Genomic DNA, 43,200 nt, shown 5'->3' with positions numbered 1-43,200 from the left:
GTATTCATTACAAGCCCCTTCGTTCATCGGCAGGAAGGCAAAGCAAACGTTGCTGATCCCTTCATCGATCCCCTAAATCTATAAATTACATAATATACCAAATGTACAGGCTACCTCTAAGTGGAGACCAACTTTTTGGCAAACTGAGCCCGAACATTGTTCAGAATATTCCAACTGTTGAGATGGATCAGTTTAATGCAACGCTAGTGATTTAAAGTACTATTTAATAAAAAAGATGAAGTTGCATATATGAAGGAATTCTACACAAAATTGGAATAATTCCCGGAGCATTAGAGACTGGGAATTTGTAAAGAAGGGAACAAGAGAAATTATTGATTTTATATAAAGGAGTTATATTTAAAATGACTATAAAAATAAAAAAGTGCAGCCTTGAAGATTTAGAGATACTTCAACAATTAAGTATTGAAACATTTAATGATACATTTAAAGATCAGAATTCACCTGAAAATATGAAAGCCTACCTGGTTAGAGCATTTAACTCTGAACAGTTGGAAAAGGAATTGTCCAATATTTCTTCAGAATTCTTTCTCATCTGTTTCAATGAAGAACTTGCTGGATATTTAAAGCTCAATATTAATGATGCCCAATCCGAAAAGATGGGTGATGAGTCACTCGAAATTGAGAGGATTTATATTAGATACAAATTTCAAGGAAAAGGGCTTGGAAAATACCTGCTAAACAAAGCGATGGAAATAGCCAATAGACAAAACAAAAAGATGATCTGGCTGGGCGTTTGGCAAAAGAATGAGAACGCAATTGTTTTTTATAAAAAAATGGGTTTTGTTCAAACTGGAGCTCACTCTTTTTATATGGGTGATGAAAAACAAATTGATTTTATAATGACCAAAACATTGATATAACATGACAGAGTGGTAAATTGGTATAGTAATAATAATTAAAATTGGATCTTTTACTAGTCCGGTCTTTTGCCTATTATTGGTTTACAATTAAAAACACATTATTAGAGAAAATAGCTTTGCTACATTGTTTTCTCAACATGATGGAACACCCTATGCTACTCATTTGCCATTAATTCTCGATAAAAATCATATGTATCTATACGGGTATTTTGCTCGTCCAAATCCTCAATGGAAAGACATTAGGAATCAAATTGTGTTAGCAGTATTTCATGGTCCTCATTGTTATATCTCCCCTTCTTGGTATGAGACGAATAAGTCAGTTCCAACATGGAACTATGTGACCGTGCATGTATACGGAGAAGTCGTACTTATTGATAACGAAAATGAGTTAATGGTTTCCTTAAATGATATGGTATTGAAGTACGAGACCCCTAATAGTTCCTACAGGCTGCAGGATATAGACCCCGACTTTCTAAGTGGTTTGAACAAAGGAGTTCAAGGCTTTAAAATGAAAATAAACAGAATAGAAGGGAAAGCAAAGTTAAGCCAAAACCATTCAATACAACGACAGGAATTGGTTATTCAAGAGCTAGAGAAGATCGAAAATGCAGACGAGCAAAAAATTTCTTCTCTTATGAAACAAAATCTTAGGTGATTCAGCTAAGGGGGACATGCTAGCTCAATTAGCCGTATATATTTTTACTTTATAATAAATCTCAAGAAAACCTGGGTCTATTGACGCCGGGTTCGCTGTCACATAAGTAATTACCATTAGCCAGCCACTTGTTTTTTTGTAGCAGACAATCATATCGAATTTCTCCAAGTGGACTAACTGTGTCGTACGAAAAGACTGGCTGAATAAGTTACATCTGGAGGTGCCGAAAATTTCCAGGCAAATTCGTTGACTATTCAAAGGGATTTTCTCAAAACTGTTGAACTATTGATTATAAGTAAATGTTGGAATAATATCTGGAGGTTCGTATGAAATTTCTAATCATCCAACCAAAACTTGAGAAGAACGTTTTTCAACTTGAGAGGGAACTGCGAAATACTTCTTCCGCTGATGTTGTAATTTTTCCAGAAGGTTATCTAAATGAAAATGTGGAACAAGCATGTATGCTAGCAAAGAATTATAACAAGATTTTAATTGGAGGGCATAGAAGGCTAAACGACAGTCCAAAGGATAGAGCCATAATTATTAACCGTTCCGGTGATATCGTTTTGGACAGGATTAAGTACAGTCAGACGACTTTTAAGTCGGTAGAGGGTTTAAAGATAGGACACATACTTTGTGATGAATTGGTCAAACAAGGAGTGAAGAGTGATGATACTCCTGACATTGACTTAATTGTACATCCAATCGGTGTAGGAATGTTCAGTGAGGAACAGTTCGACGAATGGATAAATGAAGCAAAAAAGATTGCTGTAGCATATAAATCAATGATTATTGGTACGAGTCACGCCGATGGCTCATTCAGAGGTAGTGATGTATCGATACCTATTGCATACTGTATTGATAAAAATGGAGATGCTATTTTTGTTTCTAAAAACGATGTACGAGCTCGGCTGTTGGATATTCAAACAAAAACCGTTTCTTTTCCTTAATTCCTCAAAGGACTAATCTGAAGCATTTTATTGGAAAAATTGTTTGTATTTAGTTCATTATTTGTGATAAAGTTTCACAGAGAAATAGATTTACATAGTTGAATGAGGAGTGGAGTCTGGATGGTAAAGGCTGTTTTCTTTGATTTGTTTGAGACACTCATAACAGAAAGGGAAAATGGGAGGACAATAGAGTTTGGCACTCCAGACAGCGTTTCTCCTGGACCGTCTCTAGGGATTAGTGAAGAATTATTTGAACGGGAATGGGTTGCCAGAAGACCAGGAAGGTTAAAAGGATATTTTGAAGATTACTTCATGGTATTGAAAGATATTTGCCATACGCTGAGTATTGATGTTGATGATGCAATCCTTCATTCACTAAATGAAAAACGAGTATCCACGAAGCTGCTGCTCTATCGTCAAATTGAACCCAATATTCTTAAGCTGCTTGAAGAATTAAAGCGAAGAGATATCAAAATTGGATTAGTTAGTAACTGCTCCTCAGAAGAAGTTCATGGTCTTTTTAATAGTGCTTTGGTAAGTTATATTGATGAGCTTGTACTTTCTTGCCAAGTCAAATGTTCGAAGCCACACAAAGAAATTTACATGTTGGCTTGCGATCAACTCAAAGTAGAGCCCTCTGAATCCATATTTATTGGTGATGGAGGTGCAAACGAACTGGTGGGTGCAACAAACGCAGGTATTAAGGCTTATCGTGCTACTTGGTTTATCAATAGAGGAACTAAAGCTGATGAATTTCAGCAAATTGCAGAACCCATGCATGTTCTAGACCTAATCTAAAACCTTGTAATCGACTAAATCCTGCTTATTTCATTGAAGTAACGAGAAACGTTAGAGTTGAATAATAGAAAAAAGCAGACCAAGTGTATTTCCAGTCTTGGTCTGTTTTTTGTTGATGCTCCCACGAAGAATACATTGAATACAGGTAAACAATGTGCTGACTTTTATGTATTACCCTATCTATGAAGACTTCGCATGATTAATAGCGGTCTCGATGTAGGCTTTCAAAGTCTTGATGAACGTGCGCATGGCGTATCCGACATATCTGTCGCTGCGGTAGATCAGACAAATGTCCTGAGAAGGCGTAGGATTCCTCAGGTGCACGACTTTGATGTCTGTATGGTGAAGATTATCCAGTAGCAATCGCGGCAGAACACTGGTACCAACTCCGCTCTGTACCATCTGGAGGAGGGAGGATAACGTTGTCGTCACTATATGCGGCTGCAGCGTAAATCCGTTATCCATGCAAAAGCGGTCGATCACCTTGCGGCATTGATGGTCGGGTGGGAACATGACCATCTTCAAGGCATGCAGCCTGTTCAAGGAGACGAAGTTCTCCGCAGCAAGGGGATCCTTCATACTTACCGCCAATGAGAACTCCTCATGAAACAGGGGAATTGATGTGAGGCGTTCATCGATAACAGGTCCAATGGTTACGCCGACATCGATGCTTCGGTCCAGAACTTGTTCTGTTACTTTCATGGTTTCCAGAAGGGACAGCGAGATGGTCGGATAGGTCTGGTGGAAATTCAATAGCAAGGCATTAAACATGAGATCCGCGTCACCGGGCAAGACACCGATGGATAGCGATCCGCCTTGCATCTGCTTCAGGTCAGCAATGGCGTCGCTCGCTTGCTGCAGATGTCCGAACACGGCAGCTCCATGTTGATGGAGAATCGCTCCGGCATCTGTAAGGACAATTGTTTTTCCCACACGATCGAACAACAGAACCCCTAATTCTTCTTCTAATCTCCTGATCTGCTGGCTGATGTTGGGTGCGCTGACTCCCATTTTTTCGGCTGCTCTCGTGAAGTGAAGCTCTTCACAAATTGCCATAAAATACTGTAGTTGTTTTAGCTCCATAGCTCACACCTGCTTTCAATCGCATCGCTGAATGCATGTTCAATGATTATTGTCACTCCATGTTCTTTATCTGTCAATAATAATCGTTAACTTATACTTAACGTTCCGGTAATGTCTACTGCATTGATGGAAAGTTCCATAAGACCTATACTTGGAACATATCAAGCGCTTCTCATTACAAAGGAGGAAATCAACATGTCTGAAATGATTATCAACACAGCAAAAATTGTGCGTCAAGTGGTACTGCAGCAGGTGCAAGCTATCCAAGAGGAATTGTTCGACATTCAAACGGCAGGCTTCAACAATACCATTCGTTGGAATGTCGGCCATATGATTTATTGGATGGATAAGTATTCTAGCCTAAGCTTCAGCTCTCCATCGGCTATACCGGGTTCGTATGATAAGCTGTATAACTCTGGAACAAAGCCTTTGGACTGGACGTTTGCCCCACCATCGAAGGAAGAGTTGGTCGAGATATTAACGGCACAGCTTTCACGCCTATCTGAGCTGACACCTGAGATGTTGGGCGAGAAGCTTTCAACTCCGTTTGCTATGGGACCGTTGCAATTCAACACCGCCGGAGAGTTGTTCAACTTCGCTCTGATTCACGAAGCTATTCACCTTGGAACGATATCGAGCCAGCTAAAGGTCCTGTCGCGCTAACCATAGAAAACCAAGAGTCCTTTTGCATGGCATCTCAACAATCAGATATTGATTCTTTAGGAGGTTTTTTCATGGAAAAATCCGTTAGCGCAGTCTCATCCCGAACTCTCGAAGTGTTTGATGCTTTTAGGCAGGCTTTCGAAACAGGGCATACAGTCGATTTCCTTAAGAAGGTTACGGAAGACTTTCATTTCTTCGTTCCGCTCCCGCTAGAGGGGTGGAATCACGAGCAGCAGGGTAAAGAGCGGTTCGAGGAATTGATCAGATTCGAGCGTTCAGTATTGCAGGTGCAGCTGACTCCGCTCATCGTGCTTGAAAATGAGGACAGCGGAATGGTGGTATTTCGCGCGGAAGGTTCGTTGAATGGACGGCCTTATCGCAATGAGCTTACGGTTGTTTTCGAGTTCGAGGCAGAGCGGATCCGCTCCTTCCGCGAATATGTAGGTATGCCGTTAAAAAACTATGAGACCCCATAATAGATATATAGATACTATCATGAACGGCAATCTTATGCCTTTAAAAAGCCGTGGAAAAGATATATCTTGCCCTCATCCACGATTTAAAGCTGTCGATAGCTTTCGACAGCTTTTGGTCATTCCAAATTTCTCATTACGTAAGATTTGCAGATCACGCTTTGAATGTTCAATTTGTTTTTTTAGCATAGCGAGTGTATGAATTTCCATCTTATGATAGCTTGTCAAAAACTAGATTCTTGAATTCGATTTTTCCGCAGAAGGCAAAGTGCGTAATGCTTCTACGTTCTTCCTCGCTGAGCTTCCCGAGATCGCTACCTTCAGCGGCTCCAGCAAATCGTCGGTCCATAATGCTGCGTACGATTTCGTCTAAGCTTTGTTCATTTTCATGTCGATGTTTGTAAAGCAAGGGCGTCCACTTTTTACCGAACTTTACATGTGTTCGTTCGTCGACGATATCGATCTCGGCAGTCATGCCGGAGATAATATCGGATTTAGCGTAAAAGCTGTCCATGGATTTCTTTTTGCGGCTAAACGAACACGATTCGCCAAACATCGTCAATTCCGCATAGAAATGCTCCAGCTCTTGGATTGCATCTTCGACAAAAGGAATAGGAAACTGTTTGATGTCGTAGCCCATTTGTTCTAGTCTACGAACGCCCATCTGATGGTGACGACACTCGTCCCAGATATGGCGGCTGAAATCGACGTAAAATTCAAAGGGCATGTCGTCCAGCCCATAGAAAACATAGCACATTGGATCGACTACCTGAATTTCCGTCATATAATGCCACATGAATATTTTCAGGTTGTCACGCACAGCTTCCGGTGGATTTGCGAAGTCTCCCTTAATCAACCAGTCGGGCATCGTTCTTTTTTTGGGTGCGGGTCCATAGGATTCCACATTCGGCTTGGCTGGTTTTGAAAAAGCGCCCAAATCTGCACGTCCATCTATGCCGTTCAGATGTCTGACGTATTCGCGTGCGTATTTGCGCCATCTTGTTACGCTTTCAAGAATGGCAGGCTCTTTCACAGAATCATGGATAAGGCGTTTGGCCCATTCGATCTGATCGCGTTTTTTTGGCAACAGCTCGATGATAAGCTCTAATGTCGGTGCGTCAAAGATCGGGTCGAGTGATTCGGTAAGTCGTTCCAATGCGTAGATGATTTCAGTTTTAACCTCAAGATACCAGCCTGCGAGGAACGCGTAGAAGTCGTCCGCTGCTGATACATCCTGTAGAAACTTCTGGATTTGAGGCGTAGGAATATGGATCTTGGCGTTTGCGGCAAGCTCTTCCTTGCGACCAAGAAGACGATTGGCACAGGTCATATCTATCCACATGTGTCGGCTAAGCTCGGACTTCCATCCAAGTTCCTTCGCTGCGGGAACCCAGCCGGCAATGAGTCGGGCTGAAGCCCAATCCAGAAAAATAAAACGATTCAAAAGTGAGATTTGTTCCGGCACACGCATCCAGTAATCCCCAAGTTTATTGCGCAATTCTTGCGATTCGAATCTCTCGATTTCAAATTGGACAGTCATTTGAACGCCATCCTTTCATCGTGATTTTGTTTAACTTAACTGATACAATTGTATAATAAAGGTAGGAAACGAGACTTGGTGGATTTAACGAACGAATTGGCGAATCCGACAGATTAGGGAGTGAGCGAGAAATCGTGGCAGACTTATACAAAAACGATAAGTTTTTAGAAAGCAAGGATTTTCTCTTTCATGCCGCTCCTTATCAAATTGAGAGCAACAAGACGATTCCTCCGCACACGCACGAGTTCGTGGAACTCGCCTTCATTACTCAGGGTGAGGGAGAGCATGAATACGAAGGGGAGTTGTTCCCGATATCGCAAGGAGACGTTTTCATCATCGAGCCGGGGAAGGAACATGCCTACCGCGTTGGAGAGAACGAGCAATTAAAGGTAGTCAATGTTTTATTCGTGCCTTCGCTTTTGATAGGGGAGCTCAAGGCATTGTCGAATGTGACTTCATTTATCGACTTCTACTACATGGAGCCATTCCTGCGGTCTAACGTATCCTTTCAATGCAAATTGACATTGAACTTGAGGCAGCAGTTCGAGCTTCGTGAGTTGATGGACCGGCTCATTCATGAATACAAATCCAAAGAAAGCGGTTATCGTTTCCTCATTAAGACCAAATTAATTGAGATTTTCATAACTCTAAGCCGAATATACGAGAAAAACAAGCAAAAGCCGCTTTCCTCCATCACAAGCGACAATGAAATGATTGAGCGGGTCTGTCAATTCATTGAGTTACGCCACGCCAGTCCGTTGACGCTTGAGCAAGTGAGCTCGATGGCAGGCATGAGCCAAAGTAAATTCACCGCGTTGTTCCGTGGGGTAGTAGGCAAGACGTTTTTGGAATATCGTAACGATATTCGCATTCGATTCGCTAAGTGTCTACTGGAGACGACCGACGACAAAATCATTCATGTCGCCAAAGAAATCGGCTTCGATGATCTTAGTCATTTTAACCGATTGTTCAAGCAAATGGTCGGTGTGTCGCCTGGAACATATCGTCGGAAGGCGGTCACGGGACAGGTTACAAACAGCTGACGGCTATGACAAAAAAGATAAAATGACAGATATTCAAGTTCTAAGCTACTTTTGAGCCATAGGGATGCCCATTCGGAAGATGCAGCAGTTGAAAATGAAGCAGACCGCTACGGCAGTCTGCTTTTTCGTTGATGAGTGAAATTATATAAGGCAATTTTCTGTGTAATTGATTCTTTCGTTCACCACTTCTATGAGATGCGAAATCCTGAATGAACAAGTCATCAAACTATAAAAGCGTCTTTAAATATGGTAATCTTTTCATATAAACAATCGATACGAAATTACATTGCATCGAACGAGAAACAAATGTGATACAAAACATTATAACTATTTTTGTAGGAGGATACTGATGTCTACATTGAAGAAAGGCCAGAAGTCGGATATTACCAAAAACAATCCTGCGATCGGCGATATTGTCGTCGGAATGGGCTGGAAGGTAGGCGCCGACATCGATGTCGATTTCTCAGCATTCCTGCTTTGTCCAGACGGGAAGGTGGTTGGTGATGCTGACCTGATTTTCTATGGCAATCCGAGGTCTGTGGATGGTTCGGTCATCATCGCTGGCGACGCCAAGTCAAGCTTTGGTGGCACTATCGATCGCGAGCAGGTGCTCGTTAAACTAAAGCACGTACCTGCTGAGTTGGATCGCATTTCTTTTACACTGACCATTTACGAGGGAGACGCAAGAAAACAAAACTTTTCTCGGGTGGACGATGCTTATATACGTGTTATAAACATTTCGTCTGGAACTGAATTGCTTCGCTATGATATCGGTAAAGATTTTTCCGTAGAAACTGCTATCGTCATCGGAGATTTGTATAGATACCACGGAGAATGGAAGTTTAACGCCGTCGGTTCCGGCTACTCGGGCGGCCTCGGCGCACTCTGCGGTAGATTCGGCATCAAGCTGCAGGATGAAACACCTTCGGCACAGCCGAAGCCTGAGTCGGCGGGTATTCAGTCAGCCCCACAGCCTCAGGTTACCAAACCGTCCGAACCAGCATCGCAGTTGTCCAAGCCAGCTCCAGCTGCTCCGCCGATCCGCCAGAGCAAAATTTCACTGACCAAGCGGAACGGAGCAATCAACCTGCAGAGAGGTACCGACTCGCTTGGTGAAATTGTTGTCAACCTGAACTGGAACCGTCAGAAGAGCTCTGGCGGCGGGTTCTTTAAGCGGCGGAGCGTTAGCGATGTCGACCTCGATCTGGCCTGCTTGTTCGAGATGAAGAACGGCAGAAAGGGCGTCGTCCAGGCGCTCGGTAGACAATTCGGCAGTTATGCTTACTCACCCTACATATCGCTGGATGGCGATGATCGAACAGGCGTCAAAGCCAACGGTGAGAATCTGCGTATCAACGGCAACAAGGTCGGCCAGATCAAGCGGATTCTCGTGTTCGCTTTCATCTATGAGGGTGTAAATAACTGGTCTCAAGCTGATGGCGTCGTGACGATTAAGCAGGCGGGCGGTCCAGATATCGAAGTGCGGCTTGACCAGCATGACAACCGCAAGGGTACTTGTGCAATCGCCATGATTGAGAATGTAGACGGCCAGACTTTTAGTATCAAACGGCTTGTCAAATATTACAGCGGCCATATCGAACTAGATAAGGCTTATAATTGGGGAATACAATGGGGAGCACCCAGCGAAAAATAAGGGATTGTTGCTTCTGTCTGATCACGAGGGTATCTTTTGTACATGCAGGGGGATAAAATGAAAATTGTTGTTGCAACTGATTCAGACTATGGATACATACGAGACCGTGACCATCATATTGTAGAGAGCTTAATATTGCCCAAGATAAAAGAAAATCAAATATATATACTGCGCAACCAAGATGAAAATAATATCGGATGGATGAGGTATGGATATTTCTGGGATAACACACCCTTTTTGAATATGATTTGGATCGACGAACAATATCGAGGTAAGGGTGTAGGCAAGCAAGTCGTTCACTTTTGGGAAGATGAAATGAAACAAAAAGGTTTCAAATTGGTCATGACGTCAACTCTGGCTAATGAAGAGGCACAGCACTTCTACAGAAAGTTAGGATACCGGGATGCAGGATGTTTATTACTGGAAAATGAGCCATTGGAAATCATGCTAACTAAAATAATAAATTAAATAGAAATTTAAGTACGGACACAAGAGGTGATTTCAATGCTCAACCCAAACGACAATAACGGCAAAACCGTTAGCACGGACATGAATAGCACCCGTACCAAAACGCTAGGCGTTTATCTGAAATCACGCCGGGCTCAGCTGCAGCCAGAACAGGCGGGGCTGACAAGGTCGCACGGACAGCGCCGAACACCGGGCTTGCGGCGGGAGGAGGTCGCGATTTTGGCAGGAGTTAGTGCGACCTACTATACGTGGCTGGAGCAGGGACGGGAAGTTGCAGTGTCCCGGGATGTGATCGAAAGCATTGGCAGGGCGCTGCAGCTGAGCTCGGACGAACACGTGCATTTGCTCGGGCTCTGGAACGCCAACGAGCCTGAAACGGTGACGCCGATTACGACGGAAGTAAAGCCGCAGTGGCAAGAGATCGTTAATCAGATGGCTTTTCCTTGTTTTATCAGCAATGATCGGGCCGAACTGTTGGCGTGGAACCGCGCGGTCGATGAACGGATCGCGGATTTTTCCTCGCGACCTCCGGAGCAGCGGAATATGATGGTTATGCTGTTCACTGATCCGGAGATGCGCAGCCGCCTGGTCAACTGGGAAGAGATGGCGGCGCATTCGGTGGCCATTTTTCGCACTTCATTCGATAAATACTCGCATGACCCGTGGTTCGCGCAGTTTGTTGCCGAGCTCTCCAGGGAAAGTTCTGAATTTGCCGCCTTGTGGAAGCTGCATCGCGTGGAAATTAAAAAGGTAACCCGGGTTTTCTACAGCATGCCCGGCGATAATCAAGTTCTTGCCTATGACATCAATTCGTTGGCATTTACGGTGGATCATCCCGATCTTCATTTGTGCATTTATTCTCCGGCGGTGGACTAGCGTCATACAGGAACTGTGAACTGTCGCCCTGACTGAGTTGTACATTCTCTTTGCTCCGGGAGTTAATAAGCTGCGATCCTGGTAGTCCTGTTACTAGTAAAAGCGTACTGTGGCTGCTCTCGGAAATGCGGTTTAAAATAAGATCATGCTTTAGCTGAGCATATTCGAACTTGCGGAAAAGAGGCTTACTAAGATGGAGAAAGAGATAACACAGCGAAAATTGGGCAGTCTTGGGCTTGAAGTATCAGCCCTTGGTCTTGGCACGATGATGATGCCAGACAACGAAGAGTCGGTACACACTATTCACGGTGCGCTTGATCTTGGCGTCACGCTGTTCGATACGGCGGATATTTACGGTGATGGATTTATGGAAGGAAAGTTCGGCGGTAACGAGCGGATGGTCGGCCGTGCCTTGAAAGGGCGTCGGGACAAAGCGGTGATTGCGACTAAATTTGGTATCGTTTCGCCGGATCTGAAAGCGCACGGACACCCGGCTTATGTCAAAAAATCAGTCGACGCCAGCCTTCTTCAGCTTGGCATCGATTATATCGACCTGTACTATCAGCATCGCATCGATCCGAATACGCCGATCGAGGAGACGGTAGGCGCCATGGCGGAGCTCGTCCAGGAAGGCAAAGTTCGCTATATCGGCCTGTCGGAAGCTACAGCCGATCAGATTCGCCGTGCGCATGCGGTTCATCCGATTACTGCGGTGGAAACCGAATATTCACTGTGGAGCCGCGAAGTGGAAAACGAGGTGCTGCCGGTTTTGAATGAGCTTGGCATCGGCTTTGTACCGTACAGTCCGCTCGGACGCGGTTTCCTGACTGGACAAATCCGGACCTTCGACGATCTGCCCGAAAACGACTATCGCCGCTACTTCCCACGCTTCCAGGGTGATAACTTCACCAAAAATCTGGAGGTCGTAGCCCTGATCGAGCAGTTTGCTGCCCGCAAAGGCTGCACACCGTCCCAACTGGCTCTTGCTTGGCTGCTCGCGCAGGGCGAGCAGATTGTTCCGATTCCCGGTACAAAGCGGCTGGACCGTGTGCGGGAAAATATCCGCTCGCTGTATGTGACGATCTCTGCAGAGGAGCAGGAGGAGATCGAGCGCATTTCCCCGAAAGGCATTGCTGCGGGAGAGCGCTATCCGACCTTTTTACAAGCTTGATCCCGGTCAAATGAAAGATTAATTGAACTCTTCTAACAAATACGGATGATTTAGGGTTAATCGTAAAGAGTTTGAAAAAAATGTATTTTTATTCATATAAATGAATAAAGACAGACGGGCGATAGTGTTTATCGCCCGTCTGTTTTTATAATAGTCGCTAAAGTTTGCTATTCTAACAGATCTTCGATATTCAGTGTGATCCCGGCCAAGAGTCAGGACGTTCGCGCCCATGGGCTTGGGCGGCGGATTGTGCTTTCGCAATATTTGACCGCCGTGCAGTCTGCCGCTAGCACCGTAGCGGCAGTTTTTTGGCGTCTTGCATCAGCTTTTTATAATTTGCTCTGAGCCTCTTTTACAGCGCGTCGCAGCGTTAATAAATCATGCTCTGCTTCCAGATATTCATTGTTGCCGCCCCGGAACTCCAAGGACCAGCATCCTTTGTAGCCGGCTTGGCGAAACAGCTGTATCTTTTGCAGCAGCTCCTGTCCCGCAAAATCTACAAAAGCCCGGTCGAACTGAACGTGAGCCGTGAAGGGGGCAACCAATTCGTCTCCAATTTCCTGATCTGTCAACCAACGGCTCACATTGAGTACAATGCCAAATCCGGGAGAGGAAATTTCTGCACATAGCCGTTTAAGATTTTGTGGGACTTGAGACCCCTTCTGGTGAGTCTGCGGACCAACCCGAAAGCCATGTTCATGGGCATACTGCGCGTATTCCCGGTAACGTTGGACACAAAGCTCAAATTGCTCATTTGTCAGCTCTAGTGCATTTACGCCCATATCAATCCGCAGCGTTTGAACACCCCACCTGCGAGCAATGTCAAGGTATAGGAGCGCCTTGTGATAGCGCTGTTCACGAATGTCAGGATCGTCATGCCAAATGTCGGCGCCATCTACAGCAAGGCTCGCAACGGTCAATCCTTCTTCGTCCAAGGTTTCCTTGATGCTCTGTATGTAACCATCCTCCGTAGATAGCAGCATGCCGCTCCAAATATCTGCATGATGAAGCCGATAGCGGTATTTGATGCTTTCCAAATAGCCGAATAGATTGATTTTCCCTGCTTTGAACAAAGCGTGGAATGACCATGAACCGATCGAAAACGCTTCCATGCGAACCACTTCCCTATTAGTTATTAGTCCTTCAGTCTGTAACTCACAAAAGCCAGCTGTCTGCTGTCAGGTGCCCAGGAGTTGACGTTGATAGTGCCCTGCCCACCGAACAGCCTGACCAGTGTACGGAATTCGCCTCCAGAGCTGGACATTAAGCGGATTTCTACATCTTTGTTTGCTGGATGGTCGCCAGGGGCAACGTCGCCCTTGCGGTAAGCGATAAAGGCAACCGATTGTCCGTCGGGTGAGACATGGGGGAACCAATTGTTGCTCTCGTCGAATGTCATCTGTTCTTGCTCGCTCCCGTCTGCCTTCATGCGCCACACCTGCATGAGACCCGTCCGTACCGAATTGAACCAAATGTAGGTGCCGTCCGGCGAATATTCCGGGCCATCATTAAGTCCGGGAGAATCGGTCAATCGTGTCTCCGTGCCGCCGTATGTTGGAATGGTGTAGATATCATACTCACCGTTGCGCTCTGCACAATAAGCTAACGTGCTTCCGTCAGGAGACCAGCCGTGCAAATAACTGGGAGCGAGTGGCGTGACAAGAATTGGATGACCTCCCTGCAGGGGGAACGTGTAGATGCGGGACTGACCGTCTTCATAAGTGTGATGGCTTACCGCGACGTTCGAGTTATCCGGAGACAGCACATGGTCGTTGTTGCATTGAATGGCGTATCCGGAATCGATCACGGTACTTTCCCTCGTTGCCATGTCAAAGGAGTAGAGGCGGCCCAAGCTGTTATATATGAGTCGTTTCCCGTCGTTAGTCCAGTTAGGAGCCTCAATCAAGAAATCGAATTCGGCTAATACGCTGCGTTCGCCGCTTTGCACATCTACGGTTTCCAGAATGCTGTATACATTTCTGCCTGTAATTTTGCGAGGTTCTTTTAAAGTATTCATCGTTTGTCCTCCCTTTGGTCCATAGTTATCATTATTTGGTTTTCGTGCTTGCTGAAGCGGCTCTTATTTGTTCAAGGAAATTACGAATTTGTTCAAAAGGCGGCTTGGCGAGCTGGCTCGGATGATTAGGATCGCTATTCACCCAAAGCGTCTCAAGCGGAATATGTCCACGATAGTTGCTGTAGCGGATGCGAGTAAACAGCTCTTCAAGATCTACCTGAACATCCGTATCGGGAGAGGTTGGTTTTTTCTTGACCTGAAAGTTTACGGTATAGGGAAGCACGGCTTCGATATCGTCATACCAGCTATAGCCAATTCCGGTACGATCCCCGAATCTTTTGTAGCAGCCTGTATCATTCACCACGCCGATATTGGGATGATCCGCCCACTTGAGAATTCGGATCACCTGGTCAGCTGTTGAAGTCATGTCTCCATGATTTTGCATACCGATCTTGACACCTTGTAGAGCGCCGTAATCGGCACATGCTTGTAGGGCGGGCACAATTCTTTCTTTTGCAAGCGTTTCCCAGTCTGTGCTTAAAATGTCCTTGGAGATTTCTCCTGTGAACACACGGATGACAGGTGCTCCCATGACGGCAGCGACATCAATCCAATACTTGACACGTTGTATATCCAAAGCCCGTCTTGCTTCGCTAGGGTCAGCAAAATCGTTCTTTACACCCGTTCCACTGATGGCGATCCCAAGCTCTCCACATAGCTGCTTAATATTTCGGGCATAGGCAAAAATCTCTTCGTCGGATTTGGTGGGCATTGTGAGATTATCATACCCGGGTATGTAATACGAGGTAATATCCACGGAATCAAACCCGGCTTCTTTGGCGAATCGGATAGCTTGCATAGTATCGATGGGAGGTGCGCCTTCTGTACTGCCATTCAACCATGAGCTCAAATTATGACTGAAGCTGTAAAAGTTAAGGCCGAGCTTATAATCACCTGTGTAATATGATTCTCTGCGGCTGTCAACCAGATAATGGCTGGTAGGAATTTGTTCATAAACGTTAGCGAACTGATCTTCTGTAGTTGGCATCGGACTCATGTTATTGCTCCTCTCCATGCTTTCCCATATTAACAATGCTAGTATACTCTATTTTGATAGTGAAGCCTGAATCAATCTTTTGATTTCTAATTCAATAGTATGATGAAGGGCTCAATTTCTTATCATTTGTAATATGAATTCATTAATTGATGATGTTCTATTGGTTTATATAGATTTTATCTATTACATTAATCAAAATAACAAATAAAATTGATATTCATCTGACATTTCTTCGTTACAGTTATGAATAGGAAACCAAGCTTGTGATGGAGGAGATTTATGTATGAGGATCAGAGAATTACGATTATATCGGGGTTGGTTGGACAGGGGACGGGCGGCTATTCAAACTTCGACTCTCACACTCACTGTAAGAAAAAAACTGTTGGGATCCTTTTTAGTATTGATTGTACTACTGGGTGTACTTGGATGGATCAGTATGAGCCGAATAGCGTCGATGCAGCAGGAAAACGAGAAAATCACGAGCTCCTGGTTATTTAGTATAGAAACGATTAACAGGATCAATTTGCTGGCTGAACAAATGCTGGCTCTGCAGGCAACGATGATTATGGAGCCAAATGAGGATAATAAAAAGCAGTTTATGCCTGAGGCTGGAAAGCTGTTCACGGCGGTTGAAGGCAATATGGAGCAGTATGCAACCAAGATCAGAAGCCAAGAGGAGCAGGCTTATTTCGATGCTTTAACTAAAGCGTGGAGGAATTACAAGGATTATTATTCGGATGCTTTTGTTTTGTCAACGAGAGTGAACTTCGTAGAAGGCTCCGGCACGTATGCAGGTCAAATTACGAAGATGCTTACCAGCTCGCAGGGTGCTTATCAGACGATGCAAAATCAGATTAATCTGTTAGTCAAACTGAATCATGATGGCGCAATGGCCTCCACGGAGGAGAGCAAGCGACTATATCAAAATGCGCTGCGGGATACGATTATCACACTTCTTATTGCTGTAGCGGCAGCCTTCGGCTTATCGATGCTGATATCCAACCATTTTGCCAATCCGGTCAGGCAGGTATCGTTAGCGCTGCAGCGAATAGCGGAGGGTGATCTGACGCTGAACAATCTGCAAGTGAACAATCGTGATGAAATCGGTCAGTTGGTGAATTCCCTGAACAAGATGTCTTTGAATCTGCGGAAACTTTTGCTGCAAATACAAGGCGCATCTATCCATGTAGCTGCTTCCTCTGAACAGCTTCTGGCAAGCTCGGAGAAAAATGCCAAGGCGGCTGAGCACGTCACCCAGTCTGTTCAAATCGTAGCTGCGGGATCAGAGAACCAGATGCAAAGTGCAACGGAAACCAGCATGGCGATGGAAGAAATGACCATGGGTGCGCTGCGGATTGCTCAGTCTACGGCTGAAGTCTCAGAGCTGGCTATCGAAACGTCTCGCCAAGCCGAGGCAGGAAACAACACGATGCAAGCTTTTGTTGGTATTATGAACAACATTAGTGAGTCGGTCAGACGCTCTGGAGAAGAGATGCAGCGTTTGGAAGGTCATTCTCATGAAATTGGATCGATCACGAAGCTGATCGGCGATATAGCCAAGCAAACGGTCATGCTGGCGCTGAATGCAGCCATTGAATCGGCAAGAGCGGGGGAGCACGGACGCGGGTTCGCAGTCGTTTCCCAAGAAGTTCGTAAGCTGGCAGAGCAATCCAATGCAGCTGTTAAACAAATTACGGACATTATTAATAAAATTCAAAACGATACCCAGTATGCGGCAGGCACGATGAGACAAGGCTTGCACGCTGTAGAGCAAGGAATCACAGCTATCGAAAACGTAAGCAGCTCGTTTTCAATCATTGTACAGTCCACAGAGAATGTAACCGATAAAATTCAGGATGCAGCCTCCGCTGCTCAGCAAATGGCAGCCAGCTCTCAGCATGTGTCAGCATCTATCCTTGAAATGAGCAGTATCGCCAGAACCTCCTCCTCTTCTGCCAAAACCGTGGCGGCCACAACAGACGGACAGCTCGTTTCCGTTAACGAGATTACGGCATCTGCCTACTCTTTAAGCCATGTAGCTCAGGATTTGAGTGATCTGGTTGGCAGCTTTAAGGTAACTGCGGAATAGTCACTCGACTGCGCTTACCGAATAGTGATATACGAACAGAGCAAGCCTGTGAAATCAGGCTCTTTCTGTTTTTTTCTTCTTCATGTATAATATGGAAAAACCTCTGGGATACAGGAGAAAGCAATGAGCAGAAGGTCGTATGAAAAATAAATGGTTTTATCGTCTATTATTTTCTTATTTTCCGATTTTTTTCAGCCTGACGTCCGTGCTGATTATTATGACTTTCCTCCTGTTGAGTGAGCTTTCCCAAAGGGAAACGGTGAATTCAAATCAGCAGTTTGTTCGTCATATCATACAATTATTCGATCATTCCCTGCAGGAAATTGACAGTGCTCTGATCAAGGAGATTGAGACTGACGAGCGGTTGAGGGCTTTTTTCCATGGGGATAATGGGCAATCCTATTTTGATAAATATGAAATATCCAAAAAATTTACGCAGATGAGCACATTTGATAGTTTTGTCGACTCAGTTTATTTATATCGTTATTCCGATCAAATGGTGTTAAGCATGAATACCTTTGTACCGCTGGATCGATTCGGAGATCGTGAATTTGTGGAAAGCCGTGTTGCTGCCCAAACGCTGTATACGCTTTCCAACAGACGCTCCTATAAGGAATTTCATGATCAGGAGCGGTTTCCCGCAGCAGTGGTGTCTATTGTACGCAAGTACCCGCTGCTGCAGGGAGGCGAAGGATTGATCGTGGTCAATATCGGATTGTCCAAGGTGGACAAGCTGGTAGCCGAGATGTCCGGGTCGAGCAGCTACGTAGTCATCAAGGATGGCAGCGGGCAGCTGATTTCGACACCTTCTCGAAGAAATAATAGTCCAGGCTCCCAACTGTCACAGGTCGTATCGGATTATACCGGTTGGCAATTTACCGGAGGCTTTTATGATGATCATACGTTCCGTGTTGCAACCGTATTTTCATACATTTGGGTCGGTGTCGGTTTGATTGTGGTCATCGCCGGCACGATATGGATGACCTACACGACCCGGCGCAATTACAAGCCAATCCAAGAAATTATGAACCGCATTCAATTGTACTCCAAGCATCGAAGCAAGCTTTCCAAGAAGGGACAGGATGAGTTCAAATTCATCGAGCAGGCGTTGGATGATTTAATTGAGCAGTCCAACACCTATGAGAAAATGCATGTGGAGGATTCCGTATATCGGCGGAAGCATTTTTTCTTCGAGCTGCTGGAGGGCTACCGCCTGATCGATAACCATGAATGGGAGAAAGAGCTGGAGCGGCTAAAGCTACCTGCGTCCTTTCATTCGCTTGGAGTAGCGGTATATGAAATTGATAAGTACTACGAGGTGTCGGCAAAATACTCTCAGCGTGATTTATATTTGCTTAAATTTGTATTGAATAGCGTGGTTAAAGAGGTGGCGGAATCCTGCGGTGTGACCGTATGGACGGAGTGGACTGCGCAGCATCAGCTTACGGGTTTGTACCAAAGCATGGAGGAAACGGCGGCAGCCGAAGCACAGATTAAGGAAATGGCGGAGCGGGTACGGGCGTGGGTGCAGGCTAATCTGGATTATACAGTGACCGTAGGTGTTGGTGGCTGTGTAGAGCAGATTGCTGATATCCCGGTTACTGACAGCGATGCCATAGCAGCTTTGGCCTACAAAGCCAGTATGGGGCTAAATCGAGTAATCTTGTACCAGGACGCTCGAGTTGGAGAAGGAAAATCGTATCGGGATTTACAGCTAATTCGCGATTTTGCCCGTGTATTCCGAACAGGCAGCGAGGACTGGAAGCTGATTTATGAGCAGATTTTTCAGCAAACGCGTGCAAACCGGCAGTCACGGGAGGAGCTTGTACAGCTGCTGAACTTATTTATTGATCATTTATATCGGGAAATGATGGAGCTGTCAGCAGATATTCAGGACGTATGGAAAACAGATACCATGATGCAAATCAACCGGCTGCGGGATACGTTTGATCTTGTGGAGGAAACTGAGGTCCAGCTTGCCAGCATTCTGGCAGCATTCGCGGACCAAATTCGTGACATGCAGCAGCAGCGAAGTCACTACACGTTAATCTGTCAAGTAAGAGCTTATATCGATAAAGAGTATGCCAATTCCGACCTGTCTTTAACCCACCTGTGTGATTTATTCGGTCTCAACGGCAAATATGTAAGTCGTCTGTTCAAGGAAACGTTTGGCGAGAAGATGGTCGATTATATGATGCGCGTACGAATCGAACGAAGCCAGCGACTACTGGAGGAAACGTCACTATCGCTGCAGCAAATTGCTAACCAGGTTGGCTATATTCATGATATTTCCTATATTCGCGCATTCAAAAAGCTTATCGGCACAACGCCTGGAGATTATCGCAAGCAGTATGAGAAAAGCCTGTCATGACGGGCTTTTTTCTTTTCGATTTATTGCGGATGTTTGGCTAGTCGTGCGATTTTGACCATTCGGTTAGTCGTCGGAAACATGTAAATTGCGCTGTCGGCCGTTAGGAAGCTATAGTGCAATCAGGAACGAGGCTGTAAAAAATTTAGACGACAAGGGGAGTACCAGACATGGCACAGCAAGGTTGGAAAACAAGGGTCAGGAAAGGAACGTTGTTATTAGCAGCGACCGGTGTATTAGCAGCGGGTTGCAGCACGAATTCAGGACCTGCCACCGGAACTGGCAGCCCGGCAGCTGCCACAGCTTCTGAGAAACGGGGAAACATCACCGTATCGATTTATGATCGCAACAACATCCCGCCAGAGGAAGGCAACTGGGAGAAGAATCGCTGGGTGGAATGGGTGAATAAGAACGGGCCGGTGGATGTCAAATATGTGCCGGTGCCGCGCTGGGAATCACTTCAGAAATTTAATGCGCTATTTGCTACGGGCACCGCACCTGATCTTGTTCTGGAATACGACGCGGGTTACCGGAATCAATGGTACAGTCAGAAGCTGCTGATGCCGCTGGATAATGTAATCGAGAAGCATAGCACGAGCTACAAGGAGTTAATGAAGCAGTTCCCTCAACTGAAGAAGCTGGGTACAAAGGATGATGGCAAAATCTATGAAATCGGCAAGGTTACGCCCTTAACGGCACTTCACCGCATTTATATCCGTGAAGATTGGCTGCAAAAGCTTGGGATAACCGCACCCAAGACGACCGAGGAGTTTATGGCTGTGGCCAAGGCGTTCGCAACACAGGACCCGGACGGCAACGGGAAAGCAGATACGTTCGGGCTTAATCTGAGTGGTAACGCGATGTCTATCATTTCGCATATGTTCGGTTTTGGCGAGGTACAATGGCGTTTTGAAGGGGATAAGTTCATTCATGAGTGGGATCGGATTAAGGCTTCGGTTGCCTTCCAGAAGGAGCTGTTTAACGCAGGAACTGCCGATAAGGACTTTCTGGCGGATAAAAACGGTGAAAAGGCTAAGCAGGATTTCCTGTCAGGCAAGCTGGGCATGTATCTGCATCAGGACATCAACGATAAGGATCTGGACGCGTTTCGGAAAAATAACCCTGGCGGTAAGCTCGCGATACTGACACTGCCAAAATCACAATTCGGGCAGTACAGCCCGGTCGTTAGCAGCCCGATTCAAATGGTCGGTGCGATCAATGTGGGAGCCAAGGACCCGAGAGCGGTCATGCAATATGTGGATTTCATGATCAAGCCGGACCATGCAAGAACGATTCAAAGCGGTGTTGAGGGTACGCACTGGAGCAAGGACGCTGTCGGATGTCCGAAGCCGATCGATGCTGAGAAGAATAAAAAAGAAATCACGTATACAGGTGATCTTGGGATGATGGCATCCACATTGTTGTTTGGCAAATGCTCGTTCAGTGCACAGAAGCCACAGGACACGGAAGCACTCAAGCAGCTGCGAGAGCTGGCTTTGCAAGCAGACAGCGCATATGTATCAAAGGACCGTCCTATACCGACGTTGAAGCCTGAGTATTTACCGGTATTGCCGCAGGAGCTATCCCTTGTTGTCAAAAATTCAGAACAGCAAATTAAAGACATTTGGCTGAAGGCGATTGTTGGCGGAGGAGGTTATTCCGCGGAGCAGGCACTTGCTGATGCCAAAGGAATTTGGGACAAATCAGGCGGCCTCAAGGTGGATGATTTTTACGCTAAATGGTACGAGACGAACAAATCGAAAGCATTTTTGCTTGAAGACTTATACAAATTCGGCGAAGACGCAGTGAAGCTGTACTCAGATAAGTAAGCTCGAAGGGAGTGAAAGCCCGATGGGCGCACCTAATCGTACGGAATCCAACCAGGTGATTGGCTCGTTGCAGCCGCAGGCTGGTAATCGCACTGCAGCAAAAGCTTTTTCCAGTAAAAGGTTTAATCGTAATTTGCCATTGTTAATCATGTTCATTCCGGTTATCGCTTTTTTTCTTACCTTTCGTTATATCCCGATGCTGGGCGGCATTATCGCCTTCAAGCAGTATAATCTAATGCAGGGTATTTGGGGTAGCCCTTGGGCGGGTCTCGATAATTTTTGGATGATCTTTCAAAACCCCCAAACGCTGCAAATCATCCGCAATACCTTCATACTCAGCTTTATCAATATCGTGATCGGTTTTCCGTTTCCGATACTGGTAGCGATCATGCTGAACGAAGTGCGGCGTGTATGGTTTAAGAAATCCGTGCAGACGCTGCTGTATCTTCCGCACTTCTTCTCCTGGGTCATTGTAGGGGGAATCGTCGTGACCTTGTTTGGGGCGCAGGCAGGTATTGTGAACACGGTAATACTTTCGCTTGGGGGCGAACCCATTCAATTCCTGTACCGGGTAGATACCTGGATGACGATTTTCTTCGGTTCGTCGATCTGGAAGGAAGCAGGCTTCTCGGCGATCATTTATTTAGCGGCGATCAGCTCCATTGACCCGCACTTATACGAAGCAGCCAGTATAGACGGAGCGAACAAAGCGAAGCAAATCTGGCATGTCACCCTGCCTGGTATATTACCAATCATGACCTTAATGCTCATTATTGCGATGGGCAATGTGATGGAGGTAGGCTTTGACCGCGTGTACAACCTGCAGAATGCCTCCGTATCCGACGTGTCCAGTGTAATCAGCACCTATATTTATACCGTAGGTATTCAAGGCGGGATGTACAGTCTGACAACGGCAATGGGATTGTTCGAATCGGTGATCGGGCTTGTTCTTGTCGTGCTGGCTAATGCTGCTGCCAAGAAATTCAATCAATCGCTATGGTAACGGGGAAAGGAGTATGACGTCATGAGATTGTCCTTAGGCGAAAAGGTGCTTTATGTGGTCAATTATTCGCTGCTGTTATTGGCGGGGCTTAGCTGTCTGATTCCGCTGCTGCATCTGGTTGCCCTGTCTTTAAGTGAATACGATGCAGTGGCTTCAGGGTTTGTCGGCATCTGGCCGGTCGGGGTTAACCTCGACGCCTACCGATCTTTGATGGATGGCACACCGATTGTGAAGTGCTTTCAAAACAGCGTGGTCATAACAGGCTTTGGCGTATTGTTCAGTATGGTATTCACGATACTTGCGGCCTACCCGCTGTCCAAGCCATATTTTTACTCGCGCAAGTTTTTTACTTTGGCTATCGTGTTTACGATGTTGTTTGGCATTCAGGTAATTCCGGCTTTTCTCGTTAACAGAGCGCTCGAAATTGTCAATACCTACTGGTCGCTTTGGCTGCCGGGCTTGATCAGTGCCTATAATCTGCTTGTGCTTAAATCATTCTTTGAGCAATTACCTGAGGAGATGAGCGAAGCGGCGCAGATGGATGGCTGCAATGAATGGAGGCTGCTATGGCAAATCGTATTGCCGCTGTCCATGCCGGTGCTGGCAACATTGATGCTATTCTATGGTGTTGGGTACTGGAACGCTTTCCAGAGTGTGTTAATCAATATTAACGATTCCAACAAGTTCAACCTGGCGGTGCTCGTGCAAAATATGATTGCTAATCAATCCTTACTGCAGAGCATGAACAATCTGCAGCCGCAGGATATCCAGGAGCTGTTAACACCGCAATCGATTCGGTCTGCAGGCATTATTGTGATGATCGTTCCACTGCTGGTTGTGTATCCTTTCCTGCAAAAATATTTCGTTAAGGGCGTCCTGATTGGGGCCGTAAAAGGATAGCCTTCATTCGATTCAGCTTTAACACGGTATTACTATTGACAGCTTATAATTTCGAGAGTACCATTCATTATAAAGGACAGGTCCTCGTTAGGTGAGGCGAAACAGCAAGCTCTCTCTGATCCAAGGGAGAGTTTTTTTGTGGTTAGAGTTCTGTTCGTAATGTTTACGGTCAGATGTTATGCTAGATGCATAGAGCAGAGCGTTTGCGTTTTTTGAGGGGGATTGAGATGGATACTTTAGACCGCAATAAAGTTCTCATCGTTGAGGACGATGATCATATTAGACGTTTTGTAGCGATCAATTTGGATAGAAACCATTTTAGCGTCAGTGAAGCCGCTCTGGGTGAGCTAGCTTTGAGCATGCTTGCTGCAAATCGTCCTGATGTGGTTGTACTGGACATTATGCTCCCCGATATGGATGGTTTTGAATTGTGCAGAAGGCTGAGAGAGACAGACCCAGACATCGTCATCATTCTATTAACAGCGCTCGGACAAGATCAGGATAAAATTAAAGGACTTGAGCTTGGCGCTGACGACTATATGGTAAAACCGTTTAATCCACTGGAGCTTGTTGCCAGAATCAAAACGGTATTACGCCGTACCCAAAAAGTTGCTGGTTTCGATAGAAAGCTGCTTCAGTCAGGCGCGATTATACTTGATCTGGATTCCAATAAGTTATTTAAACAGGATTGCTTAATCGAAGTTACACCCAAGGAATATCAGATGGTAAAAGTATTTCTGGAAAACCCGGATAAGGCGTTATCCAGAGATAAGCTTTTGAATCTTGTTTGGGGAGAGGACTATGTGGGTGATCCCAAAACGGTGGATGTCCATGTTCGCAGACTTCGCGAAAAGCTGGAGGACGATTGCTCCAAACCCCAGTTAATCCAAACCGTATGGGGGCTTGGCTATCGTTGGAGAAAGGACGGTTGACTAATTGGGTATTCAAAAAAGATTAGTAGGAAGCTACCTGATCGTTATTTTGATTACAGTAGCCATACTGGAAATGTTCCTTATGATATCGGTGAAGTATTATTATTATCACAATATGGAACGGACTCTGGTGAATCAAGCGGAATTATCCGCTTCTTTTTTTCATCAATATTTCGCTGATGAAGATTTGCAAAAACAATCGGAACGGTTATTGAAAGGATTTGCCCAAAATTCCGCTGCACAAGTGCAAATCATTAGTTCAACCGGGCAGCTTCTTCAGGACTCTACGGGAACTTTGGCCGGAAAAAGCTTGATCGAATATCAGGATGTGCAAGAGGCGGTCAGCGGACAGGTCGGAATATGGCGAGGGAATGAGTTGTCCACACATGAAGAAATATTGGCGGTGTCCTATCCGTTACAGGCTAAGGATATCACGGTAGGGGCCGTCAGATTTGTAACTTCGCTAACCGACATGACAGTAACGATCAACCATATTTTTACGCTTTTTATTACAGTTGGCTTATTTGTGGTAGCCATAGTCACCGTTCTCGGCATCTTTTTGTCCAGGACCATTACCACATCAATTACCGAGCTTAAGCTGGCCGCGGATCAAATGGCGGAAGGAGACTTTTCCGTTACCGCCAAGAAGCGATATCGGGATGAGCTGGGTTCGTTGGCAGATACGTTAAATACGATGGCAGCTACCATTCAGCAAAACGATCAGCTCAAAAATGATTTTATTTCATCGGTTTCTCATGAGCTGCGTACGCCCTTAACATCAATAAAGGGATGGGCCGTAACCTTAAGAACGAATGATGAGGACAGCGGTTCTCTACTCAAGGATGGTCTTGAAATCATCGAAACGGAAACAGACAGATTAACCGAGCTGGTCGATGAGCTGCTCGATTTTTCCAAATTGGACAATGGCCGTATGGTTTTAAGCTGCAATTCACTGCATATGAAGGAATTCATTCAGCATATTGGCAAGCAGCTGGCTCCAAGGGCTGCACGACTCCATATTTCGCTAAACGTACACGTTGACGATAAGCTTCCTGTGATTCAAGCCGACGAAAACAGGCTGAAGCAGGTGCTGATTAACCTTTTAGATAATTCACTGAAATTTACTGATCCCCATGGCAGTATTAAGCTGGCTGCTGGCTCGGATCATCAACATATCATAATTTCTGTAGAAGATACGGGGCACGGAATTGCTGAGGGCGATCTCGCTCATGTTCTACAAAAATTTTACAAGGGAGACAGTCACGCTGCTGGAAGCGGTCTCGGTTTATCGATTTCGGAGCAAATCATCAGGCTGCACGGAGGACGGCTCCTTATCGATAGTCAAGAGGGAGTAGGAACGAAGGTCAAGATTTATCTTCCCAAGTAGACAATAAATCAATTTTAACTTTTTCATAACCTTTTGTTTACAAAAAAAATATAAAATAAAATTTGAACAGTCATTAATGAGGAGTAGGGGGACAAATGGTAAATAGGCTGATTTCGACATGTCTCATCGTGACGAGTATATTATGGCTTGGCGGGTGTGGAATGCCTGCTTCTCCCATCGATTTAATAAAACCTCCGGTCTCTGAAGGGACTTCCCCAAAGGATAAATGGAGCACAACCCTTCGAACCTTACTGCCTGAGGGTGCAAGGCTATTAGCATCTGTTCATGGAAATAAGGGTAATGGAACTGTATTCGGAGATATGGATGGGGACGGCATCAATGAGGCCATAGTGGTATACGAAGAGGACGTTCTTAATGAAAAGAAGCTCAAAGCTGCCTTATTAAAGCAATATAAAGAGGATTGGCGAATCGTTTGGGATACTTTGGGAGCTGGTTACGGCCTGGATAATGTGGGATTTGCAGATGTTAATAAGGACGGACGGCCCGAGGTCGTACTGGGATGGTCGCTAGGTGACGGAGGAAATGGACTTGATGTATATGAATGGAGCAACAATACATTAAAGCTATCCATGAAGAAAGGCTACCACGGACATCTGGATTTGGATCAAATTCCATAACGATCACATGGTATATTTATTTATTGATGAAAGTGGGATTTATAATTGAGAAAAAGAAAAGCCCGTTCTACACGTTCTAACCGTACTATGATGTTTTTTAGTTTTTTATTGATTATAGGCTTTGGTGTATTGGCATTTATAGCCAACCAATATCCGCTAAATTTCTTTGACCTGAAGCTGGCTGCTTTTGTACAAAGCTTTGAGCATCCAACTCTTACCAAATTCATGGAATTGTTCACTACCATAGGCTCAACCAAGGTTTGCATCATTCTGGCTGTATTGGTGATGATTTTTTTATACTTTGTGCTTGGGCACCGTATCGAATTGATTTTCTTTATTGGAGCATTAGGTGGATCAGCTGTTGCCAATCAAATCCTCAAAGCGATCTTTCATCGCGAACGTCCGAGTGTATATCGTATGATAGAAGAAACCGGGTACAGCTTTCCGAGTGGACATTCGATGGGGGCTCTTGCATTATATGGGGCTTTGGCGTTCCTATTGTGGCGTCATACTTCTACAAAGTTAGGAAGAGGTTTGCTGATTGTACTGAGCAGCTTCATGATCGTCATGATCTGTGTAAGCCGCGTATATCTGGGTGTGCATTATCCAACTGACATTATTGGCGCACTGATGGTCAGCGGGTTCTGGTTGACGCTTATGATCTGGATTTTTCAATGGTATATGGAAATCCGGGAACCAAGATCCTCTTCGAAGCTCAAAGCGAATATGAACAAAAAACTTAATATATAATCCTTAGGTTCTACCTTTATCATTAGAGGCTGCTATTTGGCAGTCTTTTTTTGCTTGTGAAAGACAGCTGATTTTAACCTTTTCATAACCTTTTATTTTCCTTGGGAATATAGAATAAAGAACAGATGTAGAATACAGAGGAGCCATGAGGTACAACCTGATAATGAATTCATCATGAAGGAGCTTCCCTATGATCCAACTGGAAGAAATGAAAAATTTACTGTCGCAACATGATGAAAATTCGGTGCTGGCTTTCGCAGAAAATTACAGACCGTTTGACTTGGCTGCTTGTGTTGAAAAGCTGGATAGAGATGAACAGCTCCAATTGCTGAAAATGCTTCCCCCTGATCTGTCAGCTGAAATTATAGAATATTTGGAGCCCGTACTCCAGTATCAAATTCTTAATCATTTAGAGGAAAGTGAAACTTCTCAGGTATTGAACAGGATGTCAGGTGACGTAGTAGCTGATATGATGCTAGCTATTCATCGGCATCAGTCCATCAAGCTGTTGAATCTGCTTCCAGAAGATTATCGGAATAAGGTCCAAACGTTAATGACATTTCCGGAGCAAACCGCGGGAAGTTTGGCTACGATTGATTATATGGCTGCCCGCAGCTCATGGACCATTGAAGAAACGCTGCAGCATATTCGGAAAATTGGTCATGATGCGGAAATTACTTCATATGTTTATGTGACAGGAAATAAAGGCGAACTACTAGACGTCATATCCTTGATGAAAATTGTTTTATCAGAACCTCAAACCCGACTGTCAGATATTGTTACGGGAGAAGTTATATCTGTACCGGCCACTATGAAGCAAGAGGAAGCGGCTGAGCTATTATCACGATATGATTTGGTAGCCCTTCCCGTTGTTGATGTGCAAAATCGACTTATTGGAGTTATTACAGTTGATGATTTGATTGATGTCATGCAGGAGGAAGCTACAGAGGATATTCAAAAACTGGGTGGAAGTCAGCCGTTAGCCGACGCGTATTTCAAAACATCTGTGTTTCATTTATACAGAAAACGGATCGTATGGCTGTTGATTTTATTTGTGGCCGAGGCTTATACCGGAACTGTACTGAGGCACTATGAGGAAACACTTTCCGAAGTGATTGCACTGGCATTTTTTGTTCCACTGCTTATAGGCACGGGAGGAAATACAGGAACGCAAACCGTATCTACGCTAGTGCGGGCACTTGCCGTAGGAGATGTGAAGTTTCGAGATATTTTTAAAGTGATCAGAAAGGAAGTCACCACCGGCCTTATGACGGGCGCCACCATTTCGTTGATCGCTTATGCAAGAGCCTGGTTTCTTGGGGTTGAAACGAATGTTGGACTGGTCGTGGCTATTACGGCTATGTCTATCGTGATTTGGGCATCATTTGTTGCAGCGATCCTGCCACTAATCTTGCATAAACTGAAAGCTGATCCCGCTGTGGTCTCAGGGCCTTTTATAACGACCTTGGTTGATGGGACGGGGTTAATTATATATTTCACTATTGCCAAAATTTTGCTCAATCTATAACACTTCTATCATACAGATGAAAGCTAAAAAGGGGATTATTCAGCTTGAGTAAACCAACAAGAGGAAAACCGGACTTCTTACTGTTATTTTTAACGATTTCTCTTGTGGGATTCGGATTAATCATGGTGTTCAGCGCGAGCTCCGCGCTTGCTTTATATAAATATGATACGCTGTGGTATTTCACGAAAAAACAAATCATTTTCTCGTTTACCGGTTTTGTGTTAATGGTTGTACTTATGAATATTCCTTTTCATATCTTTAGGCGGGTGTCACGGACGCTGATGTTGATTTCGATTATACTATTGATTCTCGTGCTTGTTATGGGTGTTCAAATTAATGGTGCCAAACGCTGGATCGGTGTTGGTGGTTTTGGCATACAGCCTACTGAATTTGTCAAATTATCCGTAGTCCTGTTCTTGGCTGCATTAATAAGTAAAAAGCGGGAAAAGATACGTGATTTCAAAAAAGGGTTATTACCTTTGCTGTTCGTAACCGGACTCGTTGCATTTTTGATTTTATTGCAGCCGGACTTTGGCTCCAGCCTGATTCTTGTTATGATTTCGGGTATTCTTATTATTATGGGTGGGGCCAATTTATGGCATTTATTGAAGCTCGCGCTGTTCATTATGCCTCTTTGTGTATATTTAGCTGTATCAAAGAGTTATCGCCTCGCAAGGATCACTTCATTCATGAACCCCTGGGAAGATGGCTCCGGGACAGGATATCAGCTGATTCAATCTCTGTTTGCTTTGGCCCACGGTGGATTGACAGGAGCAGGTATAGGTCGAAGCATTCAAAAGCTGCATTATTTGCCCGAAGCGCACACCGACTTTATATTTGCGATTATGGGCGAGGAATTAGGGTTTCTGGGAGTTTCATTATTTATTTTGATCTATGCTCTGTTTCTTGCCAGAGGTTTTATTATTGCGGTTCAAAGCTCAGACCCGTTTGGCTTATTATTAGGTACAGGTATTGTCAGTATGATCGGAGTCCAATTTTTGTTCAATATTGGAGCAGTCACAGGGTGTTTGCCGATAACTGGGGTACCGCTCCCATTGATAAGCTACGGAGGCTCTTCTTTACTGGTGTGTATGGCGGGTATTGGCATCCTGTTGAGTATTTCCCGAGAAAGAAATCGATTGCGTGATGTGAAGTTAACTTAGGATTCCTCATTATCTACCTCCTCCGATAAACGGCGGGGGTTTTACCTGTTATCTTTTTAAATATTCGGTGAAAATGGGGCATGCTCTGGAAACCGCATTGCTCAGCCAGCACTTCAATGGGGAGGTTGGTATCCTTTAGCAGGTGCTTGGCTTTCAGCACGCGTTTCGTATGCATATAATCAGTCAAAGGCATTCCGGTCATTTGTTTGAAAACCCGACTGAAATGCTCAGGACTTACGTGTGCTCTCTGGCTTAAAAACGAGAGAGACAGGCTGCTATGATAATTTTGCTCTATATAGGATACAATCTCTTTCATCCAGGGAGAGCCGGTCGTCGTAAGCGAGCTTGGTTCTCTATAGGTGGAGCTTTGTATGCGTGATAGGGCTACAATAATTCTATGCAGCGTTAGGATGGAGGCATAACGTGAGCCATGCTGTACATCCTCTAATTCTTGCCTGATGTCTTCGATTAACATTTGAATGTGCTCTTGATCAGTGCCTTCTAATGATAGCCTGCACTGCTTGGAGCTGCGGAGCTGCTTGAATATCGCTGTCAACGAAAAAGATTCCCCCAGAGGAATATCAGGCAGTAGAGCCGAGCTGAAATAAAGAATGGATGAAGTAACAGGCTCGCTTCTTTGCGGCATGGCACGATGAATCGTATTACGCGGAATGAGAAACACATCTCCCGGCATCATCTCATAAAAGGAACTGTCAATGAAGAATATCCCTTTGCCACTATACACATAGACGATTTCGTACCAATCATGCAGATGATCAGGAAGCTCGGATTGTGGACTTTTGGTATCCTTAAAAACAAGCTGAAAAGGAAATTGCTCCGACATAGGAAATTTTTTGCGTATGGCTTTAATCAGAATCACCTCTTTTACATCCTACATCAAAATCGGGTATAAATATATCAAAAAACGCGATTTATTATTCAATTATACCTGTTATAATAAGAGCAGATTACATATTACATTATTTGCAAGCGCAATCATAATCATGAGATTTCGACTAAACCCAAATAGGGTAGGACTAAGGGGAGAAAGAAGATGAAAAGTATTGTATGCGTTCAGCCCAATGAACTGAAAATGATTGAGGTCCAGCCGCCCGTTATGGGGCACGGGGAAGCTTTGGTACAAATTCGCAGAATCGGTATTTGCGGAACAGATCTTCATGCTTATAGAGGAAATCAGCCGTTTTTTACGTATCCCAGAGTACTTGGACATGAGCTGTCAGGGACTATTCTGCAATCAGACTCCAGTGATTTTCAAATTGGAGATCAGGTATCGGTCATCCCCTATTTGGAGTGTCGAAGCTGTATCGCGTGCCGGAATGGTAAAACCAACTGTTGTACACAAATGCAAGTGCTTGGCGTACATACCGATGGGGGTATGCGAGAGATCATAGCTGTACCCGCCTCGCATCTAATTAAAACGGATGGCATTAGCCTTGATCAAGCGGCTTTGTTGGAGCCGTTAAGCATTGGCGCTCACGCGGTGAGAAGGTCGGATTTGCAGCAGGGTGAATTTGCACTTGTCATCGGAGCAGGTCCGATCGGATTAGGTGTAATGGTGCTGGCCAAGCAGCGGGGTGCCAAAGTCATTGCTATGGATATAAACGAAGAGCGCTTGAAATTTTGCCAGGAATGGGCGCAGGTGGATTACACGGTAAATGTGTTGAATCATCCCTTGGAAGCTTTGGCGGAAATAACAGATGGAGATTTGCCGACAGTTGTATTCGATGCTACTGGTAATGCGAAGTCGATGATGGATGCGTTCAACTATGTGTCCCATGGCGGCAGGCTTGTATATGTAGGCTTGGTCAAAGCCGATATTGCCTTCAATGACCCGGATTTTCATAAAAAAGAGCTTACGCTTATGAGCAGCCGTAATGCTACCCGGGAGGATTTCGATACTGTTATTCAAGCCGTTCGGCATGGAGCTGTTGACATCGATAGATACATTACCCATCGTGTCAGCTTTGATCATATGATTGATGAGTTTGAAAAGTGGTATGATCCCGCTAATGGTGTTATTAAGGCGATTGTAGAGTTGTAACCGTGAAAAAAATAAAGCTGTAAAACCACGAGCTGGAGGAAGGTGGGGCCGGCTGCTTCGCTTTTAGCCAATTGGCTCAAGGTATGCTGACGAATCGCTATTTGACCGGTATTTCGGGTGATTCCCGTGCTGCAAGCTCCAACAGTCCGTTTCTTAAGGATGGTAAATTTACAATATTTTACAGTGATAAAACGATAAAATAATAAAGGGATGAACATGCGGTTTCACTAGTGAAAATAGGGCTTGCCAATAGTCGTCTTCTGTATAATAATAAGAAGTCTAGAAATTAATGCAGGGAGATCTGATTGGAAATGGCAACTACGACATTAGAGGAACAAAAGCAAGAATTGGAACACATAGAAATATGGAAATGCAAACAACCTGAATGCAAAGCATGGACACGGAAGGAATTTGTTACAGAAGAATTGCCTGACTGTCCTTTGTGTAAAAGCCCGATGGTACGGAGCTATAAACACTTACCGGTAATGGACAAAAAAACGAAGAAAAAGTTTTTGGTAGGTAAGGGACGCTCCAAATAGGATGAGATGGAACAAAAAGGCTGCCGCCGTGCAGTCTTTTTTACTGTCCGGAGACTCTAAGCATTCAAGCTGAGAGAGTAGACATTGCATGATCCCTGCGTTGTATGCTACAGTTACAATATTAAAAACAAGGAGGTGAGGTAGGTGAATCACGAAATGGTGAACAACCGTATTAGCCAGCTGCCGATTGCTATGGCTGGCATCGTTCATACTTTTCCGAACAACGGGAGAAGTCTGTCTGTTTATTCAAATACGGTTGTACCATTCGCGAGAAGACGCCTACCTTAACCGATACGGATTGCTGTACCATCCGAAGGGTCGCGGGCTTGCTGCTGCGGCTCTTTTTTGCTGTTGAGTTAGGGTCTTCATCTCTAGGAGGATCCTTTATTATGATTATTATTAACGGCCAAAATATTAAAAAATACCACGGTGCCCATCTTGTGCTGGACGGGGTTACTTTTGAAGTGCATGAAGGAGAAAAGGTAGGTCTTATCGGGCGAAACGGATGCGGAAAATCGACACTGCTGCAGCTCATATCCAGACAATTGCATGTGGATGAAGGCATGCTGACGCTGAAGAAGGATATTCAGGTGGGATATTTGCTGCAAATCCCTGTTGAATTTGAAAGCATGAAGGTGCATGAAGTGCTCGCCTACGGTTACCTGGAGCTGACAAAATGCCAGAAGGAATTAACCGAATTGGAGCACGAAATGTCCAACTCAGAGGCAGCATCGAGACCCGAACGGCTTGAACAGCTTCTGAAAGCTTACGCCGCTGTACAAGAGCGCTTTGAACGGGGCGGTGGTTATGAAATGGATGCCAGCATTGACCAAGTGGCCCAAGGCTTGCAGATTCCGAAGAGTGCGTACATGCGAGGCTTCAGCTCGTTGTCCGGAGGTGAAAAGACAAGAGTAGCGCTAGCCTCGCAGCTGATTGTTCGACCCGAGCTGCTGCTGCTCGACGAGCCAACAAATCATCTCGATCTGAAGGGTATTGAATGGCTTGAGCAGTTTTTGCGGAGTTATACGGGTGCATGTATGGTTGTGTCGCATGACCGTTATTTTCTTGATCGTGTAGCTTCCAAAATGATTGAGCTGGAGGATGGAGAGGCTCATACGTATACGACCAATTACAGCGGGTATATGAAGGAAAAGGAAGAACGGCTGCTGCAGCAGTTCGCTCAATATCAGGAGCAGCAGAAGGTGATCAAGAAGATGAAGGAGACGATTCGTCAGCTGGAGGAGTGGGGACGGGTCGGCGGAAATGAGAAGTTTTTTAAGCGGGCAGCTTCGATTCGCAAAGCGTTGGATCGTATGCAGAGGGTGAAGCGTCCGGTGCTGGAGCAGAAAACGGCTGATTTTGGGCTGATTCCGCTGGATCGTTCCGGTAATAGAGTGGTATCCTTCGAGGAAGTATCCAAGTCTTATGGTAGTCGTGATGTGCTATCCGGAGTGGAAGGAAGTCTGCAGTACGGGGAAAAAGTAATGCTGATAGGTGACAATGGAACCGGCAAAACGACTTTGTTCAAGCTCCTCTTGGGCGAAGAAATGCCCGATGGTGGAGAAATCAGGCTGGGCGCGCGCGTGGAGATTGGATACTTGGCACAGCAAAATGCAGTACTGAACCACAAGCAGACGGTGTTGGACTATTTCCGTACGGAAGCTGGCTTAGAGGAAGGCGAAGCAAGGGGTATTCTTGCGAGGTATCTGTTTTACGGAGCGGATGTATTCCGTCCGGTAAGCCTGCTGTCTGGGGGTGAGTGGTCACGGCTGCGACTTGCGCTGCTCGTTCTCTCGAAGCCTAATCTGCTCCTGCTCGATGAGCCGACGAACCATCTGGATATCGCTTCACGCGAGGCGTTGGAGGAAGCTTTGGAGGAATTCCCGGGAACTGTGCTTGCAATTTCACATGACCGCTATTTTATTAATCGGCTGGCGCAGCGGGTATGGCTGTTAGAGCACGGTAAGGTGGCCCAATATCTCGGGAATTTTGACGAGTTCAGGGCGAAGAGGCGGCAGCAGGAAGAGGAGGTTTCCGAGCGCGGAGGAAACGGTTATGTCAGCGGCGCACGCCGGAACGTCACGCGTGTCGAGGTCAAGCCGGACTTCCATGGTGCAGCGGGAGTCCTGTCACCGGCAGCGGAAAGCAGCGACAACGGGGGAGCGAGAGCACACGCATCGACGAGAAGTCGGAGCTCTGCTGGTGCGAAGGCTCAGGCTGCGAGCAGTCATGCAGCTGCCGCTGCAACGCAAAGCGCAGCAGTTACCGCGCCGCCAGCATCAGCAGCTGGAAGCGCCCGCGCGTCCGAGCGGCGGCGTCTGGAGCTCGAGCGACAGATTGCAGCACTCGAAGCGGACATGGCCGCAGCAGACGCAGAGCTGCTGGAGCTGGGTGCTGGTATCGATGGCGACACAGCACAGCTGGAGGCCCGATGGCGCGAACGCGGGCTGCTGCAGGAACGGCACGATAAGCTGCTTGAGGCGTGGATGGAGCTGGCGTGACGTCATTACTCTGAGGTATTGATTTTACCTATGTTCAATACCCCTTGACAAACTAATCTCCATTCGTTATTCTAATTAACAAATAAAAGCAAGGCAATAACCAAGGACATGAGCACTTAGGGAAACTGAACAGAAAGAGGGGTCACCGGCTGAAAGCCCCTTCTGTGGAGATAAGTGATTTACCCCCTTGCAGCTGCGATATGGAAATCATGTATGCACATGAGAGTAAACTTCGCCGGGAATTCCCGTTACAGAAACCAATGAGGACCTGCTATTATAAGCAGGTTATAATCAGGGTGGAACCACGAGCACATTCGTCCCTTTTCGGAGACGAGTGTGCTCTTTTTGTTTTTTTTAATAACCAAATAACCTTTAAAAGCAATAACCAAGGACATGAACACTTATGGAAGCTGAACAGAAAGAGGGGTCACCGGCTGAAAGCCCCTTCTGTGGAAATAAGTGATTTACCCCCTTGCAGCTGCGATATGGAAATCATGCTTGCTCATGAGAGTAAATATCGCCGGGAATTCCCGTTACAGAAGCCAATGAGGATCTGCTATTATCAGCAGGTTATAATCAGGGTGGAACCACGAGCACATTCGTCCCTTTGCGGAGACGGGTGTGCTCTTTGTGTTTACAAAAATGATCATAATGGAGGAGTTAACATGGCAAATCAAGTGAAAGTGAAGCTGTCCGACGGAGCTGTAAGGGAGTATGGGTACGGTACAACAATAGAGCAGATAGCAGGGTCCATTAGCCCGGGGCTAAGGAAACTTGCGGTGGCTGGTACAATCAATGGTGAAATGGTCGATTTGAATCGGTCTATTGAGCAGGACTGCGATATAGAAATCATCACACTCGATAGCGAGGAAGGATTGAAGGTATACCGCCACAGCACGGCGCATGTGATGGCGCAAGCGCTTAAGCGCATATATGGCGAAAAGGCAGTTAAGCTCGGTATCGGGCCGGTCATTGAGGATGGCTTTTATTACGATATCGATATTGAAAAACCTTTATCCAGTGAGGATCTTGCCGCAATTGAGCAGGTGATGGGGAACATTACAGCGGAGAACCTGCCGATTGTCAGACGAGAGGTAGACCGTGATGAGGCCATTCGGATATTTGAGCGGCAGGAGGAGCCACTTAAGCTGGAGCTTATTCATGGCTTGCCGGAAGCTTCGGTCATCAGCATTTATGATCAGGGTGAATTTTACGATCTATGTCGTGGCCCCCACCTCCCGTCTACAGGCCGTATTCAGGCATTCAAGCTGCTGAGTGTAGCAGGCGCCTATTGGCGAGGTGATTCCAACAATAAAATGCTGCAGCGTATTTACGGAACTGCCTTCCCCAAAAAACAGCAGCTAGAGGAGCATTTGTTCATCTTGGAGGAAGCGAAGAAACGCGATCACCGTAAGCTTGGCAAGGAACTGGGATTGTTTATGTTCTCAGAGGAAGCGCCGGGAATGCCATTTTACTTGCCTAAAGGAATGTCGATTCGTACAGAGCTGGAGAACTTTTCGCGCGAGGTACAGGTGCAGCAGGATTACCAGGAGGTCCGCACTCCACTCATGATGAACCGACGGATGTGGGAGCAGTCCGGGCATTGGGATCATTACAAGGATAATATGTATTTTACTGAAGTTGACGATACGCATTATGCGCTCAAGCCGATGAATTGTCCAGGACACATGCTCATCTTTAAAAATACACTGCATTCCTATCGCGAGCTTCCGATACGACTTGCCGAATTCGGCCAGGTTCACCGCCATGAATTTTCGGGTGCCTTGAACGGGATGATGCGTGTACGTACGTTTTGCCAGGATGATGCGCATATTTTTGTAAGACCGGATCAGGTCGAAGAAGAAATCGCACGGGTCATTGCTTTTATCGATCAAATTTATCAGGTATTTGGCTTTGAATATACAATCGAGCTTTCTACACGTCCCGAGGATTCGATGGGATCGGCGGAGCTGTGGGATCTGGCAGAAGCATCCCTTCAGCACGTATTGGATCAGAGTGGTATTGCCTATCGAATGAATGAAGGCGACGGGGCCTTTTATGGACCGAAAATTGACTTCCACATTCTGGACGCGCTTAAACGAAGCTGGCAGTGTGCGTCGATCCAGCTTGATTTTCAAATGCCTGAGAAATTTGATCTTTCCTACATCGGCGAAGATAATCAGAAGCACCGTCCTGTTGTCATTCACCGTGCAGCCTACGGGTCCATAGACCGCTTCATCGGTATTTTAACAGAGCATTACAGCGGTGCATTCCCGGTTTGGCTCGCTCCGATTCAAGCGCGAATATTGCCAGTGTCCGATGCTTTCATCGATTATGCACTGCAGGTGAAGCAAGCACTGGAAGCTGCAGGTATTCGTGTAGAAGTAGATATACGAAGTGAAAAGCTTGGCTACAAGATCCGTGAAGCACAGCTTGAAAAGGTTCCTTACATGCTTGTAGTCGGCAAGAATGAGCGGTCAATGGATAAAGTGGCGGTCCGCAAGCGTGAAAAGGGTGATATCGGATCGATGGGAATAGCCGAGATTAAGGAACAAATTATAAGTGAAATTCGAGCGAAATCGTGATCATGATCACCGATTGCAAGCAGTCTTTTCTTTCACGAAATGGATGATTCATTTCATCCTGAGCAATACTACCTTTAGGCAGCTATGAGAGATGAAGGATGTCAATTCAGAAAAGAGGGTGCATGAATGAGACGTGCCATACAGGCCGTGGTGTTGTTAATGGTAGTGGTTAGCGTTGTACAGCTCTCTGGTCAGGCTTGGGCTCAGGACGATAATCGACCTTATCATTTTGGCTTTAAAAAAAGCAAGGACGGCAAGCTTCCTTCCATCGCCGAAGAGGGCTTTATGAGTATTCTGCAAAAGCATGGAGCTATTTTTTTGGGGGATACCGAGAAAAAGGAGCTTTACTTAACCTTTGATAACGGGTATGAAAACGGATATACAGCCCAATTGCTGAACGTATTAAAGGATAAGAAAGTACCCGCGGCCTTCTTTGTGACTGGTCATTATGTGAAGGACCAACCGGAGCTGGTCAAGCGAATGGCTGAAGAGGGTCACATCATTGGCAACCATTCCTGGAGTCATCCTGATATGAGCAGTATATCTGCAGGCCGTATGAAGGATGAGCTGGACAAAGTCAAAGTGGAAATAGCCCAACTGACCCCACAACGCGAAGTGCGGTATTTGCGGCCGCCAAGGGGAATATTTAGTGATCAGATGCTCGGTGTCAGTCAAAATTTGGGCTATACGAGTGTCTTCTGGTCCGTGGCTTACAGGGATTGGGATACAAAAAAACAGCACGGCTGGAACTATGCGTATCAACAAGTGATGGCACAGCTTCATCCTGGTGCTGTCATTCTTCTTCATTCCGTATCGCAAGATAATGCAGAGGCTATGGGCAAAATTATTGACGATGCCCGCGGTCAGGGATATGAATTCAAAAGTCTTGATCAAATGCAGTTAAAGCAGTACCGCTAAACACATGTTTTGTGAATGAATTGTACATTCAATCAGGTTAACCGGAAACTCCGGTTAGCCTTTTTTCTCGGTAAATTAGCAAATACGGGCACAACCGAATGATTTGTTGAATACAGCGATTATATCCGAATCACCCTCTGCCAAGGAAATCAGGTAATTAACCATACCCTTGATAATGATATCGTTGGGCTCTTCTTTATTGGCCTCCTGAACGATTACATCCAGCGACTGAAGCATCGTGCACATAACCATAGGGGCTTCGACATGCGATTCAATCCATCCCTTCGTTGTAAGCGCTCTCTCAATCAAGCTTTCGCGAGTTGTTTCTGAACTGCGGTCAGACAAAATAACAGCTTTGGAAAGAATGGGAACGGTGGGTTTACTCAGAATCCCATAAATAATATCGTCCAGACGGTTCATTAAATATTCGGCTAGCTGCCCGCCTTCAATAGGATGTCCGAAAACGATATGGCAGAAAAAAAACTCCTTGATCATCCCGTTAAATAAGTTGGCGCAATCAAATGAATGCGGTCTGATTTCGGATCCATAGAGCTCAATGATGCGCTGGTCAAACCATACAACGTTTTGGTTGCTGTGATCAATCATTAAATCCTGTAAAGCTTTATTTAAAAAGGTGATCCCTTTTAGCTGCATTGCAATAAAGTCTTTATCTTTGATGAAGGCTTCGCATTGATATTCAATCGATTTAAATAGTCTTTCCCGAGCGCTTAATGTGGGTTCCTGAAGAATTTCATCCAGGTAAGAGCGGTACGATTCCATATAATGATTGAAAATATGAATGAGCAATTCCTCTTTGGAATGAAAATGTAAATAAAAAGCTCCCTTGGATACTCCGGCAAGACTGACAATATCTTGAACGGATGTTGTATGGTAGTCACGTTCTCCGAACAGCTTGATTGCAGCCTGAACAATTTGTGTTTTTTTGTCATTCATTCTGTTCGACACTCCTTGTTTCCAAACTTGGTACATCACATGCATACAGCCATTGTATACGTCGAACATATGCATGTCAATATTATGACTGACTGGTCACAAATTCGGTTTAAGTGACGAATAAAAATAAAAAAAGGTTGATTTAAAGCTGTATATCCATTATTATACTTCCATAATGACCAGTCAGTCATAATATGCTTATACCTTTAATATCATTCTTAAAGTTACGAATGAGCTTACATGTACTTGAAGGAAGGGGCTACCAGCCATACGATGTTACAGACTCTCGACGAAATGAAGTTAAGCACGAGCCATTTTATGTCCATGCATCTGGAAAAAGAAGGCTTCAGTCCGCTTGTTGGCAGGCTTTTTACACTGCTTCTTTTTTCAGCAGAGCCCTTAAGCCTACAGCAGATGGCTGATGCTTTATCCGTGTCCAAGGCCGCGATCAGCGTTCAAATCCGGAATATGGTATCGCGGCATTTGTGCAATAAGGTTCCGGTTCAGAATGACAGAAAGGATTACTATTACATAACGGATGATTTTGAAATCCATGTTTTCGAAACGTACAAAGAGAAGATCAAATCCGTTCAACAAACGCTGAACCGGAATTTGCTCGCTTTACCGGAACAAGAGGGTCTGAATTATGCGGATCAGGAGACCTGTCGCGTTGTCGAACAAAGATTCAGCGAAATCTCATTGTTTTGTGATATCTACATGTCCAGAATGAAAGGCTTGAATGAGGAATGGCTGCTCAAAAAGCAATTATTGTAATTTGATAAAGGAGTAAAATGATGAACAAATTTACTGATTTTTCTTTGAAAAATGCGGCAGCGATTATTATTATCAGCTTTATATTGCTCCTTGCAGGCCTATTCTCCGCATCCACGCTGAAACAGGAAAGCATGCCGGACATCTCCTTGCCGATCGTATTTATAAGCACGGTGTATCCGGCCCCTCCTAAGGATGTTATGGATAATGTAACGAAGGTTATCGAGAAGCGGGTTGTGGGTGTGGAGGGCGTAAAAAAAGTTTCCTCCAGCTCAAATGACAACTTTTCGTCGATCACGGTTGAGCTGGTAAATGGCAGAAAACCTGATGATGCGAAGCGGGATATCGAAAGCTCAATCAAGGACATTGTGCTGCCAAAAGGAGCAAGTGAACCGAAGGTTTCCAAGTTTGGAAGCAGTGATTTCCCGGTATACTTTGCTGCGATCAATGGTAACGAGAATATGAACCATGATGAGCTGAACCGGATTTATAAGGATGTGATCGAGCCTACCTTAAGCGCCATGGATGGGATTGATCATGTAGATTCCATTGGTCAGCAGGAAGCAACCTTGAAGCTGAAGCTGAACATTAGCGCGATCAATAATTACGGCATGACGCCAGCACTAGTTTCACAAAGTATACAAACTGCGCTCATGACGAGCCCGGCAGGTAAAGTCGATTTTAACGGAAGCTCCCAATCGGTTCGGATCGAAAGTGATTTGAACACGATATACAATTTGGAAAATATGAAAATTACGTCCCCCAAGGGCGACACGGTCATGCTTAAAAATATTTCCAAGGTTGAAGCCATTTCGGAATCCAAATATATTGCCCGGTTGGACAGCACTCCGGCTATCGGTCTCACGCTCTTCAAAGGAAAAGATGCCAATACGGTCAAATTTGCCGATGATGTTGACAAATTGTTCGCCAACTGGAAAAAGGAATATCCGAATTTGCAATTTTCACCTGTTTACAATGCAGCAAACGATGTCAAAAAATCGATCAACGGGATGCTGAAGGAAGGGATTATGGGGGCGGTTCTGGCTTCCGTTATGATCTTATTGTTCCTGAGAAATGTGCGCATGACCGTGATTGTACTCGTTTCGATTCCCTTGTCCATCTTAACTACATTATGCGCAATGGCATCACTGGATATTACGCTCAATATTATGACGCTCGGTGGTTTAACGATTGCCGTTGGCCGGGTTGTCGATGATTCCATTGTTGTTATTGAGAACATATACAGTGAGCTTCAGCGGGTCAGCGACCGGAATGAATCCGTTATTAAGCTGGCAACTGCACGGGTAGCCTCGGCGATTACCTCATCCACGATTACCACCGCAGGTGTATTTTTACCGATAACCTTTGTTGGCGGGGTATTGGGGGATATTTTCAGGCCCTTTGCCATTACCTTGATCGTGGCGTTAATGTCCTCATTGATCATCGCATTGACAGTCATTCCGATGCTTGCCAAGTTGATGGTGCTCAGAAGTAATAAGATCAAGCACCACGATGAAGAGCAGGTCGGTAAGCTGGGTGGCAGCTATAAGAAAGTATTAAATTGGTCGCTCGATAATCCGAAGAAAACGGTTGTGGCGGCAGTACTGGCGCTTATCATTTCGATAGGAGGAACGGTTCCTTTTCTGCCGATGGCCTTTATGCCGGATAGCGAAACCAATAAGCAGGTTCAGTATACGTTGAAGCTGCCGCAGGATACGTCCTTTGAATCGATGGATTTGAAGGTTAAAGAAATCGAAGCGATGCTTCGGGAATCCAAGGATGCTGCCGGACAACCGGCGTTTGACTATTTTGAATCGATGGTTGGTTATGATCAGCAGAATACAAGCGGTGAACGTACGCCATACAAGGCGAGTATTATTGGTTCGGTATCAGCGGCTTCCAATGCCAAGGAAATGGCCGAAACGTTTAAGCTTAAAATGATAGAGATGGCCCCTAAAGGATCGGAAATTGAAGGTGCGCTGTTAGCGCCAAGCATGGGCTCTGGAGATGATTTTGCCTACCTGCTGAAAGGTGAAGACCTGAATCAGCTGATAGCCGGTGCCGAGCTGGTCAAAGCGAAGATGCGGGAATTCCCGGAGCTGACAACGATTAAAGACAGCCTGAGTGAAAAGAAGACGCAGGTCGTAGTCAGTGTAGACCAAAATAAGGCGCGTGTGTACGGTTTATCCTCGGCACAGCTTACAGACACGGTACGTTTGTGGCTTGCAGAGGCACCACTGGGCGATATCAAATTCGACAATGTAACCTTTGAAACCAAAGTTATGGTAGATGACGATTTCAAAAATTCGATGGAAAAGCTGGGACGCATCCAGCTGACAACCTCAACCGGTGCAGTCGTCGCTCTTAACGATGTAGCCAAAATCAAGCAGGTAGATGCGCCGGCTGCAATCACTCGGGAAATGCAGGAGCAATATGTGAAAATCACTGCCAAAATCGAGAGTAAGGACAAAGGTGGCGTGAGCACCAAAGTTACAGAAGCTTTGAAAACAGTAGAACTCCCTGGAAGTGTTCGTACACAGGCACAAGGGGTGAATGACGATATTCAGGAAAGCTTTGGTCAAATGGCGGTTGCCATGGGTGCTGCGATTTGTCTCGTTTATCTCGTCATGGTTATTGCTTTTGGGAACGCAAGTGCGCCGTTTGTTATTCTCTTTTCGGTACCACTGGCTGCGATCGGCGGACTTATCGCGCTGTTGATTTCAGGCGAGTCGATCAATATTACATCACTGATTGGATTTTTGATGTTGATCGGGGTTGTTGTTACCAATGCCATCGTACTGATCGACCGGGTGCAGCAGCTCCGCGCTGATGGATTAACGGTACGTGTCGCTTTGGTTAGAGCGGGCTTAACAAGACTTCGTCCCATTATTATGACCGCGGGTGCCACAGTAATGACCTTGCTGCCCTTGGCGCTGGGTGTTTCGGATGGATCA

Annotated in this window: 38 protein-coding genes (1 of these 38 cut by a window edge); 31 read left to right on the top strand and 7 right to left on the bottom strand. The window is 45.4% G+C overall.

Going from position 1 to position 43,200, the window contains the following annotated elements:
• Window positions 1–362: 362 nt before the first annotated feature.
• From paiA to LRL21_RS38145, 4 genes are all read left to right on the top strand, one after another.
• Window positions 363–881, top strand: a complete 519-nt coding sequence (paiA, locus tag LRL21_RS38160) for a spermidine/spermine N(1)-acetyltransferase (RefSeq protein ID WP_240421046.1) — start codon at window positions 363–365, stop codon at window positions 879–881.
• Between the two features lie 97 nt (window positions 882–978).
• Window positions 979–1,536 carry an FMN-binding negative transcriptional regulator gene (locus tag LRL21_RS38155; RefSeq protein ID WP_240421049.1) on the top strand — a complete coding sequence of 186 codons (558 nt, stop codon included), beginning with the start codon at window positions 979–981 and terminating at the stop codon, window positions 1,534–1,536.
• A gap of 326 nt (window positions 1,537–1,862) precedes the next feature.
• A complete protein-coding gene (locus LRL21_RS38150) occupies window positions 1,863–2,486 on the top strand; it encodes a hypothetical protein (RefSeq protein ID WP_240421045.1) in 624 nt (207 codons plus the stop codon).
• Between the two features lie 120 nt (window positions 2,487–2,606).
• Entirely contained in the window at window positions 2,607–3,284 is a 678-nt protein-coding gene (locus LRL21_RS38145) for an HAD family hydrolase (RefSeq protein ID WP_240421044.1), read from the top strand.
• Between the two features lie 180 nt (window positions 3,285–3,464).
• Here LRL21_RS38145 and LRL21_RS38140 read toward each other — a convergent pair whose 3' ends face one another.
• On the bottom strand, window positions 3,465–4,367 hold the full coding sequence (locus LRL21_RS38140; protein WP_240421043.1) for a LysR family transcriptional regulator: 903 nt from the start codon (window positions 4,365–4,367) through the stop codon (window positions 3,465–3,467).
• Window positions 4,368–4,562: 195 nt separating this feature from the next.
• Between LRL21_RS38140 and LRL21_RS38135 the strand changes: the two genes are divergently transcribed.
• Both LRL21_RS38135 and LRL21_RS38130 read left to right on the top strand, forming a co-directional pair.
• On the top strand, window positions 4,563–5,030 hold the full coding sequence (locus LRL21_RS38135; RefSeq protein WP_240421042.1) for a DinB family protein: 468 nt from the start codon (window positions 4,563–4,565) through the stop codon (window positions 5,028–5,030).
• 71 nt (window positions 5,031–5,101) lie between these two features.
• The gene (locus tag LRL21_RS38130) at window positions 5,102–5,506 is read left to right on the top strand and encodes a nuclear transport factor 2 family protein (protein WP_240421041.1); all 405 of its coding nucleotides are present in this window, start codon (window positions 5,102–5,104) and stop codon (window positions 5,504–5,506) included.
• 208 nt (window positions 5,507–5,714) lie between these two features.
• On the opposite strand, the gene LRL21_RS38125 is transcribed toward LRL21_RS38130, so the two are convergent.
• Complete coding sequence (locus LRL21_RS38125; RefSeq protein WP_240421040.1) at window positions 5,715–7,043, bottom strand: DUF455 family protein; 1,329 nt, start codon at window positions 7,041–7,043, stop codon at window positions 5,715–5,717.
• A 134-nt stretch (window positions 7,044–7,177) separates the two neighbouring features.
• Here LRL21_RS38125 and LRL21_RS46500 point away from each other — a divergent pair, with 134 nt between their 5' ends.
• The 5 genes from LRL21_RS46500 to LRL21_RS38100 all read left to right on the top strand — a co-directional run bounded on the left by LRL21_RS46500 (window position 7,178) and on the right by LRL21_RS38100 (window position 12,255).
• Window positions 7,178–8,086: a helix-turn-helix domain-containing protein gene (locus LRL21_RS46500; protein WP_240421039.1), complete on the top strand. Its 909-nt coding sequence runs from the start codon at window positions 7,178–7,180 to the stop codon at window positions 8,084–8,086.
• 349 nt (window positions 8,087–8,435) lie between these two features.
• Entirely contained in the window at window positions 8,436–9,740 is a 1,305-nt protein-coding gene (locus LRL21_RS38115; RefSeq protein ID WP_420832540.1) for a TerD family protein, read from the top strand.
• Window positions 9,741–9,797: 57 nt separating this feature from the next.
• Window positions 9,798–10,208 (top strand): GNAT family N-acetyltransferase, encoded by a 411-nt coding sequence (locus LRL21_RS38110; RefSeq protein ID WP_240421038.1) that lies wholly within the window; start codon window positions 9,798–9,800, stop codon window positions 10,206–10,208.
• Window positions 10,209–10,244: 36 nt separating this feature from the next.
• The gene (locus LRL21_RS38105) at window positions 10,245–11,084 is read left to right on the top strand and encodes a helix-turn-helix transcriptional regulator (RefSeq protein WP_240421037.1); all 840 of its coding nucleotides are present in this window, start codon (window positions 10,245–10,247) and stop codon (window positions 11,082–11,084) included.
• Between the two features lie 205 nt (window positions 11,085–11,289).
• Window positions 11,290–12,255, top strand: coding sequence for an aldo/keto reductase (locus LRL21_RS38100; RefSeq protein ID WP_420832543.1), 966 nt, complete (start codon window positions 11,290–11,292; stop codon window positions 12,253–12,255).
• Window positions 12,256–12,584: 329 nt separating this feature from the next.
• Here LRL21_RS38100 and LRL21_RS38095 read toward each other — a convergent pair whose 3' ends face one another.
• Genes LRL21_RS38095 through LRL21_RS38085 form a run of 3 tightly spaced genes read right to left on the bottom strand, consistent with a single transcriptional unit; the run spans window position 12,585 to window position 15,329 of the window.
• Window positions 12,585–13,367, bottom strand: coding sequence for a sugar phosphate isomerase/epimerase family protein (locus LRL21_RS38095; protein WP_240421035.1), 783 nt, complete (start codon window positions 13,365–13,367; stop codon window positions 12,585–12,587).
• Between the two features lie 23 nt (window positions 13,368–13,390).
• Entirely contained in the window at window positions 13,391–14,272 is an 882-nt protein-coding gene (locus tag LRL21_RS38090; protein ID WP_240421034.1) for a TolB family protein, read from the bottom strand.
• A 31-nt stretch (window positions 14,273–14,303) separates the two neighbouring features.
• On the bottom strand, window positions 14,304–15,329 hold the full coding sequence (locus LRL21_RS38085; RefSeq protein ID WP_240421033.1) for a sugar phosphate isomerase/epimerase family protein: 1,026 nt from the start codon (window positions 15,327–15,329) through the stop codon (window positions 14,304–14,306).
• A 283-nt stretch (window positions 15,330–15,612) separates the two neighbouring features.
• Here LRL21_RS38085 and LRL21_RS38080 point away from each other — a divergent pair, with 283 nt between their 5' ends.
• The 11 genes from LRL21_RS38080 to ftsW all read left to right on the top strand — a co-directional run bounded on the left by LRL21_RS38080 (window position 15,613) and on the right by ftsW (window position 29,916).
• Complete coding sequence (locus tag LRL21_RS38080) at window positions 15,613–17,418, top strand: methyl-accepting chemotaxis protein (RefSeq protein WP_240421032.1); 1,806 nt, start codon at window positions 15,613–15,615, stop codon at window positions 17,416–17,418.
• A gap of 139 nt (window positions 17,419–17,557) precedes the next feature.
• Window positions 17,558–19,789 carry an AraC family transcriptional regulator gene (locus LRL21_RS38075; RefSeq protein ID WP_240421031.1) on the top strand — a complete coding sequence of 744 codons (2,232 nt, stop codon included), beginning with the start codon at window positions 17,558–17,560 and terminating at the stop codon, window positions 19,787–19,789.
• 167 nt (window positions 19,790–19,956) lie between these two features.
• Entirely contained in the window at window positions 19,957–21,615 is a 1,659-nt protein-coding gene (locus tag LRL21_RS38070; protein ID WP_240421030.1) for an extracellular solute-binding protein, read from the top strand.
• Between the two features lie 22 nt (window positions 21,616–21,637).
• Entirely contained in the window at window positions 21,638–22,618 is a 981-nt protein-coding gene (locus LRL21_RS38065) for an ABC transporter permease (RefSeq protein WP_240421029.1), read from the top strand.
• 21 nt (window positions 22,619–22,639) lie between these two features.
• Window positions 22,640–23,518 (top strand): carbohydrate ABC transporter permease, encoded by an 879-nt coding sequence (locus LRL21_RS38060; RefSeq protein ID WP_240421028.1) that lies wholly within the window; start codon window positions 22,640–22,642, stop codon window positions 23,516–23,518.
• 227 nt (window positions 23,519–23,745) lie between these two features.
• Complete coding sequence (locus tag LRL21_RS38055; RefSeq protein WP_240421027.1) at window positions 23,746–24,450, top strand: response regulator transcription factor; 705 nt, start codon at window positions 23,746–23,748, stop codon at window positions 24,448–24,450.
• Between the two features lie 4 nt (window positions 24,451–24,454).
• Window positions 24,455–25,837: a sensor histidine kinase gene (locus LRL21_RS38050; protein ID WP_240421026.1), complete on the top strand. Its 1,383-nt coding sequence runs from the start codon at window positions 24,455–24,457 to the stop codon at window positions 25,835–25,837.
• 95 nt (window positions 25,838–25,932) lie between these two features.
• The gene (locus LRL21_RS38045; RefSeq protein WP_240421025.1) at window positions 25,933–26,475 is read left to right on the top strand and encodes an FG-GAP repeat domain-containing protein; all 543 of its coding nucleotides are present in this window, start codon (window positions 25,933–25,935) and stop codon (window positions 26,473–26,475) included.
• Window positions 26,476–26,562: 87 nt separating this feature from the next.
• On the top strand, window positions 26,563–27,225 hold the full coding sequence (locus tag LRL21_RS38040) for a phosphatase PAP2 family protein (RefSeq protein WP_240421024.1): 663 nt from the start codon (window positions 26,563–26,565) through the stop codon (window positions 27,223–27,225).
• Window positions 27,226–27,415: 190 nt separating this feature from the next.
• On the top strand, window positions 27,416–28,753 hold the full coding sequence (mgtE, locus tag LRL21_RS38035; protein WP_240421023.1) for a magnesium transporter: 1,338 nt from the start codon (window positions 27,416–27,418) through the stop codon (window positions 28,751–28,753).
• 44 nt (window positions 28,754–28,797) lie between these two features.
• Entirely contained in the window at window positions 28,798–29,916 is a 1,119-nt protein-coding gene (ftsW, locus tag LRL21_RS38030) for a putative lipid II flippase FtsW (protein WP_240421022.1), read from the top strand.
• Between the two features lie 13 nt (window positions 29,917–29,929).
• Here ftsW and LRL21_RS38025 read toward each other — a convergent pair whose 3' ends face one another.
• The gene (locus LRL21_RS38025; RefSeq protein ID WP_240421021.1) at window positions 29,930–30,796 is read right to left on the bottom strand and encodes a helix-turn-helix domain-containing protein; all 867 of its coding nucleotides are present in this window, start codon (window positions 30,794–30,796) and stop codon (window positions 29,930–29,932) included.
• Between the two features lie 174 nt (window positions 30,797–30,970).
• Between LRL21_RS38025 and LRL21_RS38020 the strand changes: the two genes are divergently transcribed.
• The 7 genes from LRL21_RS38020 to pdaA all read left to right on the top strand — a co-directional run bounded on the left by LRL21_RS38020 (window position 30,971) and on the right by pdaA (window position 38,521).
• Window positions 30,971–31,978, top strand: coding sequence for a zinc-binding alcohol dehydrogenase family protein (locus LRL21_RS38020; RefSeq protein WP_240421020.1), 1,008 nt, complete (start codon window positions 30,971–30,973; stop codon window positions 31,976–31,978).
• A gap of 71 nt (window positions 31,979–32,049) precedes the next feature.
• A complete protein-coding gene (locus LRL21_RS46495) occupies window positions 32,050–32,181 on the top strand; it encodes a hypothetical protein (protein WP_338044737.1) in 132 nt (43 codons plus the stop codon).
• 108 nt (window positions 32,182–32,289) lie between these two features.
• Window positions 32,290–32,517 (top strand): cold-inducible protein YdjO-related protein, encoded by a 228-nt coding sequence (locus tag LRL21_RS38010; protein ID WP_240421019.1) that lies wholly within the window; start codon window positions 32,290–32,292, stop codon window positions 32,515–32,517.
• A gap of 144 nt (window positions 32,518–32,661) precedes the next feature.
• Entirely contained in the window at window positions 32,662–32,805 is a 144-nt protein-coding gene (locus tag LRL21_RS38005; RefSeq protein WP_240421018.1) for a hypothetical protein, read from the top strand.
• A 101-nt stretch (window positions 32,806–32,906) separates the two neighbouring features.
• Window positions 32,907–35,018 (top strand): ribosomal protection-like ABC-F family protein, encoded by a 2,112-nt coding sequence (gene abc-f / locus LRL21_RS38000; protein WP_240421017.1) that lies wholly within the window; start codon window positions 32,907–32,909, stop codon window positions 35,016–35,018.
• A gap of 665 nt (window positions 35,019–35,683) precedes the next feature.
• A complete protein-coding gene (gene thrS, locus LRL21_RS37995; RefSeq protein ID WP_240421016.1) occupies window positions 35,684–37,603 on the top strand; it encodes a threonine--tRNA ligase in 1,920 nt (639 codons plus the stop codon).
• Between the two features lie 126 nt (window positions 37,604–37,729).
• Complete coding sequence (gene pdaA / locus LRL21_RS37990) at window positions 37,730–38,521, top strand: delta-lactam-biosynthetic de-N-acetylase (RefSeq protein WP_420832539.1); 792 nt, start codon at window positions 37,730–37,732, stop codon at window positions 38,519–38,521.
• A 75-nt stretch (window positions 38,522–38,596) separates the two neighbouring features.
• Here pdaA and LRL21_RS37985 read toward each other — a convergent pair whose 3' ends face one another.
• Window positions 38,597–39,475, bottom strand: a complete 879-nt coding sequence (locus LRL21_RS37985) for a TetR/AcrR family transcriptional regulator (protein WP_240421015.1) — start codon at window positions 39,473–39,475, stop codon at window positions 38,597–38,599.
• 240 nt (window positions 39,476–39,715) lie between these two features.
• On the opposite strand from LRL21_RS37985, the gene LRL21_RS37980 reads away from it, so the two are divergent.
• Window positions 39,716–40,249, top strand: a complete 534-nt coding sequence (locus LRL21_RS37980) for a GbsR/MarR family transcriptional regulator (protein ID WP_240421014.1) — start codon at window positions 39,716–39,718, stop codon at window positions 40,247–40,249.
• 20 nt (window positions 40,250–40,269) lie between these two features.
• Window positions 40,270–43,200 carry the 5' portion of an efflux RND transporter permease subunit gene (locus tag LRL21_RS37975; protein WP_420832542.1) on the top strand. Its footprint extends 180 nt past the window's final position, so the window shows 2,931 of its 3,111 coding nt (coding positions 1–2,931); it begins with the start codon at window positions 40,270–40,272; its stop codon lies beyond the right edge, outside the window.

The organism is Paenibacillus periandrae, assembly GCF_022458865.1.
Lineage (GTDB): Bacteria > Bacillota > Bacilli > Paenibacillales > NBRC-103111 > Paenibacillus_S > Paenibacillus_S periandrae.
Note: the sequence above shows the minus strand (reverse complement) of the source record. Positions and strands in the feature narration are given on the sequence as shown.

What these genes read in the sequence shown, in the direction of transcription:
- LRL21_RS38145 (WP_240421044.1), top strand. Translation starts at nt 2,607, where the DNA reads ATGGTAAAGGCTGTTTTCTTTGATTTGTTTGAGACACTCATAACAGAA.
- LRL21_RS38065 (WP_240421029.1), top strand. Translation starts at nt 21,638, where the DNA reads ATGGGCGCACCTAATCGTACGGAATCCAACCAGGTGATTGGCTCGTTG.
- LRL21_RS38140 (WP_240421043.1), bottom strand. Translation starts at nt 4,367, where the DNA reads ATGGAGCTAAAACAACTACAGTATTTTATGGCAATTTGTGAAGAGCTT.
- mgtE (WP_240421023.1), top strand. Translation starts at nt 27,416, where the DNA reads ATGATCCAACTGGAAGAAATGAAAAATTTACTGTCGCAACATGATGAA.
- LRL21_RS38125 (WP_240421040.1), bottom strand. Translation starts at nt 7,043, where the DNA reads ATGACTGTCCAATTTGAAATCGAGAGATTCGAATCGCAAGAATTGCGC.
- LRL21_RS38115 (WP_420832540.1), top strand. Translation starts at nt 8,436, where the DNA reads ATGTCTACATTGAAGAAAGGCCAGAAGTCGGATATTACCAAAAACAAT.
- LRL21_RS38020 (WP_240421020.1), top strand. Translation starts at nt 30,971, where the DNA reads ATGAAAAGTATTGTATGCGTTCAGCCCAATGAACTGAAAATGATTGAG.
- paiA (WP_240421046.1), top strand. Translation starts at nt 363, where the DNA reads ATGACTATAAAAATAAAAAAGTGCAGCCTTGAAGATTTAGAGATACTT.
- LRL21_RS38135 (WP_240421042.1), top strand. Translation starts at nt 4,563, where the DNA reads ATGTCTGAAATGATTATCAACACAGCAAAAATTGTGCGTCAAGTGGTA.
- LRL21_RS38075 (WP_240421031.1), top strand. Translation starts at nt 17,558, where the DNA reads ATGAAAAATAAATGGTTTTATCGTCTATTATTTTCTTATTTTCCGATT.
- LRL21_RS38080 (WP_240421032.1), top strand. Translation starts at nt 15,613, where the DNA reads ATGAGGATCAGAGAATTACGATTATATCGGGGTTGGTTGGACAGGGGA.
- LRL21_RS38060 (WP_240421028.1), top strand. Translation starts at nt 22,640, where the DNA reads ATGAGATTGTCCTTAGGCGAAAAGGTGCTTTATGTGGTCAATTATTCG.
- LRL21_RS38055 (WP_240421027.1), top strand. Translation starts at nt 23,746, where the DNA reads ATGGATACTTTAGACCGCAATAAAGTTCTCATCGTTGAGGACGATGAT.
- abc-f (WP_240421017.1), top strand. Translation starts at nt 32,907, where the DNA reads ATGATTATTATTAACGGCCAAAATATTAAAAAATACCACGGTGCCCAT.
- LRL21_RS38045 (WP_240421025.1), top strand. Translation starts at nt 25,933, where the DNA reads ATGGTAAATAGGCTGATTTCGACATGTCTCATCGTGACGAGTATATTA.
- LRL21_RS38040 (WP_240421024.1), top strand. Translation starts at nt 26,563, where the DNA reads ATGATGTTTTTTAGTTTTTTATTGATTATAGGCTTTGGTGTATTGGCA.
- LRL21_RS37980 (WP_240421014.1), top strand. Translation starts at nt 39,716, where the DNA reads ATGTACTTGAAGGAAGGGGCTACCAGCCATACGATGTTACAGACTCTC.
- LRL21_RS38070 (WP_240421030.1), top strand. Translation starts at nt 19,957, where the DNA reads ATGGCACAGCAAGGTTGGAAAACAAGGGTCAGGAAAGGAACGTTGTTA.
- LRL21_RS38095 (WP_240421035.1), bottom strand. Translation starts at nt 13,367, where the DNA reads ATGGAAGCGTTTTCGATCGGTTCATGGTCATTCCACGCTTTGTTCAAA.
- LRL21_RS38010 (WP_240421019.1), top strand. Translation starts at nt 32,290, where the DNA reads ATGGCAACTACGACATTAGAGGAACAAAAGCAAGAATTGGAACACATA.
- LRL21_RS38150 (WP_240421045.1), top strand. Translation starts at nt 1,863, where the DNA reads ATGAAATTTCTAATCATCCAACCAAAACTTGAGAAGAACGTTTTTCAA.
- LRL21_RS38105 (WP_240421037.1), top strand. Translation starts at nt 10,245, where the DNA reads ATGCTCAACCCAAACGACAATAACGGCAAAACCGTTAGCACGGACATG.
- LRL21_RS37985 (WP_240421015.1), bottom strand. Translation starts at nt 39,475, where the DNA reads ATGAATGACAAAAAAACACAAATTGTTCAGGCTGCAATCAAGCTGTTC.
- LRL21_RS38090 (WP_240421034.1), bottom strand. Translation starts at nt 14,272, where the DNA reads ATGAATACTTTAAAAGAACCTCGCAAAATTACAGGCAGAAATGTATAC.
- LRL21_RS38085 (WP_240421033.1), bottom strand. Translation starts at nt 15,329, where the DNA reads ATGAGTCCGATGCCAACTACAGAAGATCAGTTCGCTAACGTTTATGAA.
- LRL21_RS38130 (WP_240421041.1), top strand. Translation starts at nt 5,102, where the DNA reads ATGGAAAAATCCGTTAGCGCAGTCTCATCCCGAACTCTCGAAGTGTTT.
- pdaA (WP_420832539.1), top strand. Translation starts at nt 37,730, where the DNA reads ATGAGACGTGCCATACAGGCCGTGGTGTTGTTAATGGTAGTGGTTAGC.
- thrS (WP_240421016.1), top strand. Translation starts at nt 35,684, where the DNA reads ATGGCAAATCAAGTGAAAGTGAAGCTGTCCGACGGAGCTGTAAGGGAG.
- LRL21_RS38110 (WP_240421038.1), top strand. Translation starts at nt 9,798, where the DNA reads ATGAAAATTGTTGTTGCAACTGATTCAGACTATGGATACATACGAGAC.